The organism is Plantactinospora veratri, assembly GCF_036421995.1.
Taxonomy (GTDB): Bacteria; Actinomycetota; Actinomycetes; order Mycobacteriales; family Micromonosporaceae; genus Plantactinospora; species Plantactinospora veratri.
Genome location: NZ_JAZGQL010000038.1, coordinates 1 through 56552 on the forward strand (window position 1 = coordinate 1; position 56552 = coordinate 56552).

Annotated in this window: 56 protein-coding genes (1 of these 56 running past the window's edge); 34 read left to right on the forward strand and 22 right to left on the reverse strand. The window is 72.0% G+C overall.

Features of this window, described 5'->3' with window-relative positions:
* Positions 1-224 precede the first annotated feature (224 nt).
* On the forward strand, positions 225-953 hold the full coding sequence (locus V1634_RS33795; RefSeq protein ID WP_331211702.1) for a hypothetical protein: 729 nt from the start codon (positions 225-227) through the stop codon (positions 951-953).
* Between the two features lie 85 nt (positions 954-1038).
* Here V1634_RS33795 and V1634_RS33800 read toward each other — a convergent pair whose 3' ends face one another.
* Both V1634_RS33800 and V1634_RS33805 read right to left on the reverse strand, forming a co-directional pair.
* Positions 1039-1698 (reverse strand): nucleotidyl transferase AbiEii/AbiGii toxin family protein, encoded by a 660-nt coding sequence (locus V1634_RS33800; RefSeq protein ID WP_331211703.1) that lies wholly within the window; start codon positions 1696-1698, stop codon positions 1039-1041.
* Positions 1695-2051 (reverse strand): hypothetical protein, encoded by a 357-nt coding sequence (locus tag V1634_RS33805; protein ID WP_331211704.1) that lies wholly within the window; start codon positions 2049-2051, stop codon positions 1695-1697. Before V1634_RS33805 ends, V1634_RS33800 begins: the two co-directional genes overlap by 4 nt.
* Positions 2052-2345: 294 nt before the next feature.
* Here V1634_RS33805 and V1634_RS33810 point away from each other — a divergent pair, with 294 nt between their 5' ends.
* Positions 2346-3110, forward strand: a complete 765-nt coding sequence (locus V1634_RS33810) for a hypothetical protein (RefSeq protein ID WP_331211705.1) — start codon at positions 2346-2348, stop codon at positions 3108-3110.
* A gap of 108 nt (positions 3111-3218) precedes the next feature.
* On the opposite strand, the gene V1634_RS33815 is transcribed toward V1634_RS33810, so the two are convergent.
* The 3 genes from V1634_RS33815 to V1634_RS33825 all read right to left on the reverse strand — a co-directional run bounded on the left by V1634_RS33815 (position 3219) and on the right by V1634_RS33825 (position 6451).
* A complete protein-coding gene (locus V1634_RS33815) occupies positions 3219-4340 on the reverse strand; it encodes a magnesium transporter CorA family protein (RefSeq protein WP_331211706.1) in 1122 nt (373 codons plus the stop codon).
* A 119-nt stretch (positions 4341-4459) separates the two neighbouring features.
* The gene (locus tag V1634_RS33820; protein ID WP_331211707.1) at positions 4460-5062 is read right to left on the reverse strand and encodes a maleylpyruvate isomerase N-terminal domain-containing protein; all 603 of its coding nucleotides are present in this window, start codon (positions 5060-5062) and stop codon (positions 4460-4462) included.
* 120 nt (positions 5063-5182) lie between these two features.
* Positions 5183-6451, reverse strand: a complete 1269-nt coding sequence (locus tag V1634_RS33825) for a cytochrome P450 (RefSeq protein ID WP_331211708.1) — start codon at positions 6449-6451, stop codon at positions 5183-5185.
* Positions 6452-6744: 293 nt separating this feature from the next.
* Here V1634_RS33825 and fdh point away from each other — a divergent pair, with 293 nt between their 5' ends.
* The 7 genes from fdh to V1634_RS33860 all read left to right on the forward strand — a co-directional run bounded on the left by fdh (position 6745) and on the right by V1634_RS33860 (position 18260).
* Positions 6745-10062: a formate dehydrogenase gene (gene fdh / locus V1634_RS33830; RefSeq protein WP_331211808.1), complete on the forward strand. Its 3318-nt coding sequence runs from the start codon at positions 6745-6747 to the stop codon at positions 10060-10062.
* A 2-nt stretch (positions 10063-10064) separates the two neighbouring features.
* The gene (locus tag V1634_RS33835) at positions 10065-11114 is read left to right on the forward strand and encodes a 4Fe-4S dicluster domain-containing protein (RefSeq protein ID WP_331211809.1); all 1050 of its coding nucleotides are present in this window, start codon (positions 10065-10067) and stop codon (positions 11112-11114) included.
* A gap of 70 nt (positions 11115-11184) precedes the next feature.
* Positions 11185-12279: an NrfD/PsrC family molybdoenzyme membrane anchor subunit gene (gene nrfD, locus V1634_RS33840; RefSeq protein WP_331211709.1), complete on the forward strand. Its 1095-nt coding sequence runs from the start codon at positions 11185-11187 to the stop codon at positions 12277-12279.
* A gap of 44 nt (positions 12280-12323) precedes the next feature.
* Positions 12324-13616, forward strand: coding sequence for an L-lactate MFS transporter (locus tag V1634_RS33845; RefSeq protein WP_331211710.1), 1293 nt, complete (start codon positions 12324-12326; stop codon positions 13614-13616).
* 624 nt (positions 13617-14240) lie between these two features.
* Positions 14241-15788 (forward strand): multiple monosaccharide ABC transporter ATP-binding protein, encoded by a 1548-nt coding sequence (gene mmsA / locus V1634_RS33850; protein WP_331211711.1) that lies wholly within the window; start codon positions 14241-14243, stop codon positions 15786-15788.
* Positions 15785-17083, forward strand: coding sequence for a multiple monosaccharide ABC transporter permease (gene mmsB / locus V1634_RS33855; protein WP_331211712.1), 1299 nt, complete (start codon positions 15785-15787; stop codon positions 17081-17083). The genes mmsA and mmsB overlap by 4 nt, the downstream gene beginning before the upstream one ends.
* 70 nt (positions 17084-17153) lie before the next feature.
* Positions 17154-18260, forward strand: a complete 1107-nt coding sequence (locus V1634_RS33860; RefSeq protein ID WP_331211713.1) for a sugar-binding protein — start codon at positions 17154-17156, stop codon at positions 18258-18260.
* A 90-nt stretch (positions 18261-18350) separates the two neighbouring features.
* Here V1634_RS33860 and selD read toward each other — a convergent pair whose 3' ends face one another.
* From selD to V1634_RS33875, 3 genes are read right to left on the reverse strand one after another with little or no spacing between them, the layout of a single operon-like run.
* Positions 18351-19364 (reverse strand): selenide, water dikinase SelD, encoded by a 1014-nt coding sequence (gene selD / locus V1634_RS33865; protein WP_331211714.1) that lies wholly within the window; start codon positions 19362-19364, stop codon positions 18351-18353.
* Between the two features lie 36 nt (positions 19365-19400).
* Positions 19401-19928 (reverse strand): pyridoxamine 5'-phosphate oxidase family protein, encoded by a 528-nt coding sequence (locus V1634_RS33870; RefSeq protein ID WP_331211715.1) that lies wholly within the window; start codon positions 19926-19928, stop codon positions 19401-19403.
* Positions 19925-20632: a DUF899 domain-containing protein gene (locus V1634_RS33875; RefSeq protein ID WP_331211716.1), complete on the reverse strand. Its 708-nt coding sequence runs from the start codon at positions 20630-20632 to the stop codon at positions 19925-19927. Before V1634_RS33875 ends, V1634_RS33870 begins: the two co-directional genes overlap by 4 nt.
* Before the next feature lie 100 nt (positions 20633-20732).
* Here V1634_RS33875 and V1634_RS33880 point away from each other — a divergent pair, with 100 nt between their 5' ends.
* The 3 genes from V1634_RS33880 (at position 20733) to selB (ending at position 24433) form a co-directional block, all read left to right on the forward strand.
* On the forward strand, positions 20733-21197 hold the full coding sequence (locus V1634_RS33880; protein WP_331211717.1) for a winged helix-turn-helix transcriptional regulator: 465 nt from the start codon (positions 20733-20735) through the stop codon (positions 21195-21197).
* A gap of 118 nt (positions 21198-21315) precedes the next feature.
* Positions 21316-22659, forward strand: coding sequence for an L-seryl-tRNA(Sec) selenium transferase (gene selA / locus V1634_RS33885; RefSeq protein WP_331211718.1), 1344 nt, complete (start codon positions 21316-21318; stop codon positions 22657-22659).
* Position 22660: 1 nt separating this feature from the next.
* Positions 22661-24433, forward strand: coding sequence for a selenocysteine-specific translation elongation factor (gene selB, locus V1634_RS33890; protein ID WP_331211719.1), 1773 nt, complete (start codon positions 22661-22663; stop codon positions 24431-24433).
* 82 nt (positions 24434-24515) lie between these two features.
* Here the strand turns inward: selB and V1634_RS33895 are convergent, their stop codons facing one another.
* The 3 genes from V1634_RS33895 to V1634_RS33905 all read right to left on the reverse strand — a co-directional run bounded on the left by V1634_RS33895 (position 24516) and on the right by V1634_RS33905 (position 27106).
* Positions 24516-25691 carry a low temperature requirement protein A gene (locus V1634_RS33895; protein WP_331211720.1) on the reverse strand — a complete coding sequence of 392 codons (1176 nt, stop codon included), beginning with the start codon at positions 25689-25691 and terminating at the stop codon, positions 24516-24518.
* Between the two features lie 154 nt (positions 25692-25845).
* On the reverse strand, positions 25846-25974 hold the full coding sequence (locus V1634_RS33900) for an excinuclease ABC, A subunit (protein WP_331211721.1): 129 nt from the start codon (positions 25972-25974) through the stop codon (positions 25846-25848).
* 31 nt (positions 25975-26005) lie between these two features.
* On the reverse strand, positions 26006-27106 hold the full coding sequence (locus V1634_RS33905) for a DUF6461 domain-containing protein (protein WP_331211722.1): 1101 nt from the start codon (positions 27104-27106) through the stop codon (positions 26006-26008).
* A gap of 79 nt (positions 27107-27185) precedes the next feature.
* Between V1634_RS33905 and V1634_RS33910 the strand changes: the two genes are divergently transcribed.
* Both V1634_RS33910 and V1634_RS33915 read left to right on the forward strand, forming a co-directional pair.
* A complete protein-coding gene (locus tag V1634_RS33910) occupies positions 27186-27389 on the forward strand; it encodes a hypothetical protein (protein ID WP_331211723.1) in 204 nt (67 codons plus the stop codon).
* Positions 27390-27522: 133 nt separating this feature from the next.
* Positions 27523-28866 (forward strand): exo-beta-N-acetylmuramidase NamZ family protein, encoded by a 1344-nt coding sequence (locus V1634_RS33915; protein WP_331211724.1) that lies wholly within the window; start codon positions 27523-27525, stop codon positions 28864-28866.
* A gap of 10 nt (positions 28867-28876) precedes the next feature.
* On the opposite strand, the gene V1634_RS33920 is transcribed toward V1634_RS33915, so the two are convergent.
* Positions 28877-29965, reverse strand: a complete 1089-nt coding sequence (locus V1634_RS33920) for an SRPBCC domain-containing protein (RefSeq protein WP_331211725.1) — start codon at positions 29963-29965, stop codon at positions 28877-28879.
* Between the two features lie 174 nt (positions 29966-30139).
* Between V1634_RS33920 and V1634_RS33925 the strand changes: the two genes are divergently transcribed.
* Positions 30140-30325, forward strand: coding sequence for a hypothetical protein (locus V1634_RS33925; RefSeq protein WP_407951904.1), 186 nt, complete (start codon positions 30140-30142; stop codon positions 30323-30325).
* Between the two features lie 92 nt (positions 30326-30417).
* Here the strand turns inward: V1634_RS33925 and V1634_RS33930 are convergent, their stop codons facing one another.
* From V1634_RS33930 to V1634_RS33940, 3 genes are all read right to left on the reverse strand, one after another.
* Positions 30418-31071 (reverse strand): hypothetical protein, encoded by a 654-nt coding sequence (locus V1634_RS33930; protein ID WP_331211726.1) that lies wholly within the window; start codon positions 31069-31071, stop codon positions 30418-30420.
* A 246-nt stretch (positions 31072-31317) separates the two neighbouring features.
* Entirely contained in the window at positions 31318-31761 is a 444-nt protein-coding gene (locus tag V1634_RS33935) for a hypothetical protein (protein ID WP_331211811.1), read from the reverse strand.
* A 65-nt stretch (positions 31762-31826) separates the two neighbouring features.
* On the reverse strand, positions 31827-32039 hold the full coding sequence (locus V1634_RS33940) for a phosphatidylethanolamine-binding protein (protein ID WP_101365921.1): 213 nt from the start codon (positions 32037-32039) through the stop codon (positions 31827-31829).
* 261 nt (positions 32040-32300) lie between these two features.
* Here V1634_RS33940 and V1634_RS33945 point away from each other — a divergent pair, with 261 nt between their 5' ends.
* On the forward strand, positions 32301-33458 hold the full coding sequence (locus V1634_RS33945) for an XdhC/CoxI family protein (protein ID WP_331211727.1): 1158 nt from the start codon (positions 32301-32303) through the stop codon (positions 33456-33458).
* 66 nt (positions 33459-33524) lie between these two features.
* On the opposite strand, the gene V1634_RS33950 is transcribed toward V1634_RS33945, so the two are convergent.
* Together V1634_RS33950 and V1634_RS33955 are read right to left on the reverse strand one after the other, a co-directional pair.
* Positions 33525-34163 carry a hypothetical protein gene (locus V1634_RS33950; RefSeq protein WP_331211728.1) on the reverse strand — a complete coding sequence of 213 codons (639 nt, stop codon included), beginning with the start codon at positions 34161-34163 and terminating at the stop codon, positions 33525-33527.
* Positions 34160-35566, reverse strand: coding sequence for a selenium-binding family protein (locus tag V1634_RS33955; protein ID WP_331211729.1), 1407 nt, complete (start codon positions 35564-35566; stop codon positions 34160-34162). The genes V1634_RS33950 and V1634_RS33955 overlap by 4 nt, the downstream gene beginning before the upstream one ends.
* A gap of 192 nt (positions 35567-35758) precedes the next feature.
* Here V1634_RS33955 and V1634_RS33960 point away from each other — a divergent pair, with 192 nt between their 5' ends.
* The 17 genes from V1634_RS33960 to V1634_RS34040 all read left to right on the forward strand — a co-directional run bounded on the left by V1634_RS33960 (position 35759) and on the right by V1634_RS34040 (position 50375).
* Positions 35759-36874, forward strand: a complete 1116-nt coding sequence (locus tag V1634_RS33960; protein WP_331211730.1) for a golvesin C-terminal-like domain-containing protein — start codon at positions 35759-35761, stop codon at positions 36872-36874.
* A gap of 97 nt (positions 36875-36971) precedes the next feature.
* Entirely contained in the window at positions 36972-37364 is a 393-nt protein-coding gene (locus V1634_RS33965) for a DUF2267 domain-containing protein (RefSeq protein ID WP_331211731.1), read from the forward strand.
* 346 nt (positions 37365-37710) lie between these two features.
* Positions 37711-38361, forward strand: a complete 651-nt coding sequence (locus V1634_RS33970; RefSeq protein ID WP_407951905.1) for a CDP-alcohol phosphatidyltransferase family protein — start codon at positions 37711-37713, stop codon at positions 38359-38361.
* Positions 38358-39260, forward strand: a complete 903-nt coding sequence (locus V1634_RS33975; RefSeq protein WP_331211732.1) for a DUF881 domain-containing protein — start codon at positions 38358-38360, stop codon at positions 39258-39260. The genes V1634_RS33970 and V1634_RS33975 overlap by 4 nt, the downstream gene beginning before the upstream one ends.
* On the forward strand, positions 39257-39589 hold the full coding sequence (locus tag V1634_RS33980; RefSeq protein ID WP_107255823.1) for a small basic family protein: 333 nt from the start codon (positions 39257-39259) through the stop codon (positions 39587-39589). The genes V1634_RS33975 and V1634_RS33980 overlap by 4 nt, the downstream gene beginning before the upstream one ends.
* A gap of 11 nt (positions 39590-39600) precedes the next feature.
* Positions 39601-40620, forward strand: coding sequence for a DUF881 domain-containing protein (locus tag V1634_RS33985; RefSeq protein ID WP_331211733.1), 1020 nt, complete (start codon positions 39601-39603; stop codon positions 40618-40620).
* A gap of 69 nt (positions 40621-40689) precedes the next feature.
* Positions 40690-41070, forward strand: coding sequence for a glycine cleavage system protein GcvH (gene gcvH, locus V1634_RS33990; protein ID WP_331211734.1), 381 nt, complete (start codon positions 40690-40692; stop codon positions 41068-41070).
* Positions 41071-41284: 214 nt separating this feature from the next.
* A complete protein-coding gene (odhI, locus tag V1634_RS33995; RefSeq protein WP_101365931.1) occupies positions 41285-41737 on the forward strand; it encodes an oxoglutarate dehydrogenase inhibitor Odhl in 453 nt (150 codons plus the stop codon).
* Between the two features lie 152 nt (positions 41738-41889).
* Positions 41890-42600, forward strand: coding sequence for a transcriptional regulator FtsR (gene ftsR, locus V1634_RS34000; protein ID WP_331211735.1), 711 nt, complete (start codon positions 41890-41892; stop codon positions 42598-42600).
* A gap of 277 nt (positions 42601-42877) precedes the next feature.
* Positions 42878-43342, forward strand: coding sequence for a bifunctional nuclease family protein (locus tag V1634_RS34005; protein WP_101365933.1), 465 nt, complete (start codon positions 42878-42880; stop codon positions 43340-43342).
* 214 nt (positions 43343-43556) lie between these two features.
* The gene (locus V1634_RS34010; RefSeq protein WP_331211736.1) at positions 43557-44195 is read left to right on the forward strand and encodes a MerR family transcriptional regulator; all 639 of its coding nucleotides are present in this window, start codon (positions 43557-43559) and stop codon (positions 44193-44195) included.
* Between the two features lie 392 nt (positions 44196-44587).
* Positions 44588-45034 (forward strand): SanA/YdcF family protein, encoded by a 447-nt coding sequence (locus V1634_RS34015; protein WP_331211737.1) that lies wholly within the window; start codon positions 44588-44590, stop codon positions 45032-45034.
* A 275-nt stretch (positions 45035-45309) separates the two neighbouring features.
* Entirely contained in the window at positions 45310-45759 is a 450-nt protein-coding gene (locus tag V1634_RS34020; protein ID WP_331211738.1) for a group I truncated hemoglobin, read from the forward strand.
* Between the two features lie 3 nt (positions 45760-45762).
* On the forward strand, positions 45763-46941 hold the full coding sequence (locus tag V1634_RS34025) for a globin domain-containing protein (protein WP_331211739.1): 1179 nt from the start codon (positions 45763-45765) through the stop codon (positions 46939-46941).
* On the forward strand, positions 46938-47657 hold the full coding sequence (locus V1634_RS34030) for a DivIVA domain-containing protein (RefSeq protein ID WP_331211740.1): 720 nt from the start codon (positions 46938-46940) through the stop codon (positions 47655-47657). The genes V1634_RS34025 and V1634_RS34030 overlap by 4 nt, the downstream gene beginning before the upstream one ends.
* Before the next feature lie 260 nt (positions 47658-47917).
* The gene (locus V1634_RS34035) at positions 47918-49366 is read left to right on the forward strand and encodes an alkaline phosphatase PhoX (RefSeq protein ID WP_331211741.1); all 1449 of its coding nucleotides are present in this window, start codon (positions 47918-47920) and stop codon (positions 49364-49366) included.
* 187 nt (positions 49367-49553) lie between these two features.
* Positions 49554-50375: a hypothetical protein gene (locus V1634_RS34040; protein WP_331211742.1), complete on the forward strand. Its 822-nt coding sequence runs from the start codon at positions 49554-49556 to the stop codon at positions 50373-50375.
* A gap of 185 nt (positions 50376-50560) precedes the next feature.
* Here V1634_RS34040 and mgrA read toward each other — a convergent pair whose 3' ends face one another.
* The gene (gene mgrA / locus V1634_RS34045) at positions 50561-51556 is read right to left on the reverse strand and encodes an L-glyceraldehyde 3-phosphate reductase (RefSeq protein ID WP_331211743.1); all 996 of its coding nucleotides are present in this window, start codon (positions 51554-51556) and stop codon (positions 50561-50563) included.
* Between the two features lie 335 nt (positions 51557-51891).
* On the opposite strand from mgrA, the gene V1634_RS34050 reads away from it, so the two are divergent.
* Positions 51892-52527: a carbonic anhydrase gene (locus tag V1634_RS34050; protein ID WP_331211744.1), complete on the forward strand. Its 636-nt coding sequence runs from the start codon at positions 51892-51894 to the stop codon at positions 52525-52527.
* A gap of 38 nt (positions 52528-52565) precedes the next feature.
* On the opposite strand, the gene V1634_RS34055 is transcribed toward V1634_RS34050, so the two are convergent.
* The 4 genes in view from V1634_RS34055 to V1634_RS34070 are tightly spaced (each overlapping or abutting the next) and all read right to left on the reverse strand, a layout consistent with a single transcriptional unit that may run on beyond the window.
* Positions 52566-53576: an ABC transporter ATP-binding protein gene (locus V1634_RS34055; RefSeq protein WP_331211745.1), complete on the reverse strand. Its 1011-nt coding sequence runs from the start codon at positions 53574-53576 to the stop codon at positions 52566-52568.
* Positions 53573-54760: an oligopeptide/dipeptide ABC transporter ATP-binding protein gene (locus V1634_RS34060; RefSeq protein ID WP_331211746.1), complete on the reverse strand. Its 1188-nt coding sequence runs from the start codon at positions 54758-54760 to the stop codon at positions 53573-53575. Before V1634_RS34060 ends, V1634_RS34055 begins: the two co-directional genes overlap by 4 nt.
* The gene (locus tag V1634_RS34065) at positions 54757-55680 is read right to left on the reverse strand and encodes an ABC transporter permease (RefSeq protein ID WP_331211747.1); all 924 of its coding nucleotides are present in this window, start codon (positions 55678-55680) and stop codon (positions 54757-54759) included. Before V1634_RS34065 ends, V1634_RS34060 begins: the two co-directional genes overlap by 4 nt.
* Positions 55680-56552, reverse strand: the 3' portion of a protein-coding gene (locus tag V1634_RS34070) for an ABC transporter permease (protein ID WP_331211748.1). The gene runs 111 nt beyond the window's last position; 873 of the gene's 984 nt are visible here — the last part of the coding sequence; its start codon lies beyond the right edge, outside the window; the stop codon is at positions 55680-55682. The genes V1634_RS34065 and V1634_RS34070 overlap by 1 nt, the downstream gene beginning before the upstream one ends.

Below are 56552 nucleotides of genomic sequence, written 5' to 3' on the forward strand. Positions count from 1 at the left end.
GAGTAGCACCGCCTGTGGCCTGGGCTGGTGGCGGGGCTTCGGGGAATGATCCGGGGCCGCCGGTCGTTACATATGGTGTTCGCTTGAGTACCAGCACAGCCCCCCGCGTGCGTGTGTGCCGGGCGGACACTTCGTCCCTGGAGACCCGTGTGGTTTCGGGACATCTCCGATGACACCCCACATCCCCCGTGGAGTGTTCACCCCCGATTGGAAGGCGGACCATCATGAACACGACTCTGTTCAGCCGATGGCTCCCGGCCATCGAGCAGACTTCCCTGGTACGTAGGACCGCTCTGGGTGTCGCCGGTCTGGCGTTCGTCGGTGGCGCCGTCGCCGGCCCCGCCGTGGCCGCGCACGCCGCTCCCGAGCATGTCGGGTCGACCGTGTCGCAGTCGGTCATGGCCGACAAGGGCAACGACCACAAGAGCGACAAGCGCGACAGCGACAAGCGCGACAAGGGTAAGAACGACAAGCGTGACAAGCGCGAGGGCAAGGATCGTAAGCCGTCGCGGGACAAGCTCGTGCCGCACGGCCCGCAGGGCAAGCAGTCGCGGATCTCGCTGTCGGGTGAGCAGTCCGACAACGTGCGGGCGATCGTGAAGGCGACCAAGAAGGCCGGTCTGGACGAGCGTGCCGCGGTGATCGCGGTCGGCACGAGTCTCCAGGAGTCGAAGCTGGAGAACCTGGGTCACCTGGGTGACCGCAACGACCACGACTCGCTGGGCCTGTTCCAGCAGCGCCCGTCCTCGGGCTGGGGCTCGCCGGAACAGATCACCGATCCGGAGTACTCGACCATCGCGTTCCTCAAGGGCCTCAAGCAGGTCGACGGCTGGCAGAACCTCCCGCTGACCGTGGCCGCGCAGAAGGTACAGGTCTCGGCCTACCCCGACGCGTACGCACAGTGGGAAGACCAGGCAGCCGACCTGGTCGCCAACACCTGGAACAACAGCTAAGGCAGGAACCGAAGGCCGGATCCGACTCGGGTCCGGCCTTCGGCATGTTCCGCGCCGGCCGGACGCCGGTTCGAGGCGGCCCGGGTCAGCGCGGCCAGCCGGCGAGTTTCGCGCGGATCGACCGTACCTGTGCGGCGTCCCGGCCGTACCGGGCGAAGCGCTGGTCGGGCAGTCGGTCCAGGTAGCGGCCGGCGGCCGTGATGTCCTCCGGCTCGATCGCCGGGTCGTACTCGGCGGCAAGCCGGATCAGGTCGGCCACGTCGTACCGGTCGAGCGCTGCCGCGACGTCGATGTAGTCCCGGACCTCGCGGCGGGTGACCAGGGCGGCGGTCTTGCTCGCCACCAGATCCTGGACGTGCATGACCGGCCCGAGGTCCATCACCACCGGGCTGCGGTGCCGGTCCAGCCGGCCCAGGCTGAGCCGCAGTCGCCGGCCGCCCCGGCTGACCAGGAAGTCCTTCATGTCCAGCTCGAACCCGCTGAACAGGCCGGCAAGGTCGCTCGACGGGTCCTCGTCGGCGACGGTGAAGCCGGCCGCCTCCAGCGCGGTCCGGACCTCCGCCCCGGCGCTGGCCGCCGCACCGTCGACGTCGGCGAAGAGGTCGACATCCTCGGTGGGCCGGGACACCAGTCCGTGTGCCGCCCAGGCCACCCCACCGCCGAGCACGAACCCGTGCTTGTCGGCCACGGAGAGGGCGACCCGGGCGACCTGGCGGTAGAAGTCGTCGAGATGGGTGGTGGTCATGCCGCCCGGCGATCACCGGCGGCCAGCGACGGGTGCCGTCGCTCCCAGGCCGCCCGTACCCCGCGGGGCAGGTTCAACGCGGACCAGACCCGGCGGAGCACCCGGCCGTTGAGAAATCGGCGCAGGTCGTCGGAGCGGGTGGTCTCGCGCAGGACGTTCTCGTACATCCAGAGCAGTTGATCGGGGTCGTCCAGGTCGAAGCTGCGCTCCGGCCCCCACATCAGCCGCAGCGGCAGCACGACGGTGCCCCGGGTCGGGCCGGTCAGCTCGGCAACGGTCGGGCTCACCACGGCAGGCCGGCCCGGGCGGGCCAGATAGGCGACGCCGGTTCCGGTCGCGGCGACGTACTGCATGCGCTCAGGGTAGCCGGAAGGAGGCGGGGGCGGATCGTCCGTACCCGATTTTGCTGGTCTGTCCGGCCTGCCGCCGGCCCTCGACGGCCCCGGAGCCGGACGGAACCGGGGGCCGGACCGGTCCTGGTCAGCGGGCCGGCAAATCCGGAATGCCGGACTGGCCCGTCTCGTTGTTCATGTCGGTACGCCCGCGATATCAGCCCCCTGGATCGCGGGCGTGCCTCCTTGTCCGCCGGGCCGAGCGGCCCAGGACGGCACAGTCCCTCCCGGAATCCCAGATCGAAAGGGGCAACCATGAATCCGATCTTCGGACGGTGGCTCCCCGCCATCGCGGAGACCGCTCGCACGCGGTGGCTCCCCGCCATCGCGGCACATCCGGTGACCCGGCGGCTGCCCGCCGTCGCGGAAACTCCGATCGCCCGCCGGTCCGCGCTGGCGGTCGCGGGCCTCACCTGCGCGGCTGCCTGCTCGGCGGTGGCCGGCCCGGTCGGCGTCGTCGCCGCTGCGGGTGACCCCGGCGTGCAGTCGGCGGCGTACAGCCAGTCGACGCGGGACGACGACTCGCACCGCGGCGGCTCCCGACCCGCCGACCATGGGAACTCGGACGCCAGGGCGTCCCGGGTCAAGTTGGTCCCGAACGGGGTGCAGGGCTACCAGTCGCGGATCGACCTCGACGACGAACAGCGGGACAACGCCCGGGAGATCGTCCGGGTGGCCCGCAAGATGGACATGGGTCAGCGGGGCGCGGTGATCGGCGTCGCCACCGCGCTTCAGGAGTCGAAGCTGCGCAACCTCGGCCACCTGGGCGCGTGGAACGACCACGACTCGCTGGGGCTGTTCCAGCAGCGGCCGTCGTCGGGCTGGGGCTCGCCGGACCAGATCCGGGACCGTGACTACTCGGCCGCCGCGTTCTTCGAGGGCCTCAAGCGGGTCGACCGCTGGTGGGACCGGCCGCTCACCGACGCCGCCCAGGCGGTGCAGGTCTCGGCGTACCCGTTCGCGTACGCCCAGTGGGAAGACCAGGCCGCCGACATCGTGCAGGACGTCTGGTCCCGCTGACTGCCGGTAACCCGGTTGGCCGGAACCGTCTGGCACCGTTTGACACCGTTTCGGGGAGGCCCGGCCCGCGCCGGCCTCCCCGGAGCGTCGGCGGGCGTGCGGCCTCGGTCAGATCCAGCTCTTCCGGCGGAACACCACGTACAGGGCGACCGCCAGTCCGAGCGTCACGATGAGCGAGATGATGAACTCCGCCGGGGTGTGCCGCCACGGGAAGGCGAGGTTCTGCCCGAAGAACCCGGTCACCGCCGTCGGCACGGCGATCACCGCCGCCCACGCGGTGACCTGCTTCACGATCAGGTTGAGCTGGTTGTTCTGGAGCATCAGGTTCGTCTCGAGCATGGTGGTGTTCAGGTCGCGCAGCGACTCGCTCCACTCGATCACCCGCAGCACGTGGTCGTACAGGTCCTGGTAGTACGGCAGCATCTCCTGGTCGACGGTGTGCATGGTGGGACGGATCAGCGCGTTCACCACCTCCCGCATCGGCAGGGTGACCTGGCGGAGTCGGACCAGGTCCCGCCGGGCGAGAAAGATCCGCTCCTGCACCTGGTTGCGATCCATCTCGCGGATCGCGTCGCCGCCCCGACCTCCAGCGCCCCGATCCCCAGCGCCCCGACTCTTGCGGCCCCGGGTACTGCCGGCCCGGCTGTCACCGCCGTCGGCGACACGGTCGTCGCCGCCTTGGCCGTCGCCGGCCGCCTGAGCACCGCGGCCGTCCTTGAACATCGCGGCCTGCACCCGCTCCAGGGTCGCGTCGAGCTGCTGCACCGCGGAGAAGTGCCCGTCGATCAGGGTGTCGAGCAGTCCGTAGAGCAGGAACGCGACCCCGTGCGGGGCGAGTTCGGCGCTCTCGTCCCAGCGGGCCAGCAGCTGCCGGAGATCGAACCGGTCCGTGTAGCGGACCGTCACCAGCGCCCGGGGCTTGATGAACGCCGACACCTCGTCGTCGGTCAGCCCGCCGGCCGCGTCCAGCCGCACCATGTAGGTGTTCAGGAACAGGTGCGTGTCGTACCGGTCGAGCTTTGCCCGCTGGGCCTGCTGGACGACGTCCTCGAGCGCCAGTTGGTGCATCCCGAGCTCCTCGGCGAGCAGCCTGAGGTCGTCCTCGGTCGGCCCGCAGACGTCGAGCCAGATCACCACCCGGTCGTCGGCGGCCAGCCGCTCACCGACCTCGCGGGCGGGGAAGCCCTGGTCGACGAGGGCGCCGTCCCGGTACATGCGGGTGTTGCTCATCCGCCCGCCATCGCTTCCGCCACGCTCCTGACGGTAGGCCGAGGGTGACGGTCGGCGGGGGTGGTTCGTCGAACCCCGGTCCGGTGGGCGGGGAAGTCGCCCGGGGCGCGGGGAATCGCTCAGCCGCGTTCCTCCGGCGGTGCCGCGTGCCAGCGCCATCGTCGCACCCGGGGCCGGTCCGGCAGCTCCACCCGGCCGGTGGCCCAGCGCAGCGCGGCCCACGGCTCGACAACCCCGGCGAGTTCGGCGGTGACCTGCGGAAACATCCGGGCCAGCACCCGGGCGCAAACCTCGGCCGGCGGTGCGAAGGTCAGCCCCAGTCCCCGGGCGATGTCGTCGCCGTGCAGCAGCGTCTCGACGCAGCCCATCCCGGCGAAGCCCGTCGGGTCGCCCATGCCGTGTGGGTGCCAGGCCCGCACCGACGCGGGGGCGGTCCGGACCATCGCGGCGAGAACCTGCCCGCTGCCCTCGACGAACTCCAGCACCTGGGCCGGGGTCGCCGACGGGTCGACGGTGGCCAGGAACCGCACGTACCGGTCCGCGGGGCGGGCGCCGAGCTGCATCGCGTACGACAGCAGGCAGTCGCCGAGGTGTTCCGCGGTGTGCCAGCAGTCCCAGTCCAGCTCGCCGGCCGGCACCCCCCAGTCCCGATCGGTGCCGGGGCGGAGCGTACCGACGACACTGGCGACCGCCGTCTCCAGGTCGTCCGCGCTGACGGTCATCGCCACCCCCGTACCCCGGATCGGTCGCCGGTCCGCGGAGACCGTACCCGGTCCGGCGGGCGGCCGGGAGCCCGCCGGACCGCGGACCGGCCCCGACCGCCGGCCGGACGACGTGCCCGGTCAGTCCGGCATGGTCACGCCGAGCGGTTCGTGCGGGGTGAACGTGGCCGGCATGCTGACGAAGCCGTTGATCACGCCGACGCTCTCGTTCTGCTTGGTGGCGTCCCGGTCGATGACGAGATCCGGCATCCGTTCGAGCACCCGCCGCACCAGGTGCGGGAACCAGACCCGGGCGTGGTTCAGCCCGATGCAGCGGTGGATGCCGAGCCCGAAGCTGGTGTGCCGGTTGGGGGAGCGGTCCAGCCGTACCTCGTCGGGGTCCGGGAAGACCGACGGGTCCCGGTTGGCGGCGGCGAAGGACATCATCACCCGGTCGCCGGCCCGGATCTGCTGCCCGCCGACCACCACGTCGCGGGTGGCGGTGCGGGCGAAGCCCATCGCCGGCGGGAAGATTCGGAGGAACTCCTCGGTGGCGTGCTCCCACAGCGCCGGGTCGGCCATCAGCGCCGCCCGGTGTTCGGGGTGGTCGGCCAGCCAGACCATGGTGTGCGCGAAGAGCGCGGTGGTGGTGTGCACGCCGCCCTGGATCACCAGCAGGGCGGCGCTCACCACCTCCTCGACGGGCAGCGGTTCGCCGTCGATGGTGGCCGTGGCCAGTCCGCTCAGCAGTCCCTCGCCGGGTTCCTCGCGCAGCTTCGGCACCTGGGCGGCGATGGCGCCGCCGAGCTGCCCCATGATCTGCACGTTGCGCGGAAAGTCGGGGTCGCTCGGCGGCGACGCCGCGACCCGGTGCATCGGCTCGGCGTAGGTCTGCCAGTCGTCGAGCGGAAGCCCGATCAGCTTCATGGTGGCCAGTGCCGGCAGCGGGTTGCCGTAGTCCAGCACGAGGTCGATCCGGCCGCTCGCGCAGACCCGGTCCAGCAGGGCGTCGGTGGCCTGCTCGACGAAGGGCATCGAGTCGCGGGCCGCACTCGGCGAGAAGTACGGACTCATGATCCGCCGGTACGGGTTGTACTCCGGCGGGTCCAGCTCCAGCGGCACCTGCTTGATCGGGTTTGGCGGGATGACGATGCCCTGCCGGGGGTCCGACGGGTCCCCACTGTTCCGGCCGGAGCTGAAGGTGGCGTCGTCCCGCATCACCTGACTGACGCCGGCATGGTCGGAGACAACCCAGAAGCCGCCGTAGGCGTCGGTCCGGGCGACCGGGCAGCGGGCCAGGTGCTCGTCGGAGATGGCCCGCCAGTTGGCGCGGTACTCCGGGGAGTGGTGGTCGAAGTCGATCCGGGGGATGGGATCCGATCCGGTCTCGGTGGATTGATCGACAGACATCGCGTCAGAGTACTGCCCCAATCGCCTCGGATGTCATGATCATTCGCATTGGTGGCCGCTGTTCCGCCGCCCTTCGTCCCGTCCCCGCAGGCCGCGGCGGACTCGTCCGCTCGGGACGGCTTCCCAAAATCTCCCGGCGGGCGAGTCCGAGATCTCCCGGCGGGCGGCTCCGAAAATTTCCCGACGGTTTTCCGGTCCCGCCGGGTTTCGGCGCTTTCCCTCGGGGCACCGTCTGGCTGACCTACCCTCGGATGGTCGGGCAACCGGCCTCGTCGCTGGAGGAGGTGCTGACGATGGGGGTACGCACCTGGATCGAGGGCTGGCCGGTCTACCGCCAGCTCACCGGCACCGACCCGCTCGGCCGGGGAGCCGCCGCGAAGTCCGCCCGGTCCGCCGGGTTGACTCCACGTACCGACAGCGCCGACTCGGTCGCCCGGTCGATCTGCCCGTACTGCGCCGTCGGCTGTGGCCAGCGGGTCTACGTCTCCGACGGCCGGGTCACCCAGATCGAGGGAGATCCCGACAGCCCGATCTCGCGCGGCCGGCTCTGCCCCAAGGGCGCCGCCAGCAAGAACCTGGTCACCAGCGAGCTGCGGCAGCAGCGGGTGCTCTACCGCCGTCCGTACGGGACCGAGTGGGAAGAGCTGGACCTGCCGACCGCGATGGACATGATCGCCGACCGGGTACTCGCCGCCCGGGACGCCACCTGGGAGGACGTCGACGACGAGGGCCGGCCGCTGCACCGCACCCTCGGCATCGCCAGTCTGGGTGGGGCCACCCTGGACAACGAGGAGAACTACCTCATCAAGAAGTTGTTCACCGCGATGGGGGCGATCCAGATCGAGAACCAGGCCCGGATTTGACACTCCGCCACCGTCCCCGGTCTGGGGATCAGCTTCGGTCGCGGCGGCGCGACGGACTTCCAGCAGGATCTGATCAACAGTGACTGCGTCATCATCCAGGGTTCGAACATGGCCGAGGCACACCCGGTCGGTTTCCAGTGGGTGATGGAGGCGAAGGAGCGGGGAGCCAAGATCATCCATGTCGATCCCCGCTTCACCCGCACCAGCGCCCTCGCCGACACGTACGTGCCGATCCGGGCCGGTACCGACATCGCGTTCCTCGGCGGGATCGTGCGGTACATCCTGGAGAACGAGCTGGACTTCCGGGAGTACGTCGTCGCCTACACCAACGCGGCCACCATCGTCAGCGAGGACTTCCAGGACACCGAGGACCTCGACGGCCTCTTCTCCGGCTACAACCCCGACCGGACCAGCTACGCCCAGTCCAGTTGGCAGTACGCGGGGCAGGAGGGTGACGGCGGGAACGACACCGCCACCGAGCGGGACAGCGCCGCCGGGTTGCGGCACGAGTCGCACGGCCCGCCGGTCTCCCGGCAGGCGGAACGGGACGAGACGCTCCAGCACCCGCGCTGCGTCTACCAGATCCTCCGGCGGCACTACGCGCGCTACACCCCCGAGCTGGTCGAACGGGTCTGCGGGGTACCCCGGGAGAAGTTCGAGGAGGTCGCCCGGGCCTGGACCGAGAACTCGAAGCGGGACCGCACCACCATGCTCGTCTACTCGGTCGGCTGGACCCAGCACAGCGTCGGGGTGCAGTACATCCGGACCGGGGCGATCATCCAACTCCTGCTCGGCAACATCGGCCGGCCCGGCGGCGGGATCCTGGCGCTGCGCGGGCACGCCAGCATCCAGGGCTCGACCGACATCCCGACGCTGTTCAACCTGCTGCCCGGCTATCTGCCGATGCCGAACCACATGGAGCATCCGACCTTCGACAAGTGGATCGAGAGCATCCAGCACCCGGGCCAGAAGGGTTTCTGGGGCAACGCCCAGGCGTACGCGGTGAACCTGCTCAAGGCGTACTGGGGTGCGGCGGCCACCCCGGAGAACGACTTCTGCTACGACCACCTGCCCCGGATGAGCGGCGACCACGGCACGTACCAGACCGTCTTCAACATGATCGACGGCAAGGTGAAGGGCTACTTCCTGCTCGGCCAGAACCCGGCGGTCGGCTCGGCGCACGGCCGCGCCCAGCGGCTCGGCATGGCCAACCTGGACTGGCTGGTGGTCCGGGACCTCTTCATGATCGAGAGCGCGACGTTCTGGAAGGACAGCCGGGAGGTGGAGACCGGCGAGATCGCCCCGGAACGGTGCAGAACCGAGGTCTTCTTCCTGCCGGCCGCCTCGCACGTGGAGAAGCCCGGCACCTTCACCCAGACGCAGCGGATGTTGCAGTGGCGGGAGAAGGCGGTCGAGGCATCCGGTGACTGCCGCTCCGAACTCTGGTTCTTCTACCACCTCGGCCGGATCATCCGGAGCAAGCTCGCCGGCTCCACCCGGCCCCGCGACCGCGCCCTGCTCGACCTGGCCTGGGACTATCCCACCGAGGGCCCGCACGCCGAGCCGGAGGCCGAGGCGGTGCTGCGGGAGATCAACGGGTACGAGGTGGCCACCCGCCGCCCGCTGAACTCGTTCGTGGAGATGAAGGACGACGGTTCGACCCTCGGCGGCTGCTGGATCTACACCGGGGTCTTCGCCGACGGGGTCAACCAGGCGGCCCGGCGCAAGCCCGGCGGCGAGCAGAACTGGGTCGCCGCCGAGTGGGGCTGGGCCTGGCCGCTCAACCGGCGGATCCTCTACAACCGTGCCTCGGCCGACCCCGAGGGACGGCCGTGGAGCGAACGCAAGCGGTACGTCTGGTGGGACGCGGAACGCGGCGAGTGGACCGGGCACGACGTACCCGACTTCGAGAAGACCAAGCCGCCCTCGTACCGGCCGGACCCGGACGCGACCGGGGTGGCGGCGTTGGCCGGCGACGACCCGTTCATCATGCAGGGCGACGGGAAGGGCTGGCTGTACGCACCGTCCGGGATACTCGACGGCCCGCTGCCGACCCACTACGAACCGGTCGAGTCCCCGATCCGCAACCCGCTCTACGGCCAGCAGGCCAACCCGACCCGCAAGACGTACGACCGGCCGGACAACCCGACCAACCCGAGCCCGCCCGACCCGCACGTCGACGTCTTCCCGTACGTCTTCACGGTCAGCCGGCTCACCGAGCACCACACGGCGGGCGCGATGAGCCGCAACGTCCGGTACCTGGCCGAACTGCAACCGGAGATGTTCGTCGAGGTCGGACCGGAGCTGGCCGTCGAACGTGGACTCACCCACCTGGGCTGGGCACACCTGGTCACCAGCCGGGGCGTGATCGAGGCGCGGGTGACGGTGACCGACCGGCTGACCCCGCTGCGGATCGAGGGCCGCCTGATCCACCAGCTCTGGCTGCCGTACCACTTCGGCGGCAACGGGCTGGTCCAGGGCGAGCCGGCCAACGATCTCTTCGGGGTCACCCTCGACCCGAACGTGTTGATCCAGGAGAGCAAGGTCGGCACCTGCGACATCCGGGCCGGCCGCCGCCCGAGAGGGCCGGAACTGCTCGACTACCTCGCCGACTACCGGCGGCGGGCCGGCCTCGACGGACACTACCCGCCGATCGTCACCGCCGGCCGGGACGGCACCAGCGCCGACGATGCCGACGGTGCACCGGGGCGGCCCTCCGGCGACGGCGACACGGAACCGGAGGCATGAGCATGGTCGAGACGCGGCGTTCGGACGCGCCGGTCAACCCCGCCGAGCAGTCCGGTCACCTCGACCCGCCACCCCGGATGGGGTTCTTCACCGACACCAGCGTCTGCATCGGCTGCAAGGCCTGCGAGGTGGCCTGCAAGGAGTGGAACCTGGTGCCGGAGAGCGGGCTCGACCTGCTCGGCATGTCGTACGACAACACCGGGGCGCTGACCGCCAACTCGTGGCGGCACGTCGCCTTCGTCGAGCAGTCCCGGCCGGTCGGCTGGCAGTCGTCGCCGCCGATGGCCGGTACCCCGAGCGGGCCGCCGATCAGCCCGGCGACCGCCGAGGCGGCGGCCGGAGTCGGTACCGACCAGGGGACCAGCCCCGGCCTGCCGCCGGGCCCGGATTCCGCCCCGGCCGGGCGGATGGCGGAGGGGGCCCAGTTCCTCGGCATGCCCGGCACCGACCTGCCCGGCCGGGAGGCGGGGCGGGACGGGCGGGCCGACCTGCGCTGGCTGATGATGTCGGACGTCTGCAAGCACTGCACCCACGCCGCCTGCCTCGACGTCTGCCCGACCGGTTCGCTGTTCCGTACCGAGTTCGGCACGGTCGTGGTGCAGGAGGACATCTGCAACGGCTGCGGCTACTGCATCCCGGCCTGCCCGTACGGCGTCATCGACCAGCGCAAGGACGACGGTCGGGCGTGGAAGTGCACGCTCTGCTACGACCGGATCGGTGCCGGGCGTACCCCGGCCTGCGCCCAGGCCTGCCCCACGGAGTCGATCCAGTACGGCGAACTCGACGAGTTGCGCGAGCGGGCCAGGGCGCGGGTGGAGCGGCTGCACGCCGACGGCGTCGCCGAGGCCCGGCTCTACGGGCACGACCCGAACGACGGGGTGGGCGGGGACGGCGCGTTCTTCCTGCTGCTCGACGAGCCCGAGGTGTACGGGCTGCCACCGGACCCGGTGGTGACCACCCGCGACCTGCCCCGGATGTGGCGCCGGGCCGGGCTGGCCGCGCTCACCATGACGGCCGCCACGGTGGCCGCCTTCGTCGGGCGGCCCCGGTGACCGGCCGGACCGGGCCCGCCGGCCGACCGGCGGGGCCGGGTCGGCACGACGAACGAGTCGAGGAGGCGCCATGACCGGGCCAGGACCGGACGGCGGCGGGCCGCTCGGCGAGCGGCTCCGGGAGGCTGCGGACGGCCTCGGCCAGCGCAACGGCGGGGAACTGCGGCGCCGCTCCGGGCGGCGCGGCGGGGCCGGGCCGGGAGTCGTCGCCGGGCAGCCGGTGGTCGTTCCGCCGGCCGAGTTCAGCTCGTACTACGGGCGGCCGGTGGTCAAGGCGCCGGTGTGGCGACGGGACATTCCGGCGTACCTGTTCACCGGCGGGCTCGCCGCCGGATCGGCGCTGCTGGCCGCCGGTGCGGACCTGACCGGGCGGCCGGAGCTGCGCCGGGCCGGTCGGCTCGTCTCGCTGGGCGCCCTCGGCGCGAGCACCTACTTCCTGGTCAACGACCTCGGTCGACCGGCCCGGTTCCACCACATGCTGCGGGTCGCCAAGCCGACCTCGCCGATGTCGATGGGCACCTGGATCCTGGCCGCGTTCGGTCCGGCGGCGGGGCTGGCCGCGCTGAGCGAGGTCGCCGCGATCCTGCCCCGGCACGGCGTACCGGGTCTGGCCCGCCGGCTGCTGCCTCCGGTCGGCCGGGTCTCCGGGCTGGCCGCGGCCGCGGCGGCGCCGGCGCTGGCCACGTACACCGGGGTGTTGCTCGCCGACACCGCGATGCCGGCCTGGCACGACGCCTACCCGGACCTGCCGTTCCTCTTCGCCGGCAGCGCGCTGGTCGCCGGTGCGGGCGCCGGGCTGGTCGGCACGCCGACGGCGCAGAGCGGCCCGGCCGTCCGGCTGGCGGTGGCCGGTGCGGTGCTCGAGACGATCGCGGAGCGCCGGATCGCCCGGATGGGGCTGACCGGTGAGCCGTACCGGACGGGCCGGCCGGCCCGGCTGATCCAGGGCGCCCGGTTGCTGCTGGCCGCCGGTACCGCCGGTGCGTTGCTGACCCGGCGCAGTCGGACGCTGGCGGTGCTCTCCGGCGCGGCCCTGCTGGCCTCCTCGGTGCTGACCCGGTTCGGGGTCTTCGAGGCCGGGGTCGCCTCCGCCCGGGATCCGAAGTACACGGTGCTGCCGCAGCGGGAGCGGCAGGCGAGACGGGGGGCCGGCGCCAGCCCATAGCCACGAGCGGGTGCCGTCCATGAGCCGAGACGGGGGTCACGCTCATGGCAGGAAAAGTCGAGATCGGCGTACGGGGGGAGCACAGTCCGACGGCGGGCCGGTGGGGCCTGGTGGTGGCCGCCGTACTGGTGCAGCTGGCCCTCGGTGCCGTGTACGCCTGGAGTGTCTTCAACCAGCCGTTGCAGCAGGCGTTCGGCTGGAGCAAGGCCGAGGCGGTACTGCCGTTCGAGGTCGCGATCGGCACGATCTTCATCGGCAGTCTGCTCGGCGGCCGGGTGCAGGACCGGCGCGGGCCCCGACCGGTCGCGCTCGGCGGCGGCGTGCTGTACGCCGTCGGCAACATCCTCGCCTCGCTGGTCTCCGACGCCGACCAGCTCTGGCTGCTGGTGTTGACCTACGGGGTGCTCGGTGGGATCGGGCTCGGTGCCGCGTACATCACCCCGATCGCGATGCTCACCAAGTGGTTTCCGGACCACCGGGGACTGATCACCGGGATCGCGGTCGCCGGCTTCGGCTTCGGTGCCGTGATCACCGCGCCGGTGGCGAAGGGCCTGCTCAACAACACCGCCGACAAGCCCAGCGTCTTCCTGCCGCTGGGCATCGCGTACCTGGTCGCGGTGCTGCTCGGCGCCTCGTTCTTCCGGAATCCGCCGCCGGGCTACCGGGTGCCCGGGTACCGTCCGGTGACCACCGGCCGGGTGCCGGCGGGTACCCGGGTCTACACCCTCGCCGAGGCGCTGCGGACCCGGCAGTGGTATCTGCTCACCGCGATCCTGGCGCTCAACGTGACCTGCGGCATCGCCTTCATCTCCCAGGCCGCCGACGCGGCGCAGGCGATCACGGGCGTGGGTTCGGCCACCGCCGCCAGCCTGGTCGCGGTGCTCGGGCTCTTCAACGGCGCCGGGCGGCTCTGCTGGGCGTGGCTGTCGGACCAGACCGGCCGGATGGTGGCCTTCGGCGGAATGCTGGCGCTCCAGGCGTTGTGTTTCTTCATCCTCCCGCACGCGGCCGGTTTCGCCTTCTTCGCGGTACTCGCCGCGTTGATCTACCTGGCCTACGGCGGCGGCTTCGGCACCATGCCGGCGACGGCGGCGGACTACTTCGGCACTCCGCACGCCGGTGCGGTCTACGGGGCGATGATCGTGGCCTGGAGCATCGGCGGGGTGGCCGGGCCGCTGCTGACCGCGACGCTCTTCGAGGCGAGCGGAAGCTCCTACACACTGCCGTTCACGGTGCTGGCGGTGATCGCGGTGGTCGCCCTTGTCCTGCCGCCGATCACCCGGTTGCCCTCCCGGCCCGGTCCCTCCCGCCCGGACGACGAGGTCACCGGCCCATGATCGGGAGGTCGGCCGGCGGATCCGGCACCACCCCGGTCCGTGGCCCCGAGGGGCGTGGGCCCGTGCCGCGCGTCCGTGCCGGTCCAGGGCGCGGCCGGCGGGCGGTCGGGGGGGTGACGGGCCGCACGTTCCGGTGGCCCGGGGTGGCGGGGACGGAGGGGGCCGCACGTATGGTGAGCGGGCTCGGACGGCCGGAGCGTGACAGGACCTCGCGAACCGCCGGGCCGACCCGGCAGGGCGGGGAACCGACGGCAGGTGTCCGAGGGCGCTTCCGGCGCTGCTCCGGGCGCTCCGGCCGAAACCTCGTGATCGGGTCAGGGCGGGGACGCTCGATGCCCACGGTGACGCCCGGCGCCGGCCGATGAGCCGGGACCTTGTGAATTTGTCAAGACCAGGTCACGAAATCTTGCGAAACTTCCTCGCTTTCCAATAAGTTCCTCCAGGCAACAAAAGTATGTCAGCCGGTCTGACGACCTGCCCGGAGGCAACAATGATGTTGATGACGCGGCGCGGCGCCCAGCCGCTGGACGCGCGCGGTTCCCTCTGGCGCCCCGAGGACGGGCGGCCCACGGCGGCTGCCCCCCGCCGGTCCGCCGTACCGGCCCGGACCGGGGAGCGTCGGCGATGAGCTACGCTCCCGTGCTGCTGGAGATGCGCGCGATCACCAAGGAGTTCCCCGGGGTCAAGGCGCTCTCCGACGTCAACCTCGTGGTCCGGCGCGGCGAGATCCACGCGATCGCCGGGGAGAACGGCGCCGGCAAGTCGACCCTGATGAAGGTGCTCAGCGGGGTCTACCCGTACGGCAGCTACTCGGGGGAGATCCGCTACCAGGGCGCGGAGAGCCGGTTCGCCGACATCCGGGCCAGCGAGCAGGCCGGCATCGTGATCATCCACCAGGAACTCGCCCTGGTGCCCGGGATGTCCATCACCGAGAACATCTTCCTCGGCAACGAACCCCGGCGGGCTGGCGCGATCGACTGGAAGAGCGCCAACCGACAGGCGCTGGAGCTGATGGCCCGGGTGGGGCTGCGGGAGGACCCGGACACGCTGATCAAGGACATCGGCGTGGGCAAGCAGCAGCTCGTCGAGATCGCGAAGGCCTTCGCCAAGGACGTCAAGCTGCTCATCCTGGACGAACCGACCGCCGCGCTGAACGAGGCCGACTCCCAGCACCTGCTGGACCTGCTGCGCGGCTTCAAGCAGCGCGGCATCACCTCGATCATCATCTCGCACAAGCTGAACGAGATCGCCGAGATCGCCGACTCGATCACCATCCTGCGGGACGGCCGGACCATCGAGACCCTGGACGTCAAGGCGGACGGGGTGGACGAGGACCGGATCGTCCGGGGCATGGTGGGCCGGGAGCTTTCCAGCCGGTTCCCCGACCACACCCCCAAGATCGGCGAGGTCTTCTTCGAGGTACGGGACTGGACCGTCCGGCACCCCATCTCGGCCGACCGGATGGTGGCCAAGGGTTCCAGCTTCACCGTCCGGCGGGGCGAGATCGTCGGGTTCGCCGGGCTGATGGGCGCCGGCCGCACCGAGCTGGCGATGAGCATCTTCGGCCGCTCGTACGGCGTCTACCAGAGCGGGCAGATCTTCAAGGACGGCCAGGAGATCGTGCTGAAGTCGGTCGCCGACGCCATCAAGCACGGCCTGGCGTACGTCAGCGAGGACCGCAAGTCGCTCGGCCTGAACCTGCTCGACGACATCAAGACCTCGGTGGTCTCCGCCAAACTCTCGAAGATCGTCGAGCACGGTGTGGTCGACCCGGTCCGCGAATACCGGGCGGCGGAGAGCTACCGCAAGAGCCTGCGGGTCAAGGCCCCGAACGTCGACGAGGGCGTCACCAAGCTCTCCGGCGGCAACCAGCAGAAGGTGGTGCTGGCCAAGTGGATGTTCACCGACCCGGACCTGCTCATCCTCGATGAGCCGACCCGGGGCATCGACGTCGGCGCCAAGTACGAGATCTACGGCATCATCCAGCAGCTCGCCGACCAGGGGAAGGGCGTCATCGTCATCTCCTCGGAGCTGCCGGAGCTGATCGGCCTCTGCGACCGCATCTACACGGTCTTCGAGGGCACCATCACCGGCAACATCGAACGGCGGGACGCCGATCCGGAACTCCTCATGAAGCAGATGACCTCAGCGAAGAAGGCGCAGATCCGGTGAGTCGCATAAAGGAACTCCAGAAGTCCCTGTTCGCGGGGACGACATCCAACGCCCGGCAGTTCGGGATGATCTTCACGTTGGTGGCGATCGTCCTGCTGTTCCAGATCCTGACCGACGGGCTGACGCTGAACTCGAGCAACCTGATCTCGCTGGTCAGCCAGTACTCGTACATCCTGATCCTGGCCATCGGGATGCTGATGGTGATCGTCGCCGGCCACATCGACCTCTCGGTCGGCTCGATCGCCGCCTTCGTCGGCATCGTGGTGGCCCGGGCCATGCAGGAGTGGTCGCTGCCCTGGCCGGTGGCGATCCTCTTCGGTCTGCTCGTCGGCGCCGCGATCGGCGCCTGGCAGGGCTTCTGGGTGGCCTACATCGGGGTACCGGCGTTCATCGTCACCCTGGCCGGCATGATGCTGTTCCGGGGCGGCAACCAGTTCATCGGCAGCGCCGACACCATCCCGGTGCCGGAGGGCTTCAAGGTGATCGGCGCCGGCTTCCTGCCGGAGGTCGGTCCGGACACCGGCTACAACAACCTCACCCTGCTGCTCGGCCTGCTCGTCGCGATCGCCGTGGTGGTCCGGGAGTGGAAGGTCCGGCGTACCCGCCGGGAGATGGACGCCGACGTCGCGCCGCTGTGGATCTCGGCCATCCGGGTCGCCGTGCCGGTCGCGGTGATCCTGTACGCGGCCTTCCGGTTCGCCGGCGGCCGGGTCGGTACCAGCTTCCCGATCTCCGGCATCATCCTCGGCGTACTGGTGGTGGTCTACTCGTTCATCACCCGGAACACCGCCGGCGGCCGGCACATCTACGCGGTCGGCGGCAACTCGCGGGCCGCCGAACTCTCCGGCGTCAAGCTCAAGCGGGTCAACTTCCTGGTCATGATGAACATGTCGATCCTGGCCGCGCTGGCCGGCATGATCTTCGTCGCCCGGTCGGCCGCCTCCGGCCCGCAGGACGGCATCGGCTGGGAACTGGACGCCATCGCCGCGGTCTTCATCGGCGGCGCCGCCGTCTCCGGCGGCCTCGGCACGATCAGCGGCTCGATCGTCGGTGGTCTGGTGATGGCCGTGCTCAACAACGGCCTCCAGCTGATGGGCGTCGGCTCGGACCGGGTGCAGATCATCAAGGGCCTGGTCCTGCTGCTGGCCGTCGCCTTCGACGTCTACAACAAGAACCGCGGACGTTTCTCGGTCATCGGATCGGTGACCCGCCCCTTCCGCCGGGAGGCACCCGCCCCGCCGGCGCCCAGCGTCGAGACGGGTCAGGAGCCCGCCAAGACTCCGGTGGCCCGCTGACGGTCACCGCCGGTGGGGCGGAAAACCTCCGCCCCACCCCTCACCACCCTGCAAAGAAGGGCAACCTGCAATGCGTAGATTCCTAACCAGGGGTGTCGCCGCCGGCGCCATCGCCCTGCTGGCCCTCACGGCCTGTTCCGAGCGGTCCGGTGACGGTGGAGCCGAAGCCGGTTCCGAGAAGGGCTTCGCCGCCAACTCGCTGATCGGTGTGGCGCTGCCGGCCAAGACCTCCGAGAACTGGGTGCTCGCCGGTGACCTGTTCACCAACGGGCTCAAGGAGGCGGGCTTCTCCTCCGACGTGCAGTACGCGGGCGCCACCAGCACGGTCGCCGACCAGCAGGCGCAGATCTCGGCGATGGTCACCAAGGGTGCGAAGGTGATCGTCATCGGTGCGACCGACGCCGCGCAGCTCACCACTCAGGTGGAGCAGGCCAAGCAGGCCGGCGCGTACGTGATCGCCTACGACCGGCTGATCAAGAACACCAAGGACGTCGACTACTACGTCGCGTACGACAACTTCAAGGTCGGCCAGCTCCAGGGCCAGGCCCTGCTGGAGGGCATGAAGGCCAAGAAGCCGAACGGCCCGTACACCATCGAGCTCTTCTCCGGCTCGCCGGACGACAACAACTCGGGCGTCTTCTTCGACGGCGCGATGGACGTGCTGAAGAAGGAGATCGACGCCGGCAACGTGGTGGTCGGCTCGGGTCAGACCGACATCAAGCAGACCGCCACCGACGGCTGGAAGGCCGAGAACGCCCAGCGGCGGATGGACTCGCTGCTCACCTCCACCTACAGCAGCAAGACGCTGGACGGTGTGCTCTCCCCGAACGACACCCTGGCCCGGGCGATCCTGACCTCGGTCAAGGGCACCGGCAAGCCGCTGCCGGTGGTCACCGGGCAGGACTCCGAGGTGGAGTCGGTCAAGTCGATCGTGGCGGGCGAGCAGTACTCCACGATCAACAAGGACACCCGGAACCTGGTCAAGGAGACCATCGAGATGGTCAAGGCCCTCCAGGCCGGTAACGAGGCCAAGACCAACGACACCGAGTCCTACAACAACGGTGCCAAGGTCGTCCCGGCCAACCTGCTGGAGCCGCTGATCGTCACCAAGAAGAACGTGGTCGAGGCGTACGCCAACGACCCGAAGCTGGCTCCGCTCACCGCTGGCGCCAAGTAAGCAGCAGTAGCAGCGGGTTGCACCCTCCGGGTCCCCGGGATCGTCGATCCCGGGGACCCGTTCCGCGTTCTCCGGCCCCGACCGGGCCGCTCAGCCGGTGACGACCAGGGTCCGCCCGTCGGGCCGGGCCGGCAGCAGCTCGCCGACCACCGGGTGGCCCGGCAGCTCACCGGCGAGCAGCAGCCCGCCGGAGGTCTGCGCGTCGGCCAGCAGCAGCAACTCGTCCTCGGCGACCCCCGACGCGTCGAGGTGCGGGCGCACCCAGGCCAGGTTCCGCCGGGTGCCACCGCTGACGAAACCATCGGCCAGCGCCGCCCGGGCACCGTCCAGGTACGGTACGGCCGACGCCTGCACCCTGGCGGTCAACCCGGACGCCCGGGCCAGCTTGTGCAGGTGGCCGAGCAGCCCGAACCCGGTCACGTCGGTGCCACACCGGATCCCGGCCGCCACCGCCGCCGCCGAGGCGGCCCGGTTCAGTTCGGTCATCGCCGCCACCGCCTGCCCGAACACCTCGCCGGTCTGCTTGTGCCGGCTGTTCAGCACCCCGACGCCGAGCGGCTTGGTCAGGGTCAGCGGCAGCCCCGCCCGGCCGGCGTCGTTCCGCATCAACCGCTCCGGGTCGGCGATCCCGGTGACCGCCATCCCGTACTTCGGTTCGGGGTCGTCCACACTGTGCCCACCGGCCACGTGACAGCCCGCCTCCCGGGCCACGTCCAGCCCGCCGCGCAGCACCTCGGCGGCGAGGGTCAGCGGCAGCAGCTCCCGGGGCCAGGCCAGCAGGTTCACCGCCACCACCGGGGTGCCGCCCATCGCGTAGACGTCGGAGAGGGCGTTGGCGGCGGCGATCCGGCCCCAGTCGTACGGGTCGTCGACCACCGGGGTGAAGAAGTCGGCGGTCGCCACCACGGCGGTACCCGACTCCAGCCGGACCACCGCCGCGTCGTCGCCGTCGTCGAGCCCGACCAGCAGTTCACCCGGACCGGCCGGCGCGGACGTGCCGACCAGCCCGGCGACCACCTCCTCCAGCTCGCCCGGCGGGATCTTGCAGGCGCAGCCGCCGCCGTGCGCGTACTGAGTGAGTCGATAGCGCTGCCCGGTGGTCATCGGACCATGGTCGCACCCGCCGTCCGTTCCGGCGGTTCAGCCGAAGCGCCAGCGGGTCGCGGTCGACCCGTCGGCGCCGTAGCCGAAGCCGCGCAGCACGGTGACCCGGTAGAAGGCGTACTCGGGTTCGCCCGGCAGTCCGGGATCGCGGACGATGCCGTCGCGGATCGTCAGCTCCCACCGGTATTTCTCCGCGAAGGTGTCGGCGACCTGCCGGAGCAGCGCCGGGTCCCGCAGCCGGACGGCATCGCCCTCCAGCGCGAGGTCCAGGTCGAGGTCGGCGGCGGCGACGCTGAGCGCGCAGGCCGGGGTGCCGGCCAGGTTCCGGCCCTTGCGCGAGCCGGGGCGGGTGGTGAAGCAGGGCGCGTCGTCGGCCCAGACCGGCATCACCGGTGCGACGTGCGGTCGGCCGTCCGGCCGCACGGTCGACAGCCAGCCCTTTGCCGTCGACTCCAACGCCGTCCGGGCCTGGCTCCACGGTCGTACCGTCGCCTCGTCCAGGCTCATCGGTGCCGCGTCCTCGGCCCGGAAGAGCAGTTCGGCGACGGGCGTACGGCCGCTCACGACCGCCCCCGCACCGAATCGACGCCGGCCGTGTCGCTCGGCGCCGCCGGCTCCGCCGGATACTCGTCGTGCAGTTGCCACCACGCGTACGGCTGCCCCTGCGGCCACCCGTCCGGCGAGTCCTCCCAGGTCTCCTGCCGTCCGTACGGAGTGAGGTCGAGGAACGTCCAACCGCTGCCGAGCCGTTCCACTCCTCGGTCGGTGGTGAAGTAGCTGCGGTAGACCTCGGCGCCGTCGCGGAGGAAGACGTTGAGCGCGAATCCGTCGCCCGCGTCCATGTCGTCGGTGAAGTCGCTGTCGGCGCAGGAGTACCAGGGGATCGACCAGCCCATCCGCTCCCGCACCGGCAGGATCTCGGCGAGCGGGCCCCGGGAGACCAGCGCCAGCGAGGTGTCCCGGGCGTGCAGGTGGGCGAGGTGTCCGATGTTGTCGGTGAACATCGCGCAGCCCGAGCAGACGTGGTCGGCGCCGTGCCACATGAAGCAGTAGACGATGAGCTGCCGGCGTCCCTCGAACAGATCCGGCAGCCCCACCGGCCCGTCCGGGCCGACGAACCGGTAGTCCTTGTCGATGCGGACCATCGGCAGCCGGCGCCGCTGCGCGGCCAGGGCGTCCAGCGCCCGGGTCAGTTGTTTCTCCTTGTCGCGCAGCGTGGCCAGGGCGGTCCGCCACTGCTCGGCCGGCACCACCTGAGGTCGGTCCATGATTCCTCCTACGGTGACTTCCCTGAAGAAAGGATGTGGTCCGGCACACTCTAGCCGAAGTCCCTTTTCTGAAGGAAGCCACATCGCCTAGGGTGGTGGCATGCAGCGCACCCGGTTCGCCGAGATGGCCTGCTCGATCGCCCGCACCCTGGACGTCGTCGGAGAGCCCTGGTCCCCGCTGATCCTGCGCGACGTCTACGCCGGGATCACCCGGTTCGACCAGATCCAGCAGGATCTCGGCATCTCCACCAAGGTGCTCGCCGAGCGGCTCCGCTGGTTGGTCGACAACGGTGTCCTCCAGCGGCGGGAGTACTCGAACCGACCACCCCGGTACGAGTACCTGCTCACCGACAAGGGACAGGAACTCTGCGACCTGCTCCTCGTCATGGTCCGCTGGGGTGACCGGTGGACCGCCGGCGAGGCGGGCCCACCCGTGCTGCACCGGCACCGGACCTGTGGGCAGGTCGGTCACGTCGAGCTGAGCTGTTCCGCCTGCGGCGAGCCGATCCGGGCCGCCGACGTCGACCTGCTGCCCGGACCCGGCGCGGTCACCCCGGCCAGCTGACCCGCCCGGCGCGCTCCGATCGCCACCGTCCAGCCCGGCCGGCCGTGGACTTCCCCGGGCGGCTGGAGATCAGGTGTGGTTAAGTGCCGGGTGAACGGGTTTCTACAGCGAGGTGGGAATGGACGGGGCGGTCGATCCTCGGCGTCGGGTGCCACGCACCGACGTGCTGCTCGCCGACCCCCGGCTGGCCACCGCCGAGGCGACCGTCGGTCGGGTCCGGCTCAAGGCCGTGCTCGGCGCCGCCCAGGACCGGGTCCGGCGCGGCGAGATCCCGCCGGAGGAGGTCGTCCCGGCCACCCTGGCCGCACTGCCGACCACCGCCGCCGGGCTGCGCCCGGTGCTCAACGCCACCGGCGTGGTGCTGCACACCAACCTCGGCCGGGCGCCGCTGTCGGCGGCGGCCGTCGACGCGGTGGTCGCGGCGGCCGGGCACACCGATGTGGAACTCGAGCTGCGGACCGGGCGGCGGGCCCGCCGGGGCCGGGGCGCGCTGGCCGCGCTCGCCTCGGCGGTGCCGGCGGCCGGGGCGGTGCACGTGGTCAACAACGGCGCCGCCGCCCTCGCGCTGGTCGCGACCGCGCTGACCGCCGCCTTCCGGCCCGACGGGGAACCGGCCGGCCGGGAGATCGTGGTCAGCCGGGGCGAGCTGGTGGAGATCGGCGACGGGTTCCGGCTGCCGGACCTGCTGGCCAGCACCGGGGCGACGCTGCGGGAGGTGGGCACCACCAACCGGACCTCGCTGGCCGACTACGCGGCGGCGGTCGGACCGGGTACCGCCTTCGTGCTCAAGGTGCACCCGTCGAACTTCGTCGTCCGGGGCTTCACCGCGGCCGTACCCGTCGAGGAGCTGGCCACCCTCGGCGTACCGGTGGTGGTGGACATCGGCTCCGGGCTGCTGGCGCCGGACCCGCTGCTGCCGGCCGAGCCGGACGCCGCCACCGCGCTGCGGGCCGGCGCGGCGCTGGTCACCGCGAGCGGCGACAAGCTGCTCGGCGGGCCGCAGGCCGGGCTGCTGCTCGGCGACGCCGACCTGGTCGAGCTGCTGCGCCGGCATCCACTGGCCCGGGCACTGCGGGTGGACAAGCTGACCCTCGCCGCGCTGGAGGCGACCCTGACCGGCCCGGAGACCCCGACCTGGCGGGCACTGCGGGCCACCCCGGCCGCGCTGCGGCTGCGCACCGAGCGGCTCCGCGACCAGCTCGCGGCCGACGGGCTGAAGGCCGAGGTGGTCGCCACCGACGCCGTCGTCGGTGGCGGCGGGGCGCCGGAGGTCACCCTCGACTCGTGGGCCCTCGCCCTCCCCGAGGAGTACGCCAAACCGCTGCGCCTCGGCGACCCGCCGGTGGTCGGCCGGCTCGAACGGGGCCGGCTCCTGCTCGACCTGCGCTGCGTACCCGCCGACCGGGACGAGACGGTGCGGGCCGCCGTCGCCCGGGTACCCCCGGGCTGGCGGGAGACCTGACGTGCAGGTCGTCGCCACCGCCGGACACGTCGACCACGGCAAGTCCACCCTGGTCCGGGCGTTGACCGGGATGGAGCCGGACCGCTGGGCGGAGGAGCGGCGCCGGGGCATGACCATCGACCTCGGCTTCGCCTGGACGGCACTGCCGTCCGGGACGGTACTCGCCTTCGTGGACGTACCCGGGCACGAGCGGTTCGTCCCCAACATGCTCGCCGGGGTCGGTCCGGCGCCGGCCGCGCTCTTCGTGGTCGCCGCCGACGAGGGCTGGATGCCGCAGTCGGCCGAGCACCTGGCCGCGCTGGACGCGCTCGGGGTCCGGCACGGGCTGCTGGTGGTGACCCGGACCGACCTGGCCGATCCCGCCGTCGCCACCGAACTGGCACTCGCGGAGATCGCGGCCACCTCGCTCGGCGCGGTCGAGGCCGTCGCGGTCAGCGCGACCACCGGGGCGGGGCTGCCGCAGCTGCGCGCCGCCCTGGACCGGCTCGCCGCCCGGCTGCCGGTACCGGAGCCGAGCGGCCCGGTGCGGCTCTGGGCGGACCGGGCGTTCACCGTCCGGGGCAGCGGCACGGTGCTGACCGGCACCCTCGGCGGGGGAGTGCTGCGCACCGGTGACGAGCTGGAGCTGACCGGCACCGGAGCACGGGTCCGGATCCGGGGCCTACAGACCCTGGGTACCCAGGTGTCCGAGGTGGCCGGGGTGGCCCGGGTCGCGGTCAACCTGCGCGGGGTGGCCCGGGAGCAGGTCGGCCGGGGCGACGCGCTGCTCACCCCGGGACGGTTCCAGCAGACCGACCTGGTCGACGTCCGGCTAGCCGGCGACCCGGTGGCCGAGCTGCCGGCGGAGGTCACCCTGCACGTCGGCTCCGCCGCGGTGACCGCCCGGGTACGCCCACTCGGCGTCGACACCGCCCGGCTGCGGCTGGACCGGCCGCTGCCGCTGCGCATCGGTGACCGGGCGTTGCTGCGCGATCCCGGCCGGCGGCACGTGGCCGGCGGGGTGACGCTGCTCGACGTCGTACCGCCGAGGTTGGGCCGGCGGGGCGCGGCGGCCGACCGGGCGGTGGTGCTGGCCGGGCTGGACGGCCGCCCCGACGAGGCGGCAGAGCTGGCCCGGCGTGGCCTGGCCCGCCGGTCCGAGCTGGAGCGGATGGGCGTGACGGTGACGACCGCACCCGTGGCCGGGGACTGGCACGCCGACCCGGTGCGCTGGCGGGAACTGGGGCGGCGGCTGGTCGACGAGGTGACCCGCTGGGCGCGGGCGCATCCGCTGGAGCCCGGGGTGCCGGTCGAGACCGCACGCCGGCTGCTGGACCTGCCGGACCGGGCCCTGGTCGAGGCCCTGGTCGCGGCGCCGCTGGTGGCCCGGGACGGCCGGATCGGCTCGGGCGGGGCGGCCGGCACGCTGCCCGAGCAGGTCGCCCGGGCGGTACGCCGGGTCGGCGCGGAGCTGGCCGAGCGGCCGTTCGTGGCTCCGGAGGCGGCCCGGCTGGCCGAGGTCGGGCTCGGGCACCGGGAGATCGGCGCGGCGGTACGCGCCGGTGCGCTGCTCAAGCTCGCCGACAACGTCGTCCTGCTGCCGGACGCCCCCGATCGGGCGATCCGGGTACTCGCCGAGCTGCCGCAGCCGTTCACCCTCAGCACCGCCCGGCAGGCCCTCGGTACGACCCGGCGGGTCGCGGTGCCGCTGCTCGAACTGCTGGATCGGCGCGGCGTCACCCGTCGGCTGCCGGACGACGCCCGGATCGTGCTCGGCGACCCGGCCCGGTCGTAGCCGCGACCCGGCCCGGTCGTAGCCGCGACCCGGCCCGGTCGTAGCTTGCCGTCGGCAGCACCCACCGGGCGTGCCGCCCCGGCTAGGTGATGCCGGGCGTGCCGCCGGGCTCGCGGACGGTGACCACGTCGGCGATGACGACTCCGAGCAGGACGAGCAGGACGGCCACGGCGACGACCAGCGGCGGCAGCAGGACCATTGTCGGTGCCATCGTGACCAGTACCCCGATCCCGACCAGCCAGGGGCGGGCCACTCGGACGAAGACCTCGTGTCCGAGCAGGATCCGGCCGGCGAGGAAGAGCGTGGGACCGCCGACGATCACCGCGACCCAACCGCCGGGAGTGTCCTCCATGGGATGCCGGATGATCAGCTCGTCGCCGACGGTGGTGAGGACGACGCCGGCCACCATGATCAGGTGGGCGTATCCGGCCCACTTGGTCTCCCGACCGGGGTCGGCGGAACCGATGATGGCGCTGCCCAGCTTCTCCCGGGCCCGGTAGAAGTAGATCCACCAGAGCAGTACCGTGCTGGTGAACGAGACCAGCACGGCGGCGGCCTGCTCCGGGGCGTAGTTGGTGCTCCGTACCGTGCGGGCGGTGATCACCACGCTCTCGCCGAGGGCGATGATGATGAACTGGCGGTACCGCTCGGCCAGGTGTTCGCCGGCGGTGTTCCACTCCCAGGCCGGCGAGCGGCCGATCCACGGGGTGGGCCAGCGCACCACCGGCCCCAGGTAGTCCATGGCCAGGGCGGCCGTCCAGAGCAGCAGCCGGGGTGTGCCGGAGACGAAGACCCCGGCGAACCAGAGCGCCCCGGAGAGACTGAACCAGAAGATCCCGCGCAGCGGGCGGTTCCGCAGCCGGTGGTCCCGCAGGATCACCGCGAGGACCGTGCTGCGGAACAGGTGGATGCCGACGTAGGAGGAGACGAAGAGCAGGGCCCGGCCGTTGAACGCCTCGGGCAGCGCGGTCGAGATCAGCAGGCTGCCGAGCATGATCGTGATGACCACCAGCTGGACGGCGGGCCGGCGCGAGTCCAGGGTGTCGGTGGCCAGGTTGGTGTAGGACCACACCCACCAGATCGCCAGCAGCAACAGAAGCGTCTGGTAGGCGCCGAGTGGGTTCAGCTTCATGATCAACGCTTCGGCCAGCCGGGCCAGCATGAAGACGAAGACGAGGTCGTAGAAGAGCTCCACCGGAGTGGCCCGCTGTGGATGGCTCGGGTCGCGGATCAGCGTGGAGTGTCTGCCCGTCGCCATCGGCCGCCCGATCTCCCAACCCGCCGCACCCGGGCCGCCGGCTACCGTCCTGACCTGCGTCAACCCGCCGTACCCCTCGCTGTCGAAGCAGTCGTACCACGGCCGACCGGTCCGGTTCGCGGCTTCAGGCCGGTACGGCCGCCCCGACGTCGCGTCACAGGTGTTCGGCCACCCGAGTTGATGACGCCGAGCAGTCGGCTCGGGTGTCCTCGAACAGCACCGTGCCGCCCCGGCTGCCGTCCTCCGGCCCGAGGTCGATGATCCCGTCGGGATTCTCGATCACGTCGAGGCCGTGCTCGACGGACCGGGGTCGGTCAGCTCCGGAGCGCGGCGAGCAACTGCGCCCGACGGGCGACCCGGGCCGGGTCACGAGCCGGGGCCACCCAGCCGAGCACCTGGTAGGCGGCCCGGACCGGGTCGCGGAAGAGCGCCGCCAGCACCGCCAGCCCGGCCGCGTGGCGCAGGAACGCCTGCTGCCGCTGTGCGTCCGTCATCCGGCCCCGCTGGGTCGGCAGCGCCAGCGAGTCGCCGGCGACGCCGGCCTGGCAGGCCAGCTCGCGCAGCAGCAGACCGAGCGCCGAGTCGTCCGGCACGCCGCGCGTGCCGCCCCGGTCCACCTCGGCCAGCGCCTCCGCCACCACCGGCTCCACGGTGATCCCCGCTTCGTCGGCACGCCGCCGCGCCTCGGCCGCCACCACCCGGCGCAGCAGCTCGGACCGGGCGGAGGTGATCGCGGTCAGCAGCTCGTGGTCGTCGCGCAGCATCCAGCTCGGCAGCTCGGGCGGATCCGCGAGCAGCGGGACCAGCCGGCCGGTGGTCAGCGGCCCGGTCAGCCGGTCGGCGTCGAGGTGCACGCCGGTGACCAGGTCGGCGAGGCGCAGTCCGGCCTCCAGCCCGGCGCTGGACCAACCGGCGTCGCCGCTGTCCGGCAGGCCCACCCGGCGCATCAGCGGCACCAGGGCGTCGGGCTCCTCGCCCCAGCGCCGTACCGGCGAACTCGGGTCGAACCCGGTACGCAGTACGCCGTGCACGGCGTGGGTGAACCGCCGGTTGCCGTTGACGTTGGTGTAGACCGACACCGCCTCGGTACCGGCGGAGACGGCCCGCAGCACCTCGGTCCGGCTCCCCTCGAAGCCGTTCTCCTCCAGCACGAAGACCCAGCCGTCGAGTCGGCCGGCCAGCACGAGATGGTCGAACGGCAGCTCGTCGGCCTCGTCGAGCCCGGCCAGCGACCGGAGGCTGGTCGGGTCGACGCCGAACCGGCGCAGCACCGCCTCCTCGTCCGGGTCCCGGACGAAGGTCAGGCAGAACGCCTCACGGAGGTCGTGCTCGTCGAGCCACTCGTAGCCGGCCATGCCGCTCCCGTCCCGTCGCTGCCACCACACCCGCTGCCACGGCACCCGCCGGTGTCGCATCCCGATCGCCTGCGAGCCAACCCCGGGGGTACGACAGAATCCGCCGGACGTTACCGGGGACGGCACTACGGTGAGGGGCATGGACCCATCCGCCATCTGGCGGGACAAGAACCACCGCTGGCGGATCGAGGCGGTCCACGCTCCCGACCTGCGGTTCGCCGTCTACGCCACCAACGGCACCACCGAGTCCGCACCGCTGTGGCTGTACGGCATGCCGGCGCTGGCCCGCTGGCTGATGATCCAGAACATCGAACTCGGCGATCTGGAGGCGGAAGACCTCTGAGCCGTGCCGAGGAGTTCCGGGCCCGGCCGCCGACCCGCGCACCGGTCGTAGTTTTCCTTCTTGACCAACCAATGTGATGTAGGTAACTTCCGAGGCACGTTCCCTGCCCGCACCCTCGCCCCGGGAGGCCGCCGTGCACCGCAGAAGGTTCCTCGCCAGCACCGCCGCCGTGAGTGCCCTGGGCGCCACCGCCGGCACCCTCGACGGCGGCGCCGCCTCCGCCGCCCCCGACACCGGGGCCGACCGCTCCGGGGCGGGCGGGCACGGCGGCGGCGGGCATGGTCGGCGGGTCAGCACCGGGCTGGACGTGCTGGTCGACTCCCGGTTCACCGTACTCGCCGGTCAGCGGGTCGCGGTGCTCTCCAACCCGACCGGTGTGGACGCCCGCTACCGCCACCTGGTCGACCTGATGCACGCCTCCGGCCGGGTGCGGCTCACCGCCGCCTTCGGGCCGGAACACGGCTTCCGGGGTTCCGCACAGGCCGGTGGCAGCGAGGGGACCGGGATCGACGCCCGGACCGGCATCACCGTCTACGACGCGTACGGCGCCTCGCAGGCGAAGTGGGGCGAACTGATCACCCAGGCCGGGGTCGACACGATCGTCTTCGACATCCAGGACGTGGGCGCCCGCTTCTACACCTACATCTGGACCCTCTACGACTCCATGGTCGCCGCCGCCCGGCTCGGCCGCCGGTACGTCGTACTCGACCGGCCCAACCCGATCGGCGGGCGGGCGTACGGGCCGATGATGACCACCCCGTTCACCTCCGGCGTCGGCAAGAAGGAGATCGTGCAGCAGCACGGCATGACGGTCGGCGAACTGGCCCGGTTCTACAACGGCGAGTTCCTGCCGGCCGAGGCGGGCCGGCCGGTCGACCTGACGGTGGTCAGGTGCCGGGGCTGGCGGCGCGGCGACTTCGCCGTGCACACCGGAGTGCCGTGGGTGATGCCCAGCCCGAACATGCCGACCCCGGACACCGCCCTGGCCTATCCCGGCACCTGCATGTTCGAGGGGGTCGCGTCGATGACCGAGGGGCGGGGCACCACCCGGCCCTTCGAGCTGGTCGGCGGCCTGGCCACCGACTTCGACTACCACCTGGTGGACCGGCTCGTCGCCCGGGACCTGCCCGGGGTCGAGTTCCGGGAGGCGTACTTCTCGCCGACCGCCGCCGGGCAGAAGCCGGACCTGCTCAACAAGCTCTGCGCCGGCGTGGAGGTGAAGGTCACCGACCCGGCCCGGTTCGACCCGGTCCGGACCGGGGTGGCGATGCTGGTCGAGTCGCACAAGTACCCGGCGTTCGCCTGGCGGGCGGACGCCTGGGACGCCGCCCGGCCGTACTGGATCGACAAGCTCACCGGCTCCACCCGGCTGCGGACCATGATCGACGCCGGGGCGGACGTGTCGGACGTGGTCGGGGCCTGGTCGGCCGAGCTGGCGGAGTTCGACCGGCGGCGGCGGCCCTACCTGCTCTACTGAGCCGTCGACCTCACAGCCCGGCGCACGGCTGGTCGCCCACGGCGCAGCTCGTCGGCCGCTTCTGGGTGAGCGTGGTGTCGCGCTCGACCTCGAACCGGATCGTCGCCGACCGGTTCGCCGCCAAGGGGGCCCCGGTGAAGGTGACCTGCTGCTCCTCCTGCCGGTAGCTCGCCGCCCCGGTGGCGCTCGCCACCTGGGCGCCGCCGGAGAGCGTGATCACCACCGTCCACCGGGTCGCGGTGGCGTCGCCGTCGTTGGTCACCACCACCTCGCCCTGATAGCCGAGGAGCCGGCTCGACACCGTGCTGTAGCTGGCGGTCAGCCTCGGCTGGCCCGGCTTCGGCGGTGCGGGGGTGGCGGCCGGTGACGTCCGGCGGGGTGTCGCGCCGGGCCGGGCCGGCCGGCTGGGCTGGACCGGGGTGGCCGCGCCGGCCGGGGTCCGGGCGACCGGGGCGGTCGTACCCGGCGGGGTGCTCGGTGCGGCGCTGCCGACGGTGGCCGCCGCACCGGGCGGCGCGTCGCCGCCCCGGCCCCGGGTCAGGCCGGCGACCACGACCACCGCGCCGACCGCCAGGGCCAGCACGGCCAGCGCGGCGCCGAGCCGGCGCCGGGACCGCCGGTCCGGTCCGGCCCGCCCGGCCGGCACCGCGGTGATGATCTGGGTCGGTCCGGGGAGGTCCACCTCCCGGAAGGCCAACCAGTCGAGTACGGCCGGCAGCCGGGTGTCGAGCAGTCGCTGGTAGCACTCCTCGCGCCCGGCCGGGTCGGCGGGTAGCCAGGGCTCCTCGTCGTCGCTCTGCACGACGGTCAGCCGGCAGCCCTCGGCGGTGGGGGTCAGCTGGCACTCCAGCCGGGTCGGCCGGCCCTCCTCGGGCCAGCGCAGCACCATCCGGTGTGGCCGGTCGACCTCGATCAGTTCGATGACGATCAGCTCGTCGAGTTCGGGCAGGTCCACGGGGCGCAGCTCGAACCGGCTGATCGACGTGGGTCGTGGTTCGATCGAGGCGAACCACTTCGGCAGCAACTCGCGGTCGGTGAGGGCCCGCCAGACCCGCTCCGGGGGATGGCGCAGCTCGACCGTGGTCCGGATTTCGGTCACGGCGGAACTGTACGGCCATCGGCCGTGCCGGATTTCCCTGCCCCGCCGGGGTGCGGCCGCGCGGGTCGCACCCCGGCACGGCAGGTCGGGAGCCGACCTTCGACCGGTCACCGGATCGCGGCTTGTTGGCCGTTTCGGGAAGATGAACGCTCTGTCGTAATTAGTATGGTTTGCGTGAAAAACAAGGGACTGCGGACCCTGCTGTCGATCGGCGCCGCGCTCGCCGTCATCTACTTCGGCAGCACCGGACAGGAGGGGGAGGGAGGCAGAGTCACCAACACCGTCCTACTGCTGGCGGTCGCCGCCGGCCTGACCGTCTGGTACCTGACCAGGCCCACCTCGGGCAAGCCGGTGAGCTGATCGGGCCGGCCCCGGCTCGCCCCGATCCGGCCGGCGGAACAGCCTGCCAACGGGCGGCGGATCAGCGCGTCAGCGGTCGGTGGGACAGCGCGTCAGCGGGCGGCGGCCGCCCTGGTCAGCTCGCCGATCGACTGCTGGCCGAGGGAGACCCGGACCAGCGCAGAGGCGAGCCGTGGGAAGTCGGCGCCGCCGACCAGGGCGGCCAGCTTGTCCGGTGTGGACGGCAGACCGAGCCGGCCGGCCGCGTTCACCGCCCGACGGTCGGCGTACGGGCGGAGTCCCGGCCAGACCGCCTGCGCCTCCCGGAGGAAGATGTCCGCCCCGGTCGGCCCGATGCCCGGAAACCGGGTCAGCTCGCGGCGGAGTGCGCCCCGGTCGTCACCCGCCTCCCGGTGCAACCGCCGCAGGTCGCCGTTCCAGCGCTCCAGGCACAGTCGTGCCCCGTTGCCCAGCATCGTCGCGGTCCGTTCGTCGTAGCGCCGGTAGTGCCCCCGACCCAGCGCGTCGACCCGGTCCTGCCAACTGAGCGCATCCGTGCCCTGCGGGGTACGGCAGCCGGCGGCGAAGAGTTCCCGGGCGGCGGCCACCGCCACACCCGCCCGGATCCGGGTACTGAGCAGCGTGGTCAGCAGCAGCAACTGGTAGAGCGGGCCGGGCCGGTCGGCGAGCCGGATGCCCGCCTCCTCGGCGTACGTGCGGCCCTGCCGGTCCAGCAGTACCCGTACCAGTGCGCGGTCACGGTTCATCTCGTCCGGTTACCCGCGCAGCCGCCGCACGCACCGGGGCGGCCGACCGAATGGCGGCACCCGGACCGGGTATTCCCCCGTCGGGTACCCGGTCGTACGTGACCCGCCCGGCGGGCGAGCCGGACGGTTGCGAACCCCCGGGGCACCCCGCCGGCCGGCGGACCACCGTCGGCCGGCGCCCACCATCATGGCGGGACGGAAGGGGACGGCGATGACGAACGTGCGACGGCCGACCGCGCACCGGCGTCACCGGGCGCGACGTAGCTGGCCGAGCGTGGCGACGGCGGCCACCCCGTACGCGAGGTGCGGCACGATGTCGGAGAGCCAGTCCGTCCGGCTCCACCGTCGTGGATCGGTCAGGCCCAGCGCCGTCAACGTGCCGTCGGACGCCAGCATGACTCCGGCACCGAACAGCCCGGCCGCCACCGGTCCGGGGAGGCGACGCAGCCCGACGACGGTGAGCGCCGCCCCGGCGAGTACTCCGGTGGCGTAGCCGAGCAGGGGCCCGAGGCCCGAGCGGCGGTTCGCCGCCCGGTCCTCGGGCCCCAGACCGATGTGCAGCAGTTCGGTCAGCCGCTGGGCGCTCTCCTCCGGGGTGGTACTGGCCGGTCGTGCCCGCAGCGCCATGTCGAGGTAGGTGACCACGTTCAGCGCCACGCTGCCGACCGCACCGGCGATCGCCCCGTCCACCGCGTCGACGACCGGGCCATCCGGTGCCGGCCGGTCCAGGAGGCTGGCGAGGGCGGTCGAGCTGGTCACTTCGGCTCTCCCGGGCCGCGCTCACCCTTGGGGCCGAGCCCTCGTTCACCCCGGACGAAGCCCCGCCGGCCGCGCTCCTCCTGGAGATACCGGTTCGCGGTGTCGTCGGCCTTGCCGTCGTTGGTTCGGCGACCGGAGTCGTCGATGCGTTTGCGCAGCCGCGCACGTTCCACGTCGTACGCGTTGCTGCCCGGTCGTGGTCCTGGCATGGGCTGCCTCCCGTCGTGTCGGCGCCGTCCCGGCTGGTCTACCCGCCCGGCTCCGGGCCATTCACGCAGCGTGACGGCCATACCCGACGCCCCGGCCGCCCGCGTAATCTCGCAGTGCGGTCTGCGGTGGGCCGGCGCGACCGATCGGACATATGGGACGATCGACGAATGCTGCCCGCCTGCCCGGCAACGTGCCGGAACACCGCGGGTGGGTGGTTGCCGGCCGACGGAGCAGACGGAACGGGTACGGGTGAGCGGCTCATGCGTGACGTGCTGGACGAACTGGACCGGTGGTGGCGAGCGGGCGAGCCGGTCGGAATGGCGACGGTCGTCGCGACGTGGCGCTCCGCGCCCCGCCAGGCGGGTGCCACCATGCTGGTCGGCCCGGACGGCGCCGCCGTGGGCAGTGTCTCGGGCGGCTGCGTCGAGGGCGCCGTCTACGAGCTGACCCGGGAGGTCACCGCCACCGGAGAGCCGGCGCTGCAACGGTACGGAGTCACCGACGACGACGCGTTCGCGGTCGGTCTCACCTGCGGGGGCGTGCTCGACGTCTACGTCGAGCGGGTCGACCCGACCGGATTCGGCGAGTTCGCCGAGGTGGCGGCGTCGATCCGGGCCGGCGAACCGGTGGCCGTGCTGACCTGCGTGTCGGCCGGAGCTACCGACCCGGCCGGGCGGCTCGGCCGGCGCCTGGTGGTCTGGCCGGACCGCACCGCCGGATCGCTCGGCAGCGAACGGCTGGACGCGGCGGCCACCGACGACGGCCGGGGGCTGCTCGCGACCGGCCGTACCGGCACGCTCCGGTACGGCTACCACGGAGAACGTCGCGGTGACGACCTGCTGCTCTTCGTCGCGGCGTACGCCGCCCCGCCCCGCATGATCGTGTTCGGGGCGATCGACTTCGCCGCCGCCCTGGCCCGGATCGGCGCCTTCCTCGGCTACCGGGTGACGGTCTGCGACGCCCGCCCGGTCTTCGCCACCCAGCGCCGGCTGCCGGACGCCCACGAGGTGGTGGTCGACTGGCCGCACCGCTACCTGCGGGCCGAGGCGGAGGCCGGCCGGGTGGACGGGCGCACCGTGGTCTGCGTACTGACCCACGATCCCAAGTTCGACGTGCCGGTGCTGGAGGTGGCGCTGCGGCTGCCGCTCGGCTACGTCGGCGCGATGGGCTCGCGGCGTACCCACGACGACCGGCTGGCCCGGCTGCGCGCCGCCGGCCTCTCCGCGACGGAGCTGGGGCGGCTCTCCTCGCCGCTCGGGCTCGACCTGGGCGCCCGTACTCCGGAGGAGACCGCGGTCAGCATCGCCGCCGAGGTGGTCGCCGGCCGGTGGGGTGGCACCGGGAGCCCGTTGTCGGCACTGGCCGGCCGGATCCACCACGAGGTGCCGGCACCCGACGAGGCGGCCCCGGTCGGCTGAGCCCGGACCGTGGACCTCGCCAGCGTCCACGGCGGCTCGAGATCCCGCCGCGCGCCGACGACGGGCTCAGAACGCGGCGGCCAGGGTGACCAGGCCGGTGGCGACCAGCACCGCCGCCCAGAGCCGGTCCAGGTTGAACCAGGCCCGGCGCAGGATCCCGGTGCCCAGCACCTCGTAGACCAGCAGCGCGCAGCCGGCCGCCACCGCGAACATCGTTGTGGTGTGCACTCCGGCGGCGGCCAGCCCGGTCAGCGCGCCGGCCGAGGCCCCGGCCAGGTGGCCGCCGTGCCCCGGGTCGACCGGTGCCGGACCGGCCAGGAGCACGGGCAGCAGCATCAGGCCGGCGCCGTGCGCGGAGGAGACCAGGAACGACCAGCCGGCGAGCTGGGCCAGGGAGAGTCGCATCCCCACCCAGCGGAAATGCCGGCGGGAGAGCATCCGCCACAGCCCGAACCCGACCAGCAGGGCACCGGTCGACACCGCCAGTACGGTGCTGGCCAGTACCGATCGGGTCGCGGTGACCAGGCTGGCCAGTACGGCGACCGAGGCGCCGTGCCCGGCCGCGATCGCCGGCAGCGCCCCGAACAGGGCCGCCCGGCGGCGCTCCTGCAAGCCGCGGGCGACCGCGAACAGCCAGCCCATGGCCGGGTTGAGCCCGTGGAACGCGCCGAGTGCGACCAGTCCGGCGAGTTGGGTCCAGCTCACCCGAAGCAGTACGAGTCGGAGGAGGCGTCGCCGCCCTGCAGGCGGGTCTGGTGCACGCGCAGCCCCCGGAAGTCCTCGCCGTGCGGGAAGAACCGGGGGTCGAGGGCGATCCCGCCCCGCTCGGTGTCGACGTCCAGCTTGGCCTGCCAGGCACCGACCCCGTCCGGATAGAACTGGTCGTCCCAGGCGCCGTAGAGCGAGTTGGTCAGGTAGACCCGCCGGCCGTCCCGGCTCACCTCCACCATCTGCGGCCCGCCGGCCAGCGGCAGCTCCGGCCGGGCCGGGTGGGCGGCGCGTCCGACGATCCCGCCGAGGCGTACCGCGCCGGTCTGCACGGGGTGGAACGGGTCGCTGACGTCGTACTGGCGCAGCTCGCCGGTGCCCCAGCAGGAGACGTAGAGGAACCGGTCGTCGACCGAGAGGTCGATGTCGGTGACCAGCGGGGGTACCGCGCCGAACGGCTTGAGCAGGTCGGGCAGGAGTTCCGGGTCGGCGGGCTCGGCCGGTATGTCGATCACCCGGGTGGCGGCCCAGCGCTCGCCGTCGCGGTGCCAGACCCAGATCGACGCGGAGAGGTCCTCGACGTTGATCACCACGCCGACGAAGCCGTACGTCTTCGTCGGGTCGTGCGCGGGTCGCAGCTCCAGTGGCATCTGGTACTGGTCGCCGAGGTCGACGGTCTGCACGTGCCGCCGCCGGCGCAGGTCCCAGAAGTGCAGGGCGTGCCCGTACTTCCGGCCGAGCAGGAGTTCGCCGACGATACCGTCCTCGATCATGCTCGGGGTGCCCCACTCGGAGCTGACCAGCACGTCCTGGTTGAGGTGCCACCAGAAGTCGTACGCCAGGAACTGCGGGCCCCGGTCGGCCTCCCAGCCGCCGCGTACCTCGAAGGTGTCGTGGTCGAGCACGGCGATCCCGCCGGGTCCGTCGGCGCCGTGCGCGCCGCCGAGCGCCGAGACGTAGATCCCGTCCGGACCACAGTGCACGGTGTGCGGCCGGGAGTAGCCGGCGCCGTCGGCCAGTTCCTTCGGCTCCAGCACCTTGACCACCTCGGGCCGGGTCGGATCGACCCCGGTGTCCAGGACGTGGATCCGGGACGAGCGGAGCCCGGGCACGATCAGGTAGCGGCGCTCGACGTGCGGGTGCGGTGCGGTCGGGCAGAGCGCGCTGCTGCACGCGTTCCAGCCGAAGTGGTGCAGCTCGTCACCGGTGTAGGGCAGGTCCGTCCAGCCCACCACCGTGCCGTAGCCGGGGGAGTCCGGGTCGACGTCCACCACGGCGATCGCGTCGGGTCGTCGGGCGGTCCGGTCGAAGGCGGCGACGTAGGCCAGTTTCTCCGGTGGCGCCTCGGCGGCGTCCCGGGGCGAGGCGTAGAAGGTCGGGTCCGGAGTCCATCTGGTCATGACTTCTCCTGTCCACGGTCGACCCGGCAGGCGCATCCCCAGTAAACCTATCGGAATATGCCGATATCCCGGAAGGGCTCGGCTGTCGGGGCCCGGCTCTAGCGGCGGACGTCGATCCTCTGGTAAAAATTCCTTCAATCTCTCCTGGACTCTTCAAAGAAACCTTCAACCCCCGCTTCCCTGGAGGTCCATGTGACCGGCAACCCGCTCTCCCGCCGCGACGTCGTACGCGGCGCGGTCTTCCTCGGCGTCGGCGCCGCGACCGGCGGCCTGTCGAGCATCGGCGCCGCCCCGGCGCTGGCCGCGCCCGACGAGACCGCCGCGCTGGCGGTACCCGTCCCCACCATCGCGAGCTGTGCCACCTGGGGCGCCCGGTCGCCGGGCTCGCTCAGCGTGATCTCGTCCTCGCCCGACAAGATCGTCATCCACCACACCGCCGGGGCGAACACCACCAACTACACCCAGGCGGCGGCCTTCACGATGGCCCGCAACATCCAGAACTTCCACATGAACGACAACGGCTGGTCCGACTCCGGGCAGCACTTCACGATCAGCCGGGGCGGCTACATCATGGAGGGCCGGCACAACAGCCTGTCCCGGCTGCGCGCCGGCAGCGGCATGGTGGTCGGCGCGCACTGCCCGGGCCAGAACGACAAGGGCATCGGGATCGAGAACGAGGGCACCTACACCAGTGCCACCCCGACGGCCGCGCTCTACGACAGCCTGGTGCAGTTCTGCGCGTACGTCTGCGACCAGTACGGCATCGCCGCGTCCCGGATCTACGGGCACCGGGACTACATCGCCACCGCCTGCCCCGGAAACGTGCTCTACGGCATGCTCCCGCAACTGCGTGCCGACGTCGCCGACGCGCTCGACGGGGGCAGCACCCCGCCACCGGCCTTCAGCGCGATCGTCGACAACACCACCGGTGGCCGGTTCACCGCCAGCGCCAACTGGCTGACCTCGACGTACTCCACCGAGCGGTACGGCGCCGACTACCGGTACGCCGACCCGGCCGCGGTCAGCGACGTGGCGTACTACAAGGTGAACATCCCGGCCGAGGGGACGTACCGGATCGACGCCTGGTATCCCGGCATCGCCGGCTACAACACCGCCACCCCGTACATCGTGCTGGCCAAGAGCGGCAACCAGACGGTGGTGGTGGACCAGAGCACCGGTGGCGGCGCCTGGCGCTCGCTGGGCACCTTCACCCTGACCGCCGGGGACAAGAACGTGGTGGGGGTGAGCCGGTGGAGCGGTGCCGCCGGGTACGTGATCGCCGACGCCGTACGGGTCACCCGGGTCTGAGCTGCCCCGTGCCGTCCCTGCCCGATACCCGCCGGAGCGCATCATCGGCCTGCCGGCGGGTATCGGCGTACCGGACACCGGCTACGGGGGTGGGGGAGTGCGGTACGACGAGTTCGTCGCGAAGGTGCGCGACCGTGGCGAGTACGCCGATCCGGCGGAGGCGGAACGGGTCACCCACCTGGTGCTGGGCATTCTCGCCCAGCGGCTGACCCCGGACGAGGCGGAGGACCTGGCCGCGCAGTTGCCCGGCCCGCTGGCCGCCACCCTGATCTCGGCCGGGCAGGGTGCCGCGGGCGCGTTCGGCGCGCGGGAGTTCCTCGGCCGGGTGGCCACCGGGGCCGGAGCGAGCGCCCGGACCGCCGAGTGGGACGCCAGCGCGGTGCTGTGCACCCTGGCCGAGGCCGTCTCCGGCGGCGAACTCAACGACGTGCTGACCCAGCTCCCGTCCGGGTACGCCCCGTTGTTCGGCCGCGCCGGACTCAGCGGCTGACGCCAGCCCGCACCGTTTCGACCATCCCGCCCCGCTGCCCCCGGAGCCTAGCCGCCAAGCTAGCATCCTAGGATGCAGTACGCGAGGTGCCGCCGGTCACACCCACTGAACGGAAAGCGAAAGCACCGGACACGGACGGCCGGAGCAAAATCGGGCCGGATATAGTGGCACGGCAATTGAGCAGCCACGGGAGCCGAAAAGGATGTTCCCGGGGCTGCGGCAGACGCCGTCGCTCGTCCGGAGTCCATCAGGTTCCCGGGGGAGAGGTCGGTCAGAGCGCGCCCCGGTTTCTGGACCGTCCTCCGCCATCGCGCGGACGCCGGGCCGTGGCGCGGAGGGAGGTTCGGTGTCGCGTCGGCCGGCGCGGGCGGATGACGCCCAGCCAACCGGTGACGCCGCCGCCGGGCCTGACGGCTCGACGGGGCGGATCCTCACCGTCCCCAACCTGATCAGTTTCGTGCGGCTGCTCGGTGTGCCGCTCTTCCTCTACCTCTTCCTGGTCGCCGAGGCGCCCGGGGCCGCGGTGGTCGTCCTCGCGGTGGGCGGCCTCAGTGACTGGGTCGACGGCTTCGTCGCCCGGCGACTGCGTCAGGTCAGCCGGCTCGGCGAGCTGCTCGACCCGGTCGCCGACCGGCTCTACATCCTGGCCACCCTGGTGGCGTTGACCGTACGCGACGTGGTGCCGTGGCAGTTCACCGTCGCGCTGCTGGCCCGGGATGTCGTGATGACCGCCAATCTGGGCGCGCTGCGGCTGCACGGTCACCGCCCGCCGCCGGTGCACTATCTGGGCAAGACGGCGACGTTCGTACTCCTGGCCGCTTTTCCGGTGCTGCTGCTCGCGGCTACGGTGCCCGGGGCGACTACCGTCGCCGGGGCGATCGGTTGGGGGCTGGCGCTGTGGGGACTGGGCCTGTATTGGCTGGCCGGCGGGCTCTACCTGATCCAGGCGGTCCGGCTGATCCGGGCGACCCGGTCGGCGCGGGCGGAGGTGGGATGACCGGGCAGGGCAGGCGGACGTACGCGGCGGATTTCCTCACCGAGCTGTTCCAGAACCCGCTCGATCCGGGCTACGCCGACGCGGCCGAACGTCGCCGACGCAGCGCACCGGCGACCGGGTGGCGCCGGTCGACGCCCCGGGCGGTGACCCTGGTGACGCTGCTGGTGCTGGGGCTGCTGCTGGCGGTGGCATACCGCCAGACGGTGGCGGCAGAGCCGAGTCGCAGCAAGGCGCGGGCCGGGCTGGTGGCGCAGATCAAGCAGCGGGAGGCGGAGAACGCCGCGCTGACCGAGCGGGCCGACCGGCTGCGTGCCGAGGTGCTTCGGCAGCGGGACGCCGCGCTCTCCGGCAGTGCGGCGGCGAACCTGCGGAACCTGGAGGCGGCGACCGGGCTGGGCCGGGTGCGCGGCGACGGTCTGGTGGTGCGGGTCGCGGACGCGCCGGAGGAGGCGGACGCGGTCACGGGTGCCGGTGGGGCGAATCTCGGCCGGGTGCTCGACCGGGATCTCCAGGACGTCGCGAACGCGTTGTGGAGCGGCGGGGCGGAGGCGGTCTCGATCAACGGGCAGCGGTTGACCGCCACCTCGACGATCCGGGCGGCGGGTGGTGCGATCCTGGTGGATTTCAAGCCGGTGATCGGCCCGTACGAGGTCTCCGCGATCGGTGCCGGGCAGTTGGAGCGGCGGTTCCGGGACAGCGCGGCGGCCCGGTTGCTGGAGAGCGTCTCCGAGGAGCACGGGATGTCGTTCGAGTTCCGTAGGGTCGACGACCTGACCCTGCCGGCCGCGACGGAGCCGCGGCTGCGCTATGCCACGCCCTCGCCGGAGCCGACGCCGACGCCGTCGGGGTCGTCGGCGAGTGGCGGGGGTTCCCCGAGTCCGCTTGGAGGCGGCCGATGATCGCTGTGCTCGCGTTGCTCGCCGGGGTGTTGCTCGGCGTCTGGTTGGATCCGACGGTTCCGTCGGCGCTCCAGCCTTACCTGCCGATCGCCGTGGTGGCGGCGTTGGACGCGGTGTTCGGCGGGGTGCGGGCGAAGCTCGACGGGATCTTCGACGACAAGCAGTTCGTGATTTCGTTCATCTCGAACGTGCTGGTTGCCGGGATCATCGTCTACCTCGGTGACCAGCTCGGTGTCGGTGGCCAGTTGTCCACGGGTGTCGTGGTGGTGCTCGGTGTCCGGATTTTCGGCAACGTGGCGGCTATTCGCCGGCACCTGTTCCGGGCGTAGGTTCGACGGCGATGGCGGGAGCGAGTGAGCGAAACGGCGCGGCCGGCCGTGCCGGGGAGACCCCTGCGGACCCGGCGCCGGTCGAGTCGTCGGACGCCGTGACGCGGCCGGCGGGTGGCGTGGGTCCGGACGCCGACCGGGGTGCGGTCTCGGCCGACGACGACCCGACGGTGCGGCTGTCGACGGGTGACGGGGCTGGTCGGAGGCTGTCGGCGGACGACGGTCCGACGGTGCCGTTGCCGGCGGAGGACGCCCCGACGGCGTCGGGGGATGACGGGACGCTGCCGATCGCGGCGGGCGAGTCTGCCGGGCCGGTGTCGGCGGCTCGCCGGCTGCTGCCCAGGCTGACGGCGGCGAACGCGATGATCGGGGTGCTGCTGGCGCTGCTGGGGTTCACCCTGGTGGTGCAGGTGCGGACCAACTCCACGGGCGCGTCGCTGGAGACGACCCGGCAGGAGGACCTGGTGCGGATCCTGTCGGATCTGGAGGCGCAGGAGGAGCGGGTCCGGCAGGACATCGGGGCGCTGGAGGAGAGCCAGCGTCAGTTGAACTCCGGTGCCGAGGGTCGGCAGGCGGCGTTGGACGAGGCGACCCGGCGGGCCGACGAGCTGGGGATCCTGGCGGGGACGTTGCCGGCGAGGGGGCCGGGGTTGACGGTGAGTTTCATGCCGGTGAGCAAGCCGATCGCGGCGTCGCGGGTGTTGGACGCGGTGCAGGAGTTGCGGGGCGCGGGGGCCGAGGCGATGCAGATCGCCGGTGGTGACGGTGCCACGGTGCGGATCATCGCGTCGACGTACTTCCTCGACGCGAACGGCGGGATCTCGGTGAGTGGACGGCGGTTGACCGGACCGTTCATGATCACGGTGATCGGTGATCCGAAGACGATGCAAACCGCACTGAACATCCCGGGCGGGGTGGTGGCATCGGTCAGCGGGGACGGCGGTAACGTGGCGATCCAGGAGCGGGAGGTGGTCGACGTGACGGCCCTCAGCCCGCCGAAGGCTCTGCAACATGCGCGTCCGGTCTCCTGACCGGGGGCGGTCGGGGCGGCGAGTCGGCGTCCCGGTTATTGGCTGGTGCGAAGAAGAAGGACGCGTCTGGTGATTCCTGAGGACCTGCGGTACACCGCCGAGCACGAGTGGGTGGCTGGCGACGGCAGCGGACCGGTGCGGGTGGGCATCACCCACTTCGCGCAGGACGCGCTGGGCGACATCGTGTACGTCCAGCTTCCCGACGAGGGTGCGACGGTGCAGGCCGGCGAATCGTTCGGCGAGGTGGAGTCGACCAAGAGCGTCTCGGAGATCTACGCGCCGTTGACCGGCACGGTGGTGGCGCGCAACGAGCAGCTCGTGGACACTCCCGAGGTGATCAACACCGACCCGTACGGTTCGGGTTGGCTGGTCGAGATGGTGCCTGGTGACGCGTCGGCGGTTTCGGGTCTGCTGACCGCCGAGGCTTATCGGGAGCTGACCGAGAGCTGATCGTGGTGACGCCGTCGCGTGGTTGTGTCCGCGCGTCTGGTTGCCCTGTATTTCGGCGCTGGCTAGGCTCGCCCAGTCGACCGAGAACCAATAGTTGCGCGTTGCGGAAATGCCTTCCCGGGCACGGGGGAGCCAGCCGCTGGGCCTCGATGGCGCCCGGCGGCCAGACCCGTAACACCCGACGCCGACCGAACAGATCCGTGAGGTGGTCCCAATGACGCGCCCAGACGACGAGTTCCCCCCACTCGACGTCACATCGACGCTGAACCTCGGTTCTCTCGACGAGATGTTGGAGGGGCCCGAGACCGACGTCGTACCGAGTCGGATGTCAGGTTCGCTGCCTCCGGGTATGGCGTTGCTGGTGGTTCGGCGTGGTCCGAATGCCGGCGCCCGGTTCCTGCTGGACCACGATGTGACGACGAGTGGCCGGCACCCGGACAGTGACATTTTCCTGGACGACGTCACGGTGTCCCGCAGGCACGCCGAGTTCCACCGGGACGGTGGCACGTTCACCGTCCGGGACGTGGGCAGCCTGAACGGGACGTACGTGAACCGGGAGCGGGTCGAGGCAGCGACGCTGAGCAACGGTGACGAGGTCCAGGTCGGGAAGTTCCGGCTGGTCTTCATCGCCGGTCCGCGTCCGGAGGAGGGGGCCGTCCGGGGGTGAGTGAGCGTGCGGCGGCGGCTGTTCCCGGCCCGGGGGCGGCCGCTCGGGGCCAGCCACCGAACCTTTTCCCACCTGAACCGCGCGGCGCGCGCCCTTCGACTTCCACCCGTGGCCACGACGGGCCGCAGGAGGAGGCGGAAAAGGGTTCGCTGATGAGCATCGGTGAGGTGCTGGCGCAGCTTCGGGTCGAGTTTCCCGACACGACGATCTCCAAGCTGCGCTTTCTTGAGTCCGAGGGTCTGGTCGAGCCGCAGCGCACTCCGGCGGGTTACCGGAAGTACAGCTGGGACGACGTGGCGCGGCTGCGATTCGTGTTGACCGCTCAGCGTGACCAGTACCTGCCGTTGCGGGTGATCCGGGAGCAGCTCGCGGAGGCGGATCGGGACGGGTTGCCGGGGTCGGATCGGCATCGGCCGTCGCTGGTGGCGGTGGGGCCGGACGGCGAGGTGCCGGGGCGGGAGTTGGCCGCCGCGCCGGTGGGTGAGTCGTCGGAGACCCGGCTGGACCGGACCGAGTTGCTGTCCCGTAGTGGGCTCGGTGAGGCGTTGCTGGCGGAGTTGGAGCGGATGGGTCTGGTGGTGTCGCAGCCGCCCGGCTGGTATGACGCGGACGCGCTGGTGATCGCCCAGGCGGTGGCGGGGTTGGCGGCGTACGGGCTGGAGCCGCGGCATCTGCGGGGTTATCGGACGGCGGCGGATCGCGAGGTGGGGTTGTTCGCCCAGTTGGTGGCGCCGTTGGCGCGGCAGAACGATCCGGCGGCGCGGGCCCGGGCGGCGGAGGCGGCGCGGGAGTTGGTGGGTCTGTCGCAGCGGCTGCACGCGGCGCTGGTCCGGGTGGGGTTGCGCGGGACGTTGGGCCGGTGACGGGTGGGGCGGTGGTGGTGCCGTCCCGGGGTGGTTGTCCGGCCGGGGGTGGCGGGTGTGGCCTGCCGCACTCGGCCGGGAAAGATCTGCGGCGGCGGGCGTGGCGTACGCTTCCCGGGGTAACCCGTGCGGTGCGGTGGTTGCCGGGCGCGCGGGTGGGGCGGTGTTATCCGAGCCCGTGTACCGTGCAGGGAAGGGGCATACCGGCTCCGGCGGCGGGTAGCATCGGCCGCCGCAGGACGGTGGTGGGGACGACGACAACGACACGGAGGCGGCGGTGCGCGAGCTGAGCGTGGTCGGGGTTCGGGTGGAGCTACCCACCAACCAGCCGATCGTCCTGCTCAGAGAGGTCGAGGGCGACCGTTATCTGCCGATCTGGATCGGGGCGGTGGAGGCTACCGCGATCGCCTACGAGCAGCAGGGGGTCAAGCCGGCCCGTCCGCTGACCCACGACCTGCTCCGGGACATTCTCGCCGCGTTGCAGGCGCCGTTGCGGGCGGTGGAGATCGTGGAGTTGAAGGAGAACGTCTTCTACGCCGATCTGCTGATCGGGGATGGTTTGCGGGTGTCGGCCCGACCGTCGGACTCGATCGCGTTGGCGTTGCGGGTGGGTGCGCCGATCCGCTGTGCGGAGCAGGTGCTCACCGAGGCCGGGATCATCATCCCGGACGAGCAGGAGGACGAGGTGGAGAAGTTCCGGGAGTTCCTGGAGCAGGTCCGTCCGGAGGACTTCGCCGGCTGAGGGCCGGTCCGTCGGCGGTCGTCGGGGCGCCGGTCGTGGCTGGCGCCGGGGGTAACGATCGATTGGCCGTGGGGTAACCCTGCGGTGATCCCCGAGTGCGGCGTGTCGCGGCATTTTCTGCGGGGGAACCCTCCAGCCGGGCTATAGGGTTGGCCTGTCGAGGGGTGCACGTCCCGGAAACGACGTGTCACCGCACGGGCGGGGAGGTTGTCCGATGCATGAGCCACAGGACCCTGATCCGGGTAGGTCGAATCCGCAGGGTATGGGTCAGCAGCACGTCGACGGGTCTCGTCGGGTGGCGGAGGACGACCCGGTGGCCGGGTCGCCGGTGGAGGACGGCTCGGTCGGCTATCGGGGTGTGACGGCGTGCCACGCCGTCGGGATCAGCTACCGGCAGTTGGACTACTGGGCGCGTACGGCGCTGGTGGTGCCGAGTGTGCGGGATGCCTCGGGGTCGGGGACGCAGCGGCTCTACTCGTTCCGGGACCTGGTGGTGCTGAAGGTGGTCAAGCGGCTGCTGGACGCGGGGGTCTCGTTGCAGAACATCCGGCGGGCGATTGACGCGCTGCGGTCGCGCGGGGTGGCGGATCTGGCCGGCATCACGTTGATCTCGGACGGGACGACGGTCTACGAGTGTCGGTCCCCGGAGGAGGTCGTCGACCTGTTGCAGGGTGGGCAGGGGGTGTTCGGGATCGCCATCGGTGGGGCGTTCAAGGAGGTCCAGGGCTCGCTGTCGCATCTGCCGGCGGAGCCGGCCGGGGAGACGCCGTTGGCGGGGGAGACGCCGGAGCCGTCCGCGTCGGCGGCCGGTGACGAGTTGGCGGCGCGCCGGGCCCGGCGGCGGGCGGGCTGATTCCCCGGCGGGCGGGCTGTCGGGGCCGGGGTGTCGGGAGGGCCGTGTCCGGGGTCGACGCCGCCGGCTTGTCTTGATCGTTACCGCATAATTGGCGGTATGCCGTCTGCTTCGTCGCCCGAGCCGTCAGGCTCTGAGCCCGAGTCGTCCGGCTCCGACCGTCCGCGTCGGTTCGCCGGCCGCCGTTGGCGTCGACGAGCGGTGTTCGGGGCACTGGTGGTGCTGCTGCTGTTGCCGGTGTCGGTGGTCGGCAGTGTGGTCTGGGTGCGGCAGTCGGCGCGGGAGCACGTGTATCAGCCCGCTGAGGTTCCGGCGGCGCCGGTCGCGCTGGTGCTGGGCGCCCAGGTCTATCCGGACGGTACTCCGGCGCCGTTCCTGCCGCTCGGCTGGAGTTGGCGAGGGAGTTGCTCCGGGCGGGCAAGGTCCGGGCGGTGCTGGTCTCCGGGGACCACCGCAGTTCGGCGTACGACGAGCCGGGGGCGATGAGTCGCTGGTTGGTGGAGCGGGGCGTGCCGGCCCGGCTGGTGGTGCAGGACCATGCCGGGTTCGACACCTACGACTCGTGTTCGCGCGCCCGCCGGATCTTCGGTGTCGATCGGGCCATTGTGGTCACCCAGAGCTTCCACATCGAGCGGGCGGTCACGGTGTGCCGGCGGGTCGGCCTGGACGCGGTCGGTGTCGGGGACGATTCGGTACGCCGGTTCGAGCGGGCCTGGCGGTGGGGCGGGTTCCGGGAGCACTTCGCGGCGGTGAAGGCGGTCTACGACGTGCTGAGCGGGCGGGATCCGGTGTTTCTGGGGCCGGTCGAGCCGGGGGTCCGGGACGCGTTGTCGGGTTGACAGCTCCCCGTTGTCGTCGGTGTGGTAGTCGCTGACCGTGACCGGGGTGGCCGGGGCGGCGTCCGATGGGGATGATGGTCCGGATCGGATCGAGCCCGATGATTTCCGGGCCGGTTGGGTATGGATGACACCGATTCGGGTTGGATGACACAGAACGGGTGGGCGCGGTAGTGTCCCCACCCGTGTCACCCGTCGGCCATCCGCCCGCCGGGTCGGCACTGTCGGTGCTACGCCCCCACTCGCCGCGCGATCCCCGTCGCGCCGGAAGGAAGACCGTGACGGAACCACAAGACAGCGCCGTGCCATCCTCCGCGGACGGCGCCCCGACCAACGGTAACGGTTCGGCTGCCCGCCCCTCGCACTACGAGCGGATCGGCGGGGCGGAGTCGGTCAAGGCGGCCGTGCGGCTGTTCTACGACCGGGTGCTCGCCGACCCCGAGCTGGTCGGCTACTTCACCTCGGTGAACATGGAGGAGCAGCGGCGGCACATGGTGCTGATGCTGACCGTGGTGCTCGGCGGGCCGAACAACTACGCCGGCCGGGACCTGGCCGAGGCGCACCAGCCGCTGAACATCCCGGAGGAGCACTACGCCCGGGTCGGCGCGCACCTGGTCGACACCCTGGCCGGTCTCGGTGTGCCGGACGACGTTCTGGACGACGTACGGGCGACGCTCGGTTCGGTGCGTGACCAGGTGGTGTCGAGCGGCACCTCGGCGGGCGTCTGACCCGTGGACATCGCTCGTCTCAAGCAGAGCTGGCACCTGGTCGCCGGGCACGGCGACCAGGTGCCGCTCTACTTCTATTCGACCCTGTTCCTCGCCCATCCCGACGTCCGGCAGATGTTTCCGACGAACATGGCCGGGCAGCGGGACCGGCTGGTCACCGCGCTCGGTCACATCGTGTCGAACGTGGACCAGGTGGACCACCTTGTCGGTTTCCTCTCCTCGCTCGGCGCCGACCACCGCAAGTTCGCGGTCCGGCCGGAGCACTATCCGGCGGTCGGTGAGGCGCTGCTGGCGACGCTGGCGCATTTCCTAGGCGAGCACTGGACCGAGGATCTGGCCCAGGACTGGACGGCGGCGTACGGGCTGGTCGCCAAGGTGATGACCGACGGTGCGACGGCGGCGGAGAACGTCAGCCCGCCGTGGTGGGTCGGCGAGGTCGTCGCGCACGAGCCGCGGACGTTCGACATCGCGGTGCTGACGCTGCGGCCGCAGTATCTGCTGCCGTTCGAGGCGGGCCAGTCGATCGGGGTGTCGAGTCCGGCGACCCGGGCGTGGCGTTACTACTCGCCGGGGAACGCGCCGCGCAGCGACGGCACGATCGAGCTGCACGTGCGGGCGGCGCCGGGCGGGGCGGTGAGTTCCCGGCTGGTGTACGCGACCAGCGTCGGTGACCAGGTGCATCTGGCGGCCCCGGTGGGGGAGCGGCTGACGTTGCGCCAGGCGTCCGGCGGTGGTGACCTGCTGCTGCTGGCCAACGGTACCGGCTGGGCGCCGTTGAAGGCGCTGGTGGAGCAGGTGGCGGCGACCGGCGGTGGCCGGCGGGTCGACGCCTACGTCGGCGCCCGGTCCCGTACCGAGTTCTACGACGTCGACGCGACCGAAAAGCTGGTGGCGTCGTGTCCATGGTTGCGGGTGACGTACGTGGTCAATGCCGACCCGTCCCGGCCCGGAGAGTTCGTCCAGGTGGTGGACCGCGCCCTCGCCGACGGCGACTGGCGCAACCGGCACGTCTTCGTCTGCGGGTCCGATCCGATGGTGTCGGGTGCGGTCAACGGTTTGACGCAGGCGGGTTACCACGCCGGGCAACTGCACTACGAGGCGCTGGGTGGGCAGTGGTATTCGCCCGGGCGGCGGATCGGTGAGGTGCAGGAGCAGAGGCCGGCAGACGGAGGTACGCAGTGAGCGCCAGCCCGATCAGCGAGTACGACCGCGCCACGGCGGTGTCCGGGCCCAGTCCGCGGGTGCGGATCACCGCGGACCGGGTCCGGCGGTGGGAGTTCAGCACGTCGTCGTTCACCCGGCGCGGCTTCGACGAGCGGGACGTCGACCGGTTCCGGCACCAGGTGGCCGACGAGCTCGACCTGTTGGCGACCCAGGTGGCGGACCTGCGGGCGGAGAACCAGCGGCTGCACGACCATGTGGAGCTGCACCGGCACGGGGTGTTGCCGAGTGCCGACAACCGGCCGCAGTTGCCGGGGGCGAAGGAGGTCAACCTGCTCTCGGCGGCGCAGCGGGAGGCCGAGCAGATCATCGCCCAGGCGCACGACTACGCCCGCCGGGTCGCCGAGTACGCCCGGGTGCAGTACGAGAACTATCTGCGGGCGGCGGCCGAGGATGCCCGCAACGAGGCGGAGCGGGCGGTGCAGGAGTACCGGGCGTCGGCCGGGTCGAGTTTCGACGACACGGTCGCGACCCGGGAGGCGCTGCGGATCTTCGGCGAGATGATGATCTCGCACATGCAGGCGGCGGCCCGGCATCTCGACGACGGCAGTGAGCATCTGGCCCGCACCATGGACCGGATCGTCCGGGAGGCGGGTCCGGGGATCGGCGCCACGACGCCGCCGGGTGTCGTCCGGCCGGCCCTGTCGCCGCGTCCGGAGCAGCAGCGGCCGATGTGAACCCGCCCGCCCGGGCCCGGTCCGTCGGCGTATGGGTGGGGTCGGCGCCGTGGTGTGCCGGCGACCGTGGGGGGTCGCCGGCCGGGCGACGTCGTGCTCCCGGGCGGTCGTCGTGGTTGCGCCGGTTCGGTGCCGGAGTTGAACGAGCCCTCATTCTTTACTCCGATGTCGCCGATTCCTCGCCTGGATGACGGGTCGTCTTCGGTCCGCAGGAGTTGCTTGTCAAGGGTTCCCATTGTCTTGAACAGGAGCCGATCCAGGTGACTCCCTCTCGTCGTACCTTCCTCGCCGGCGGTGTCGGCGTCGGCCTTGCCGTCGCCGGTGGTTTTCCGTCCCTGGCCCAGGCTCACCCGGGCCGGTCCCGCCCGCCGGCCGGGGCCGGTCATGTGCCTTTCCCGCCGTTGGTGGACGATCCCGACGGAATCCTGGCCTTGCCCGAGGGCTTCAGCTACGCCGTGGTCACCCGGGCCGGCGTCACCCGACTCGACCGCGGCCAGGGCCTGACCCCGGCCGACCACGACGGCATGGCCGTCTACGACGCTGGCCGGGGCCGCTACACCCTGATCCAGAACCACGAGATCGACCCGGGCGCCGAGTTCGGTGTGCCGCACGTCAAGGGCACTGTCTACGATCCCGGCGCCGTCGACGCCGGCGGTTGCACCGTGATCAGGACCGACGGTGCGGGCCGCAACCTCGGCGAGTTCGTCGCACTCTCCGGCACCGTCGCCAACTGCGCGGGCGGGCCCACCCCGTGGGGCACGTGGCTGAGCTGTGAGGAGACGGAGGACCGGGCCGGGGACGCGTGGGCGGAGGGTGGCCGGTCCGGCGCATTCCAGAAGGATCACGGGTACGTCTTCGAGGTCCGGGCCGACGGCAGCGCGGATCCACGGCCGATCAAGTGCCTGGGCCGCTACGCCCACGAGGCGCTGGCGATCGACCGGGACCGCACCAGGATCTACCTCTCCGAGGACGCCGACGGGCCAAACGGCCTCTTCTACCGCTGGACCGCCCCGCGCGGCGTCGAGCTGGGGCCCGGTGTGCTCACCCGACTCGCTCCGGACGCCGGGGTGCTGGCCGCGATGCAGATCATCATGGAGGATGGCTCGGTGCTGCCGGACGTCGCCTACCTGACCTCCGCCCAGCTCGGCCGCCCCTTCCCGGTGCGGTGGATCGAGGTGCCCGAGCGCGACGCGCGGGCCACGCCCGTACGCGAGCAGTTCACCGACGGCCAGGTCACTCGCGGACGCAAGTTCGAGGGCGTGTGGGGCACCGCCGAGGGTGTGTACGTGGTCAACTCGTACGCCTGGGCGGACGGTGACCTCCCGGCGGACGCCGCGCCGCACGACGGCATGGTGTGGTTCTACGACTACCGGGCCCAGACGATCCAGCTGGTGACGTACTTCCCGCACCAGGTCGCGTCGGAGGAGGGTACGCCGGTCAGGTACGACGGCCTCACCTTCGACGGGCCGGACAACGTGACCGTCACCCCGTGGGGAAGCCTCGTGCTCGCCGAGGACGGCTCGGGCGCCTCGCACGTGCTCAGCGCGATCCCGGGCGGCCCGACGCAGGCGATCGCCCGCAACCAACTCAACGACTCGGAGTTCTGCGGGCCGACCTTCAGCGCGGACGGCCGGGTGCTCTTCGTCAACATGCAGGATCCCGGGCTGACGCTGGCCATCACCGGCCCGTGGGAGAGGTACCTGGGCTAGCGGGGCCGACCGGTGGGGGTCAGGGTACCGTCCGGGCCCCCACCGGGCCACGGCGCCGGATTCGACCGAGGAAAGCGTTTTCCCGCACATCGGCATTTATAGATGATTCGCTTGATGAGCGTCGTCGCCAGCGGGTCTGATGGGACCCGCACCTCCGGTGAGCTGATGGCGACGAAGGGAGAACGCTGTGCGACGTACCCTGGTGCGCGGTGTCGTTGTGGCGCTGCTGGCTGTCATGGCAACACTGCCCGGCGGCGCGCGGCCGGCGCAGGCGAGCATCGGTGAGCTGCTCACGCCCATCACCGAGATCTACGGCATGCTGGCCGGCGGCGGCCAGCCGCAGCAGGTGGTACGGCAGGTGTCGACCGCGGTGACGGGCATCCGCGCCGAAGTCCTGGCCCAGCTGGAGCGGGTACCCGACCCGGACGTACGCGCCTGCGCCACCCGGCACGTGGTCGAGGTCGCCGACCTTGAGCGGCTCGCACCGGCCACGGCGCGGGCCTGGGCGCGGGACGCCGCAGCGTGCCTGGCGCTGGTCGACGCGCGCCTGCGGGCGGCCGAGGTCGGGCCGCCGCAACCCACGCCGGTCGGACCGGATGACGCCAAACACACTGTCGACCTACTCGGCCTGCTGCTGAACGTGGTGGGACCGATAGCGATGACGGCCCGGTTGCAGGCCGGGCTCGGCGACGACGATCTGCGGCAGGTCCTGGTCGGGGCCAACGGCGTGGTGATCTCCAAGATCGAACCGTGGTGCTCCGAGGGGCCGGTCTACGAGGACGACTCGAACGTCTACGAGTTGTGGTTCGTGTGCTATGCCTACAACTACGACACCAGGGTCGGCCGGGCGGAGTCGTTCCAGCTCTTCCTCCTGCCGCCCGGGTGCGAGCCCTGGCATTCCTGCGAGGCGACGCCGCTGGGGCCGCCGGTGGACAAGGATCGGGTCAGATCCGAGTCCATGAGGCACACGAGCTGGGTCGTGGCGCGCGCCGTGTTGCCCCTGCTCTGACCCTGGATGCCGCGCTCCGTCCGGCCGCAGTACCCGCCTGGCCCGGCGGAGGACGGCGCCGAAGACGTGGTCGGCGCGAAGGGGACCTTCGCGGCGTCGGCGTCGCCGGTTGCCCAGCAGGCGGCCACCTCGGCGGCGCTCGCCTGGGCACCGGCGGCTCCGTCGTCCCGGGCCGGCCGGTGCGGTCAGTCGACGGTCAGGTGGCCGCCGATCTCGGCGAGTTCGCCGTCGGTGAGGGTCAGGTTCTCCAGCGCGGCCACGTTCGTCTCCAACTGCGCGACGCTGCTCGCGCCGATGATCAGGCTGGTCATCCGGGGGTCCCGCAGGGCCCAGGCGAGCGCGAGCTGGGCCAGGGACTGGCCGCGCTGCCGGGCGATGGCGTGCAGCGCCCGTACGGTCGCCATCGTCGTCTCGTCGAGGTCGCTCTCGTTGAGGAAGACGCTGGTGCGGATCCGCGAGTCGGCCGGGATGCCGTCCAGGTAGCGGTCGGTCAGCACGCCCTGGGCGAGCGGGCTGTAGGCGATGCAGCCGGCGCCGACCTCTTCGAGGGTGTCGAGCAGCCGGTCCGCCTCGATCCACCGGTTCAGCATCGAGTACGACGGCTGGGAGATCAGCAGCGGCGTACCGAGGCGTTGCAGGATGGCGGCGGCCTGCCGGGTCTGCTCGGAGGTGTAGTTCGACAGTCCGACGTAGAGGGCCTTGCCGGCTCGGACGACGGCGTCGAGCGCCGCCATCGTCTCTTCCAGCGGGGTGTCCGGGTCGGGCCGGTGGTGGTAGAAGATGTCGACGTAGTCGAGACCCATCCGGCGCAGCGACTGGTCCAGGGACGAGACCAGGTACTTGCGGGAGCCCCACTCACCGTACGGGCCGGGCCACATGTAGTAGCCGGCCTTGGTGGAGATGACCAGCTCGTCGCGGTACGGGGCGAGGTCGGCGGCGAGGGTACGGCCGAAGTTCTCCTCGGCGGAGCCGGGCGGCGGGCCGTAGTTGTTGGCCAGGTCGAAGTGGGTCACCCCGAGGTCGAAGGCCCGGCGGCAGATCTCCCGCTGCTGCTGCCACGGCCGCTCGTCGCCGAAGTTGTGCCAGAGGCCGAGCGAGATGGCGGGGAGTCGCAGGCCGCTGCGGCCGGTCCGGCGGTAGGTCATCGAGTCGTAGCGGTCGTCCGCGGCAAGGTAGGTCACCCTCGCCACCCTATTGAACCCGGTTCGCACCGGGCCGCCCGGAGGTCAGGTTCGCCGTCTCCGCCGGCTGCCACGCCGGACCGCGACGGAAGATCGATAGTGGTTCGTCGATCCGGTCGGGCCGCGTGGCAGCCGGGCGGAGCCGGCGACGGGCCGTAGCCTGTTCGTGTGCGATTTCCCGGTCGGGCGCCGGTCGGTGTTCCGTCGATCACGGTCGACCCAGGGTCGGGCTGCCCGGCGGGGTGTTCCGTGATATCTGATCGGTACGCATCAGGTCGCCGAAGGCGTCGGCCCCGCTTCACCACCGGAAGGTGGTGACGTCGAAAGGGAATGTCATGGCTTACCTGGACCATCGGCCGGCCACTCCCAGCGAGGCGCTCGACGAGCTGCTCGCCGGTAACGAGCGGTTCGTCGCCGGTACCCGGATCCACCCGCATCAGGACGCCGAGCACCGGGCGGTGGTCGCGGCGGCGCAGCGGCCGTTCGCGGTGGTCTTCGGCTGCTCCGACTCCCGGCTCGCCGCCGAGATCATCTTTGACCGGGGGCTCGGCGACCTCTTCGTGGTCCGCACCGCCGGGCACATCGTCGGCCCGGAGGTGACCGCCAGCATCGAGTACGGGGTGGTGGTGCTCGGGGCGCCGCTGGTCGTCGTCCTCGGCCACGACACCTGCGGGGCGATCCAGGCCACCCGGGCGGCCATGGACGGTGCCCGGTTGCCGGGCCGGGACCTCGGCGCCATCGTCGAGCGGGTCACCCCGAGCATCGAGGCCGCCCAGGCGCGGCAGGTCAGCGACGACGCCGGGATCGCCGCGATTCACACCCGGCACACCATCGAGACGATCACCGGGCCGGGTACCGAACTCGCCGACGCGGTCGCCGCCGGCCGCTGCGACGTCGTCGGGATGTTCTACAAGCTGGCCGACGGCCGGGTGTCGCTGACGGTGCCGGGCACCGCCCCCACCGCCGGCTAGGGCCGACCCACCGAACCGCGCCCGGCCCCGGCCAGCGGCTACGGCTGGCCCGCCGACCCGTCGGCGGGCCGGGTGCGGCCGTTGTCGGGCCGGTGCAGCCAGCACCGGGCCAGGTGACCGGCGCCGACCGGGAACTCCGGCACCTCGGTGCGGCAGACCTCCATCGCCGCCGGGCAGCGGTCCCGGAACAGGCAGCCGCCGCTGTCGGTCGCCGTCTGCTGCCCGCCCCGCAGCGCCCGCATCCCGCCCGGCGCGGCGGTACGCGGGCGGCCCGGGTCCGGCGCCGCCGACGCCAGCAGCTGGGTGTACGGGTGTGCGGGGCGCAGGATCACCTCGTCGCTCGGGCCGGACTCGACCACCTGGCCCCGGTACAACACCATGATCGAGGAGGCGAAGTAGCGGGCGGTGGCGAGGTCGTGGGTGACGTACAGCACGGCCAGTTCCTCCTCCCGCTTGAGCCGGTCGATCAGGTTGAGGATCTCCAGCCGGATCGACACGTCGAGCATCGACACCGGCTCGTCGGCGAGCAGGATCCGGGGCCGGGGTGCCAGGGCGCGGGCGATCGCGACCCGCTGCCGCTGCCCGCCGGAGAGTTCGTGCGGCAGCCGGCGGGCGACCTGGTCGGCCGGGGTGAGGTTGACCCGGGTCAGCAGGTCGTGCACGGCCGCCCGGACGTCGTCGGCGGAGCGGGCGACCCCGTGCAGGCGCAGCGGCCGCCGCAGGTGGTATTCGACGGTGTGTGCCGGGTTCAGTGACCCGAACGGGTCCTGGAACACCATCTGCACGTCCCGGCGGTAGCGGCGGACCGCCCGGTGGCCGGTCGCCACCGGGGTGCCGTCGAGGCGGATCTCGCCGGCGGTCGGCGGGGTGAGCCGGACCAGCATCCGGGCGATCGTCGACTTGCCGCTGCCGCTCTCGCCGACCAGCGCCACCGTCTGGCCGGAGCGCAGTTCGAAGGAGACGTCGTCGACGGCGCGCAGGGTGCGGCGGCGCCGTCCGTCCCGCAGCGGGAAGTGTTTGCTCAGGTGACTGACCGTCAGCGTGGTCATCGGTCGCCACCTCCGGCAGAACCGTTTCCGGCCGGCGGCGGGTCGGCACGCGGCCCGGCCGGTGCCGGCGGGTCGGTGGGGCGTGGCTCCGGTTCCGGTCCGGGGTCCGGTGCCGGGTCGGTGGGATGGAACCGGCCGGTCCGGAGCCCGACCGGTGGGCCGTCCGGGCGCAGCGTCGGGTCGTGGTGCAGGCAGGCGGCCTGGGTGGTGCCGGCGGTCAGCAGCGGCGGGTCGACGCGGTGGCAGGCGTCGAAGGAGTACGGGCAGCGGGCGGTGAACGCGCAGCCGGTGATCGGCCGGGACAGGTCCGGCGGGCTGCCGGGGATGCCGTGCAGTACGGTCCGCTCGCCGCGCAGGCTGGGAAAGGAGCGCAGCAGTCCGACCGTGTACGGGTGGCCCGGCGTGGCGTGCAGGTCGGCGGCGCGGCCGTACTCGACGATCCGGCCGCCGTACATCACGGCGAGCCGGTCGCTGATCTCCAGCAGCAGGGAGAGGTCGTGGGTGATGAAGACGACCGCGAAGCCGAACCGGGCCCGGAGCCGGTCGATCTCGGTCAGGATGTCGCGCTGCACCACCACGTCCAGCGCGGTGGTCGGCTCGTCCATCACCACCACGTCGGGGCGCAGCGCCATCGCCATCGCGATCAGCACCCGCTGGCGCATCCCGCCGGAGAGTTCGTGCGGGTAGGCCGAGAGCCGTTCCGGGCCGATCCCGACCAGGTCGAGCAGTTCCCGGCAGCGTTGTTCCCGCTCGGCGCGGCGCAGTTCGGGGCGGTGCGCGGTGAAGACGTCGGCGAGTTGGCGGCGTACCGACAGCACCGGGTTGAGGGCGTTCATCGCCCCCTGGAACACCATCGCGACCCGGTTCCAGCGGAACCGGCGCAGTGCCTGCCCGTGCAGCGTCGACAGGTCGACCGGCGGGCCGTCGGCGGGGTGGAAGACGACCTCGCCGGAGGTGACCCGGCCGGGCGGTTTGAGCAGCCGGGTGACGGCGTAGGCGAGGGTCGACTTGCCGCAGCCGCTCTCGCCGACGATGCCGAGGACCTCGCCCCGGGCCAGGTCGAAGCTGACGTCGCGGACCGCCCGGACCGGGTCGGTGCCGTCGTAGACGACGCTCAGGTCGCGGACCGAGAGCACCACGTCGGTGCCGGTGACCGCCGGTGGGGGTGTGGTGTCGAGGGTCATGCCGGTCCGGTCCGTCGGGGGCGGCGGGGGACCCGCAGCCTCGGGTTGATCAGCTCGTCGAGGCTGAAGTTGATCAGTGCGAGTCCGGCGCCGACCAGCGCGATGCAGAGTCCGGGCGGTACGAACCACCACCAGGCGCCCTGGGAGAGCGCCTGCGAGTTCTGCGCGAAGTAGAGCATCGTGCCCCACGAGCCGGCGCCGCCGAGACCGAGGAAGGCGAGCGCGGCCTCGGTGAGGATGCCGCCGATGACCGCGAAGACGAACTGGGCGGCGATCAGCGGCAGCAGGTTCGGCAGGATCTCGAAGGTGACGATCCGCCAGCCGGGTTCGCCGCTGACCCGGGCGGCGTCGACGTAGTCGCGGGAGCGCAGCGACAGGGTCTGTGCCCGCAGTACCCGGGCGGAGCCGGCCCAGGCGGTGAACGAGACGATCAACGCGATGGCCAGGGCGCCCCGGGTCTGCACGTAGTCGGTGATCAGGACCACCAGCGGCAGGCCGGGCAGCACCAGGAAGACGTTGCTGACCAGCGAGAGGCTCTCGTCGGTGTGCCCGCCGGCGTAGCCGCCGAGGACGCCGACCAGTACCGAGACGACGGTGGCGAGCAGTCCGACGACCAGGCCGACCAGCATCGAGCCTCGGGTGGCGGCGACGAGTTGCCGGAACACGTCCTGGCCGGTGGTGGTGGTGCCGAGCAGGTGTTCGGCGGAGGGGGCGAGCAGCCGGTCGTCGCTGACCTGGTTGGGGTCGTCGACCAGCAGCGGGCCGAGCACGGCGACCAGGGCGAAGAAGCCGACGACGGCCAGCCCGGCGGCGAGCTTGCGGGAGCGCAGCAGCCCGCGCCAACGGGGCCGGCGGGTCGGCACCACCACGCCGGGGACGACCTCGCCGGTGACGTCGCGCTGGGTCTCGATGGTCGCCATCAGCCGGCCTGCCGGGTACGGGGGTCGATCACCGCGTAGAGCAGGTCGACGACGAAGTTGGCGCCGAGCACCGCCAGCGAGATGACCAGGAAGATGCCCTGGAGCAGCGGGTAGTCGGCGTTGGCGACCGCCGCGACCAGGGTCATCCCGACGCCGGGATAGGAGAAGACGATCTCGGTGGCGATGGAGCCGCTGACCACGAAGCCGAGGGTGATGGCGAACCCGGCGACGCTGGGCAGTACGGCGTTGCGTGCCGCGTACTGGATCATGATGCGGCGCGGGTGCAGCCCCTTGGCCTCGGCGGTCAGCACGTAGTCCTCGGCCATCGTCGAGACCATCATGTTGCGCATCCCGAGCAGCCAGCCGGCGACCGAGGCGAGCACGATCGAGGCGGCCGGCAGGACGCCGTGGTAGATCGCGCTGCGCAGGAACGGCCAGTTGAACCCGATGGTGGTCTCGTAGCTGTAGCCGCTGTTCAGCGGAAACCAGCCGAGGATCCCGCCGAGCAGCCAGAGCAGCACCAGGGCGAGCCAGAAGTACGGGATGGCGGCCAGGAAGGTGGTGGTCGGCACCAGCGCGTCCAGCCAGGTGCCGCGCCGCCAGCCGGCGAGCATGCCGAGGGTGATCCCGAGCAGCACGCTGAGTACGGTGGCGACGCCGACCATCACCACCGTCCACGGCAGGCTCTGGCTGAGCACCTTCGACACCGGGGTCGGGTAGTAGCTGACCGAGAGCCCGAACTCGCCGCGCGCCAGGTTGCCGAGATAGCCGAGGTACTGCTGCCACAGCGGGTCGTCGGTGACCCCGAACTGCAACTCCAGGGCGCGGCGGGCGTCCGGCGACATCGGGGTCATGTTCTGGGTCTTGGCCAG

Coding starts and splice junctions, on each gene's coding strand:
- V1634_RS34010 (WP_331211736.1), top strand. CDS start 43,557: ATGCATGAGCCACAGGACCCTGATCCGGGTAGGTCGAATCCGCAGGGT.
- V1634_RS34050 (WP_331211744.1), top strand. CDS start 51,892: ATGGCTTACCTGGACCATCGGCCGGCCACTCCCAGCGAGGCGCTCGAC.
- V1634_RS33845 (WP_331211710.1), top strand. CDS start 12,324: ATGGCAGGAAAAGTCGAGATCGGCGTACGGGGGGAGCACAGTCCGACG.
- V1634_RS33955 (WP_331211729.1), bottom strand. CDS start 35,566: ATGACCAGATGGACTCCGGACCCGACCTTCTACGCCTCGCCCCGGGAC.
- V1634_RS33825 (WP_331211708.1), bottom strand. CDS start 6,451: ATGTCTGTCGATCAATCCACCGAGACCGGATCGGATCCCATCCCCCGG.
- V1634_RS34065 (WP_331211747.1), bottom strand. CDS start 55,680: ATGGCGACCATCGAGACCCAGCGCGACGTCACCGGCGAGGTCGTCCCC.
- V1634_RS33945 (WP_331211727.1), top strand. CDS start 32,301: ATGCGTGACGTGCTGGACGAACTGGACCGGTGGTGGCGAGCGGGCGAG.
- V1634_RS33880 (WP_331211717.1), top strand. CDS start 20,733: ATGCAGCGCACCCGGTTCGCCGAGATGGCCTGCTCGATCGCCCGCACC.
- nrfD (WP_331211709.1), top strand. CDS start 11,185: ATGACCGGGCCAGGACCGGACGGCGGCGGGCCGCTCGGCGAGCGGCTC.
- V1634_RS33980 (WP_107255823.1), top strand. CDS start 39,257: ATGATCGCTGTGCTCGCGTTGCTCGCCGGGGTGTTGCTCGGCGTCTGG.
- V1634_RS34055 (WP_331211745.1), bottom strand. CDS start 53,576: ATGACCACGCTGACGGTCAGTCACCTGAGCAAACACTTCCCGCTGCGG.
- V1634_RS33930 (WP_331211726.1), bottom strand. CDS start 31,071: ATGAACCGTGACCGCGCACTGGTACGGGTACTGCTGGACCGGCAGGGC.
- V1634_RS33835 (WP_331211809.1), top strand. CDS start 10,065: ATGGTCGAGACGCGGCGTTCGGACGCGCCGGTCAACCCCGCCGAGCAG.
- V1634_RS33860 (WP_331211713.1), top strand. CDS start 17,154: ATGCGTAGATTCCTAACCAGGGGTGTCGCCGCCGGCGCCATCGCCCTG.
- mmsA (WP_331211711.1), top strand. CDS start 14,241: ATGAGCTACGCTCCCGTGCTGCTGGAGATGCGCGCGATCACCAAGGAG.
- V1634_RS33975 (WP_331211732.1), top strand. CDS start 38,358: ATGACCGGGCAGGGCAGGCGGACGTACGCGGCGGATTTCCTCACCGAG.
- ftsR (WP_331211735.1), top strand. CDS start 41,890: ATGAGCATCGGTGAGGTGCTGGCGCAGCTTCGGGTCGAGTTTCCCGAC.
- V1634_RS33805 (WP_331211704.1), bottom strand. CDS start 2,051: ATGCAGTACGTCGCCGCGACCGGAACCGGCGTCGCCTATCTGGCCCGC.
- selA (WP_331211718.1), top strand. CDS start 21,316: ATGGACGGGGCGGTCGATCCTCGGCGTCGGGTGCCACGCACCGACGTG.
- V1634_RS33795 (WP_331211702.1), top strand. CDS start 225: ATGAACACGACTCTGTTCAGCCGATGGCTCCCGGCCATCGAGCAGACT.
- selD (WP_331211714.1), bottom strand. CDS start 19,364: ATGACCACCGGGCAGCGCTATCGACTCACTCAGTACGCGCACGGCGGC.
- V1634_RS33800 (WP_331211703.1), bottom strand. CDS start 1,698: ATGACCACCACCCATCTCGACGACTTCTACCGCCAGGTCGCCCGGGTC.
- V1634_RS33985 (WP_331211733.1), top strand. CDS start 39,601: ATGGCGGGAGCGAGTGAGCGAAACGGCGCGGCCGGCCGTGCCGGGGAG.
- V1634_RS33875 (WP_331211716.1), bottom strand. CDS start 20,632: ATGGACCGACCTCAGGTGGTGCCGGCCGAGCAGTGGCGGACCGCCCTG.
- V1634_RS33940 (WP_101365921.1), bottom strand. CDS start 32,039: ATGCCAGGACCACGACCGGGCAGCAACGCGTACGACGTGGAACGTGCG.
- odhI (WP_101365931.1), top strand. CDS start 41,285: ATGACGCGCCCAGACGACGAGTTCCCCCCACTCGACGTCACATCGACG.
- V1634_RS33895 (WP_331211720.1), bottom strand. CDS start 25,691: ATGGCGACGGGCAGACACTCCACGCTGATCCGCGACCCGAGCCATCCA.
- V1634_RS33910 (WP_331211723.1), top strand. CDS start 27,186: ATGGACCCATCCGCCATCTGGCGGGACAAGAACCACCGCTGGCGGATC.
- V1634_RS33810 (WP_331211705.1), top strand. CDS start 2,346: ATGAATCCGATCTTCGGACGGTGGCTCCCCGCCATCGCGGAGACCGCT.
- V1634_RS33820 (WP_331211707.1), bottom strand. CDS start 5,062: ATGACCGTCAGCGCGGACGACCTGGAGACGGCGGTCGCCAGTGTCGTC.
- V1634_RS34060 (WP_331211746.1), bottom strand. CDS start 54,760: ATGACCCTCGACACCACACCCCCACCGGCGGTCACCGGCACCGACGTG.
- V1634_RS33815 (WP_331211706.1), bottom strand. CDS start 4,340: ATGAGCAACACCCGCATGTACCGGGACGGCGCCCTCGTCGACCAGGGC.
- V1634_RS33905 (WP_331211722.1), bottom strand. CDS start 27,106: ATGCGACACCGGCGGGTGCCGTGGCAGCGGGTGTGGTGGCAGCGACGG.